The sequence below is a fragment of the Mesorhizobium sp. WSM4808 genome, assembly GCF_055811675.1.
Genome location: NZ_JBVVQX010000024.1, coordinates 1 through 56,379, shown reverse-complemented (window position 1 = coordinate 56,379; position 56,379 = coordinate 1). Strand labels below are relative to the sequence as shown.

The following is a 56,379-nucleotide window of genomic DNA, read 5'->3' as shown; positions in this document are numbered from 1 at the left end:
CTTCCTCGACCGCAATTTCGTGACCGGGCTGGCGTTCATCTTCATCATGGGTGTGCTCATCCTGGCGAGCATGTCGCTGTTGCCGCCAATGCTGTCGACCATCTTCGGCTATCCGACCGTCACCATCGGCGTCGTCATAGGGCCACGCGGTGTCGGCACCATGATTTCAATGCTGGTCGTCGGCCGGCTCATGAGCAAGATCGACGCCAGGATCCTCGTGGTCATCGGCTTCCTCCTGACCGCACAGTCGCTCTACACCATGTCCAGCTTCACGCCGCAGATGGACAATTGGCTGATCATCAGCTCCGGCGTCATCCAGGGCCTGGGGATGGGAATGGTGTTCGTGCCGCTGTCGACCGTTGCCTTCGCCACGCTTGACGTTCGCTTCCGCACCGATGCCACGGCCCTGTTCAGCCTGGTGCGCAATCTTGGCTCGTCCATAGGCGTGTCGGTCGTGACGGTTCTGATGGTGCGCAACACGCAGATCAATCACACCGAGCTTTCGGCCTTCATCAACCCATTCAACCCCAATCTTTGGGCGGTCTCTCCTGCCGCCGCGAGCGGCGATCCGACGGCGCTTTCGCAGGTCGATCGCATGGTCAATCTGCAGGCGATGATGATTTCCTACGTCAACGACTTCAAAATACTCATGGTGATGACGCTGCTTGCCATCCCGTTTGTTTTCCTGCTGCGCAAGCCCAAGCAGGCGCCTGCCGGCGGCGCGCCGGCAGCGCATATGGACTAGCTCTATTTTCCGAGCACGAGGCTCCAGTAACGGAGCTTGCTGTCGCCGCCGTCGCGCACATAGGCAAGGCCGAAGCGGGTGAAGCGCGGGTCGAGCATGTTGCGGCGATGGCCAGGTGAATGCACCCAGATGTCGAACAGCTTCTCGAGGTCGAAACGACCCTCGGCGATGTTCTCCGCCGCGGCGCCGGAGATTCGATTGTCCTTGACGCGCGAGGCGAAATCCTTGCCCCAGCCGGTGGTGTGGCTCATGCGGCGGCGCTGCGCCATGTAGCCGGCCTGCTGCAGGGCAGCCTGTTCGAGTTGCCGGTCGGCGACCAGCGGCGCGAGCCCCGCCGAGGCGCGGATGCTGGCCAGCGTGCTGGTGGCGGAGGAGGAGACCCCGGCGCCTTCGCCTGACGGCAGTGAAACGGTGCTGCAGGCGGCGAGGCCCGCCAAGGCTGCGAGGCCGGTCAGCACCATGCGTCTGTGCAGATTCGGGATCGGGTGGGTTTCGATTTTCGCTATGGTCATGCCCCTGAGATAACGTCGATCATGGCTTTTGCCGGGCAGGGCGGCGAAAATCGAAGATGTTAGGCGGCAGTATCGAGATCTGCGTCCGAGGAACCGCCCATCCGGTCGTCTTCCGTATGCACCCACCACGACCCGAGCGCGTCGATGAGCGGTACAAGCCGGCGGCCAGGCGCTGTGAGGTCATAGTCGACCCGCAACGGATAACCCGGACGCACCGTGCGCCGCACGATGCCGGCTTCTTCCAGCTTGCGCAGTTCCAGGGTCAGGATGCGATGCGACACGGTCGGGTTGTCACGTCTCAGTTCACTGAACCGCTTGGTCCCGTCCTTCAGATAATAGAGCAGCAGTGTGGGCCAGCGACCGCTGAGCACGCGCATGGTCTCTTCGATCGGGCAGCGTGAGACGACGTCTTTCATGGGCGGATCCTGGTTACAGAATTGTGCGTAATTTACATGGGACGACAAGCGTTTAGGGTCAAGTTTCGCTGCGCGGCGTGATCCTCTCAATCACGGAAGAAAACAAATGGAACCTATCCTCCTTTACGGCTTCCCGGCGGGAAGCTCGATGGGGCTTGTCGCTGCCTTTGAACGCGTCGGGCAACCCTATCGCCTGTGCCGCGTCGACATGCTCACCGAGATGAAAAACGATGCCTATGCCAGCATCAACGACCGTCAGGAAACGCCGGTGCTGATCACCGACGAAGGCCGGGTGCTCACCGAGACAATGGCCATCGCCTCGTGGCTCGAAGCCCGCGACACACAGCGCCGCATCAGCTTCGAACCGCGCACGCCGCAAGCCGACCGCATGCACCAGCTGATGGCCTTCGTGAACACCGGTTTCACCGCCGCCTTCAGCCCGCTCTGGGTGGCATTGGAAATGGCGGCGGATGAACCGGCGCTGAAGGCGACCTTGCGGGAGTTCGGCCGCAAGGCCGTTGCGGAACGTCATGATCGGCTCGAGGCGATGATCGCCGACACGGATTTCCTGGTCGGCGACCGGCTGACGCTGGCCGATACCACGCTGATCGGCGTGGCGCGCTGGGCGGAGTTTCACCAGGCGATCGACGGCGCTGCCTATCCCAAGCTGGCCGGATTGCGCCTTCGCATCGAATCCGATCCGGCCGTGCGTTATGCGCTGGCTGTCGAGGATGGCGAACAGCCCGCCGGTTCTGGCGCCTGCCTTGGCCACGTCCCCCTGACTGAGGTGATCGATCGCTTCGCTTCATAAGTTGCCAGCCGCGCGGCGCCAAGTGCATGGCGGCGCGCGGCGCCAAGTCTGCTGCCGCCCGGTTCAACCAGCCGTTACCGGCGGACTTGGCGACAACTGCTTCTAAATCGGCTAGGATAACGCTGTACGAGAAATGGCAGCTCCGGGCGGCCATCCAGGCGGTGACCGCCCCGACACACCGCCCCGACACACGGGAGGAAGGTTATGGCCGGCTTTCATGTCATGGCGGACGCACGTGGAATGCATGTGCAGCCAACGGTGCGCCGCATCACCACGTCGGACCTTTGGGACGCGCTGCGTCTCGGCTTCGAGGATTTCTGGGCAAAACCATCGCACTACGTGTTCCTGTGCCTGATCTATCCCATTGTCGGCTTGATCCTGACGCAGTGGACGTCCGGCGCCAATGCCATCCAGCTCATCTATCCCCTGATGTCGGGTTTCGCGCTGCTTTGGGCCATTTGCGGCCCTCGGCCTTTACGAGATCAGCCGCCGGCGCGAGCTCGGCATGAACACCTCCTGGCGGCACGCGTTTGACGTGCGGCGCTCGTCCGCGGTTCCGTCGATCGCTGTCATCGGCGTCATGCTGGTGGCGCTGTTCCTGCTGTGGCTCTACACCGCGCAATCGATCTACACTGGGCTGTTTGGCGACCAGCCGCCGGCCTCGATTGGTGGCTTCATCCGCGACGTGCTGACCACCAGCAAGGGGTGGACGCTGATCCTTGCCGGCAATGCCGCGGGCTTTGTCTTCGCCGTAGTTGTGCTGGCCACCACCGTGGTTGCCTTCCCGCTGCTGCTCGACCGTGACGTCGGCGCCGTTTCGGCGATCGAGACCTCGGCCCGGGCGGTGATGGCCAACCCGCTGCAAATGGCGCTGTGGGGCTTGCTGGTCGCCGTGCTTCTGGTGATCGGTTCGATCCCGCTGTTTGCCGGGCTCGCCGTCGTCATGCCGGTGCTCGGCCATGCCACCTGGCATCTCTACCGCAAGGTGGTCGAGCCCGAGCGGGTACAGCAGATAAGGCGGCCGATGTAACGAAGCAGGCACCCATGGCCTTCACCCTGCCGAGCCTGCCCAACAAGATCGTCTGTCTGGCCTGCCTTTGTATCGGTAGCTATCTGCCTGCCGCGCCAGCGCGCGCTGACCAGCCGGTGCAGTTTGAAAGCGCGGCTTCGGAGCCAACGTCATTTCAGAAGCGCATTGCGCAAGCAGGCGGCAAGGTCCCGAAGGCCGTTCCCGGCACGCCGCTGCAGGGGTATTTAACGCGTCCGCCGGGTGAGGGGCCGTTGCCGGCTGTCGTGGTTCTGCACGGATGTTCAGGTCTGCCCGGAAGTGTAAAGAAAACCTGGTCCGAGCGACTGTCCTCCTGGGGTTACGTCGTCCTCGTCGTCGACAGCTTCAGCAACCGCGGCATAAAGGAGACCTGTGATGGCCTCCACTCTGTTGATCGCATATATGACGCCTACGGCGCTCTGGAATTCCTATCGAAATACAGTTTTGCGACCCGCGGTGCATTGCGTTGATGGGGTTCTCCGCTGGCGGGAACGCAACGCTCGAGGCCTTGCAATCTGGTGGAGACGAGCGGCTTATGGAGCGCAAATTCAAGGCTGCGATCGCCTACTATCCGGATTGTTCGGCAACGAATGGCGACATGGCGGCCCCGACCTTGATACTGATCGGCGCTACGCAGCGCAGCGGCAAGGGAAGCTCCGTACAGCTGACGTCTACCCGGGTGCTCGTCACGGATTTGACTCCGCAGGATTGAAGACTGGCATCGAGACCTATGGTCACCGGATGCAGTACAATGCGGCCGAGCAATCCATCCTTGCCTCTCATGCATTCCTGAAAGACGTCTTCGGCGGCTGATAGTGGCGACTGCCGTTTTGCACTCTCAGCGCTGCGCGTCTGTCGCCATCTTCAGCGCGAGTGCCTTCAGCACCGTGCCATCATCCGGCGCCGGATGACCGATTTTCGCAACCGATGTGCCGATCGAGACGGTGGGCGACCGGCGCTTTCACTACCGCTGACGCACGAAACGTGGCCTCTTCATTTCGCGAGAGTGATGCGGCGACTGGCATACATCTCGCGATTTCCAAGCATGGCCGTGCAATCCGTCCTGACGGACGAGTTTCCCGTCATCAGCACGGTCTTGCCGACAAGCCTCAGACAATCGCCCTGGCTGCTCATATCTGAGTTGCCAGCGTAGGAAATGGGCGCGTCAGGCGCATAGACGAAACCGCTGATCGTGGAATTTGCCCCGCCATTGAGCGTCAAGGCGGACGTGTTCCCGTGATCCTCGAAAATGGTGATGCCGGCATAGGGGCCGCTGGTGGACGGGGAAAGGTCCACCTTCTCATTGGCATTTATGTAGAGCTGTGCGCCTTCCATGAGGAATATAGTCACGCCGTGACCTGTCAGGCTACCGTTGCCGCCGGGCTTGATGGTGGTGCCGCGCAGGATGTAGACGCCCGGATCAAGTGTGATGTCCCCCGACAATGTCTTGTCGCAATACGTGCCGGGCGACAGCGTGTAGGTTTTGCCGTTCGGGACCGGCAGACACAATGTGAAGGGGGGAGGGACGACGTCGGCCAGAGGATCAAAAGACGCATATTGATGTTCGAGCGGCATTCCACAGGTGAGTGTGGCGTTGGGTGACGAAAGCCCGGAAGTGCCGCCGACAGTCGAGACGCAGCCCGCTGAAACCAGTGCGGAACCGCCCCTGTTCACGGCGTCGGGCGCATCCGAGTTTGCCGCGATCACGCAGTTGCTCATCGAGACGTTGGTCGAGCCCTGCAGGCTCACGGCGGCGGATGCCTGCGGATCGAGCGCCAGCACGCAGGCTTGCGCGCCAGGCTCAAGTTTGACCGAGGCCGAGCGATGAGCCTGCCAAGCGGGCGCGCCGCTGATGAAGCTTGCTCGGCTGATTTTGGACGAAACCGAGATGTAGTAGGCGCTCGGGTCGCCGCTCGCGGCTGCCGAAAAGGCGGAGACGCTGCCCGAATATTCTTGCTGGTCGGCAATGCTCATATTGGCCGCGAAAAATGTCAGCCCGAGCGCCTGGACATCACCTGCCGTCATGCCGGGCGAATACTTTGTGCCGACGGCGAGCCCCGCCGCGTCCAGTGAGTTCTGCAATTGCGCGGCATCCTCGCTGGTGCCCACCAGATCCATGACTCCGGCAACGCCAAGCATCATCGGCAGCATCGCCATGGCGGTTGCCAAGGCAAAGTTGCCGCGCCTGTCGCGCGCGAATCCGAGGATCATCGCTTTTAGCATCCCAGCCCAGAAACCAGTGGTCGGCATGACGATGCTCATAAAACGCTAATTTTCACGTTGCTGGATGCGTCAAAGACCGGCCAGTTTTTTGGAGGCTAGTTAACCATGCCGGCCCCACGGCACGATAGTGCGCCGCCATTGCAGCTACTGAAGCGAGGAAACCTTGGACTTACCCATCGCAGCCTTTCGCGCGAGACATCCACTGCCGCTCGCGCGCCTGGCGAAAACTGGTGACAGGCCGGGGCGGTTCGGCTAATCCGAACCGGCTGCGGCGAACCGTCGGTGGCAGCGATCGCAACGATCATGACTGAAGGAAACGGCATGGCGGATTCGCCTGAAATGATCGGCTCGCTCGAAGACGTGTCGAAAGCCTATTCGGCAATCCTGTGCGATGTCTGGGGCGTGGTCCACAATGGTGAAACGCATTTCCCGGTGGCGGCTTCCGCACTGGCAAGGGCTCGAGAGGCGAAAATCCCCGTCGTCCTGATCACCAATTCGCCGCGCAGAAGTGCCGATGTCGTGGCGCAGATGAACGCGATCGGTGTTCCACCGTCAGCCTACGACCGGGTGGTTACCTCAGGCGACGTGACGCGGGATCTGATCGCCGAAGGGCCGCGCAAGATTTTCCATATCGGCGCCGACCGGGACTTCACCCTCTATGAAGGTCTCGACGTCGAGCTTGTCGAGGAGTTCGAGGCGTCCGGCGTCGTCTGCACCGGCCTGTTCGACGACGAGGTCGAAAAACCCGAGGATTACACGGAGCTCCTGCGGCGGCTGCGCGCCAGGAACCTGCCTTTCATCTGCGCAAATCCCGACATCGTGGTCGAGCGTGGCGAACGCATCATCTGGTGTGCCGGCGCGCTGGCGCGTGACTATGCCCAGCTTGGCGGCCGCACATTGATCGCTGGAAAACCATACGCGCCGATCTACAATCTCGCGATGAAGGAGGTCGCCGAGATTCTTGGCCAGCCGGTCGAGCGCGGCCAGGTGCTGGCCATCGGCGACGGCATGATGACCGATGTGAAGGGCGCCGCCGACAATGGCTTCGATGTTCTTTATGTCTCCGGCGGCATCCATGCCCGCGACTATGGCGATGCCCTGCAACCGGACCCGGCAAGACTGGCGGCGTTCCTGGAAAAGCATGGCTATGGTCCGGTGGCCGTCATTCCCAGACTTCGGTAGGTGACGATGGCAGCCTTCCAGCGCATCCTGGCAACCGCGCCGCTTCCCGCAGACCTGCGCGGCGGCGTGGTGGCGATCGGCAATTTCGATGGCGTCCATCGCGGCCATCAGGCGGTGCTCGAGCGCGCCTCCGCCGAGGCCGGACGGCGCGGCGCACCGGCCCTGGTGCTGACATTCGAACCCCATCCGCGCAAGATCTTCAGGCCTGATATCCCGTTGTTCGTGCTGACGCCGCCGCCGATGAAGGCGCGGCTCCTGTCGCTGCTGGGCTTTGCCGCGCTGGTCGAACAGCCGTTCACGCGCGACTTCGCCTCGCTGTCGGCGGAAGCGTTCGTGACGGATGTGCTGGAAACGAACCTTGGCATTACCCACGCCGTGACCGGGTTCGATTTCCACTTCGGCAAGGATCGTCAAGGCGGCCCGGCCTACCTGATGGCGGCGGGTGAGCGTCACGGCTTCGGCGTCACGCTCGTCGACGCCTTCCGGGACGAGGGCGCCGAGGTGGTGTCGTCCAGCCGCATCCGCGGATTGCTGGGCGAGGGCGAAGTGGCCGAAGCCGCCGGTCTGCTCGGCTACCGCTTCACCGTCGAAAGCGAAGTGGTCGGCGGACAGCAGCTTGGCCGCACCCTTGGCTTTCCAACCGCGAATATGAGGCTGTCGGCTGAAGCCGCACTCAAGGAGGGCATCTATGCCGTCCGCTTCCGCCGCGCCGACGGCACGCTTCACGACGGCGTCGCCAGCTTCGGCCGTCGCCCGACCGTCGATGACAATGGCGCGCCGCTGCTGGAAACCTTCGTCTTCGACTTCTCCGGCGACCTCTATGGCGAGGTCTGTCAGGTTTCCTTCTTCGGTTTCCTGCGCCCGGAGGTGAAGTTCGATGGGCTCGACGCGCTGGTCGCGCAAATGAAGCGCGATGAAGCCGAGGCACGGGCGCTGCTTGCCGGCGTCAGGCCGCTCTCCGACCTCGACGCGGCCATGGCTTTTTGAATGGAAAATCCGTTCCGCACGGCTTGACCAGCTCCGAGCGAGTAGACTAGTTTGGATCCATGGATCCAAAGTCGATTTTTAGCGAACTTCAGGATGAGATCGAGTCAGGTGAATTGGCACCAGGTTCCGTTCTCAAGCAGGAATCGATCGCCGAGCGTTTCGGGGTCAGCCGACAGCCTGTCCGACAGGCCCTGGACCAGTTGCTCGGGAGCGGCTTAATCGTGCGCCGTCGCGATCGAAGCTTAGCGGTAGCGATCCTCTCAGAACGGGAAGCGACTGAACTCTGCGAACTTCGGGCTATTCTAGAGGTCGCAGCCTTGGAGCAGTCTTTGCCGGAGCTTCAGCCTTCCGCCTTGCATAGGGCTGAGAGGCTCAACGAGGAGCTGTTCGCGGAGTACGATCCGCCGCGGATACTTGAGCTCGATCAACAGTTTCACCTCACGCTGTACAGCGGCTGCACGAACACTCGATTGCTTAAGAACGTCGGAAACCTTCGACGAGAATCCCGACGGTCGACCCTTCACCAAGAGCGTGGCGCCCAGCAGCGCATTGATTTTTTCGAGGAACACGCGGCGATCGTTGCCGCTTGTGCGAGGCGCGATTTCGACGCTGCGGCGCAGCATCTTCGCCGCCACATCGCTCAAACGACTGCAAGACTTCTTTCCATGCCGACAAAGGATACATGATGAAAATGACCGTCGAAGTCCATTGGGAGCGTGAGGGAGCGGTCTTCACCGACAAGCGCTACAGCCGCGCGCACATTTGGCGCTTTGACGGCGGCCAGGTCGTGCCAGCATCGGCTTCGCCGCATATCGTTCCGCTTCCTTATTCTGTGGAAGCCAACGTCGATCCGGAGGAGGCCTACATCGCGGCGATTTCCAGCTGTCACATGCTGACCTTTCTCTCGCTCGCGGCGCCCAAGCGGATCGTGGTCGAGAGCTATACCGACAAGGCGACGGGCGTAATGGAGAAGGTCGACGGAAAATTGATCGTCAGCCGCGTTGAACTCAACCCGACCATCGTCTACGCCGGGGAGCAACCGACCACCTCAATGCAGGCGGAACTGCACCACTTGGCGCATGAACAGTGCTTCATCGCCAATTCCGTCAAGACGGAGATCCAGGTAGCCTAGATCACCTCCAGCGGGATTCTACTTCTTCAGCGCCAGACCGACGGCGATGAAGGTCCAGCCCTGGAAGATCAGATCGATCGCAAGGAACAGACCGAGCACCCACAGGCTGTTGACCGGCCAGCCCATGGCGATGATAAGGCCAGCAAGCGCGCTGATGACACCGGCGGCGACGATCCAGCCCCAGCCGCGTTCCGGCCGATGGCTGTAGCCGACCCAGGCCCTGAGCACCCCTGACGCGACCAGCGCGATCGCCAGCAGGAACGTCAGCACCGCCGAGGCCAGCAACGGATTGCCGAAAGCGAAGAAGCCGGCAACGGCGTACAGCAGTCCGCTGAGCAGCCAGTAGAAGAAGCGGCTCCAGGTCTTGACGCCGAACGCATGCACGATCTCGATGACGCCTGCCATCAGCATCAGCCATCCCACGACATAGACAGAAGCCACCGTGGCGATGAACAGATTGGCGAAGGCAATGCCGCCGAAGATGAGCAGCAGCACGCCGAGCGCGACAAACCATCCCCATTTTGTCCGTGTCTGTTCGAGCGCGATTTTCAAGGCGTCGCCATGCAGGGTCATTATCGCGGTCTCCATCGAGGGCTGCGGAATACTGCGGATGGAAGGTAATCCGGGCACGGGCCAACGTCCAGTCGATGACCGGCAGCGGGACCGCTGCAAAGCGCGAGCATATGTCTCGGGTTTAAATCAAATTTTACCAAACGGCCGTCAAAGCTGTCATCGGTAATCGAGTGTGTCGTGTTAGTGGAGTGGCCATGAGTCCGGTCGGAAGAATCTCTCTGGTGTTGGCCGCTGCGGTGCTGGGCGGAGCGGGCACTGCCCATGCGGGCGAGGGCAGCTGGCTGTCCGGCGACTGGTATCTGACCGTTGGCGCCACCGGCATGGTGGCGCCGAATTTCGAGGGCGGCAAGAAGTACCTGCTCAGCGCTTCGCCGATCATTTCGCTGGGCAAGGCCGGACCGGCGGCCCGCTTTGTCTCGCGCAACGACAACATCTCGCTGGCGCTGGTCGACGATGGCAGTCTCCGCGCCGGCCTGACCGGAAAATTCCTGTTTTCGCGTGACGATGACAACGCCGATGAGCTGAAGGGCCTCGATCCGGTGCGCTGGGGCGGCGAAGTCGGCGGCTTCTTCGAATTCTATCCGACCGACTGGCTGCGCGCCCGCGCCGAGCTGCGCCACGGCATTCGCGCTCACAACGGCTTTGTCGCCGACATTGCCGCCGACGCCTTCTACGATGTGACGCCAACCGTCAGGATTTCGGGAGGACCGCGTGTTTCCTTCGCCTCCGGCAACTATTTCGACGCCTATTATGGCGTCAACGCGCAGGAAGCCGTGGCGTCGGGCCTGAGCGAATACCATCCCGGTGGCGGGCTGAAATCGACCGGCCTCGGCGGCGCCATAACCTGGAAGGTGACCGAGCCGATGACCGCCAGCCTGTTTGGCGAATATTCGCGCCTGATGGGACCGGCGGCCGATTCCAGCCTGGTCAAGGAGCGCGGCGACCGCAACCAGTTCATGATTGGCGTGTCGACCACCTACCGCTTCGATTTCACGATGTAGGTGAATCGAACGAGACGCTTTATTCCTGCCGTGGCTTCGGCTAAAAGCCCAGCCATGACCAGCTTTTCGCGCCTTTTCGCGATCGCGATACGAATTACAGGCCCGGTGTTCCGGGTGGCCTGAGCGCCGCCGGAGCCGCCGGGAGTTTCTGCGCGCCCCCTCGCGCTTTTTCCATAACATGATAGTTCACGCCCGAGCTTGTACGCCCGCCGGGCAATGCAAATGGCAGACCAATGACCGATACAACTGAAACGATCGACTATTCCAAGACGCTTTACCTGCCGCAGACGGACTTCCCGATGCGCGCCGGCTTGCCGGAGAAGGAGCCGCTGCTGGTCAAGCGCTGGCAGGACATGGATCTCTACCGCAAGCTGCGCGAGAGCGCTGCCGGCCGCACGAAATACGTGCTGCATGACGGCCCGCCCTACGCCAACGGCAACATCCATATCGGCCATGCGCTGAACAAGATCCTCAAGGACGTCATCACCCGCTCGTTCCAGATGCGCGGTTACGACTCGAACTATGTGCCCGGCTGGGATTGTCACGGCCTGCCGATCGAATGGAAGATCGAGGAGCAGTACCGCGCCAAGGGCAAGAACAAGGACGAGGTGCCGGTCAACGAATTCCGCAAGGAATGCCGTGAGTTCGCCGCGGGTTGGATCACGGTGCAGGGCGCCGAGTTCCAGCGCCTCGGCGTCATCGGCGACTTCGAGAATCCCTATACGACGATGGCCCTCCATGCCGAGTCGCGCATCGCCGGCGAGCTGTTGAAGTTCGCCATGTCGGGCCAGCTCTATCGCGGCTCCAAGCCGGTGATGTGGAGCGTCGTCGAGCGCACGGCGCTGGCCGAGGCCGAGATCGAGTACCACGACTATGAGAGCGACACGATCTGGGCGAAGTTCCCGGTTGCCAGCCTGGTTCGCCCCATCGACGATGGCCAGACCAAGCTGACCGAGGGCGCGCTCGATCTGCTGCAGGCTCATGTCGTCATCTGGACGACGACGCCGTGGACGATCCCCGGCAACCGCGCCGTCAACTATTCGCCGCGCATCAACTATGGCCTCTATGAGGTCACGGCAGCCGAGAACGCATTCGGCCCGCAGCCGGGTGAAAAACTGATCTTTGCCGACGCGCTGGCCGAAGATTCCTCGGCCAAAGCCAGGGTCACCTTGAATCGTCTCCGCAGTGTTTCGGCGCAAGAGCTTGGAAGCCTTACGCTTTCGCATCCGCTCAAGGATTTTTGCGGCGGCTACGACTTTGCCGTTCCGATGCTCGCCGGCGACCATGTCACCGACGATGCCGGCACCGGCTTCGTCCACACCGCGCCCGGCCACGGCCGCGAGGACTTTGACGCCTGGATGGATGCGGCGGCGGATCTGCGCGCACGCGGCATTGATCCCGCCATCCCGTTCACCGTCGACGATGGCGGCTTCTTCACCAAGGACGCGCCGGGTTTCGGCCCTGACCGGGAGGGTGGACCGGCACGCGTCATCGACGACAACGGCAAGAAGGGCAACGCCAACCAGGCCGTCATCGACGAGCTGATCAAGCGCAACGCGCTGTTCGCGCGCGGCCGGCTGAAGCACAGCTACCCTCACTCCTGGCGGTCCAAGAAACCGATCATCTTCCGCAACACGCCGCAATGGTTCGTCTACATGGACAAGGACCTCGGCGACGGCTCGACACTGCGCAGCCGGGCGCTCAAGGCCATCGACGACACCCGCTTCGTGCCCGCCGCCGGCCAGAACCGCATCCGCGCCATGATCGAGGAGCGCCCGGACTGGGTGCTGTCGCGCCAGCGCGCCTGGGGCGTGCCGATCGCGGTCTTCGCCGATGCCGACGGCAATGTGTTGAAGGACGAAGCGGTCAACCAGCGCATCATGGACGCCTTCGAGCTGGAAGGCGCCGACGCCTGGTTCGCGGCTGGCGCCAAGGAACGTTTCCTCGGCAATCACGATACCTCCAAATGGAAGCAGGTGATGGACATCCTCGACGTCTGGTTCGATTCGGGCTCGACGCACGCCTTCACGCTGGAAGATCGTCCTGACCTGAAATGGCCGGCCGACGTCTATCTCGAAGGCTCCGACCAGCATCGCGGCTGGTTCCATTCGTCGCTGCTGGAAAGCTGCGGCACCAGGGGCAGGGCGCCTTACGACACCGTCGTCACCCATGGTTTCACCATGGACGAGGATGGCCGCAAGATGTCGAAGTCGCTGGGCAACACCGTGGTGCCGCAGGACGTCATCAAGCAGTCGGGCGCCGATATACTGCGTCTGTGGGTGGTGACGACCGACTACTGGGAGGACCAGCGGCTCGGCAAGAACGTGCTGCAGACCAACATCGACGCCTACCGCAAGCTGCGCAACACCATCCGCTGGATGCTGGGTACGCTTGCCCATGACGATGGCGAAGAGGTGCCGCTGGAGAAAATGCCGGAGCTGGAGCGGCTGATGCTGCACCGGCTGGCCGAGCTTGATGAGGTCGTGCGCTCGGGCTACGACGCCTTCGAATTCAAGCGCATCACCCGCATGCTGCTCGATTTCATGGTGGTCGAGCTGTCGGCGTTCTATTTCGACATCCGCAAGGACGCGCTCTACTGCGACGCGCCGTCGAGCCTGAAGCGCAAGGCTTCGGTGCAGGTGGTACGTCATCTCTTCGATTGCCTGGTGAAATGGCTGGCGCCGATGCTGCCTTTCACCATGGAGGAGGCCTGGCTTGACCGTCATCCCGACGCCGTCTCGGTGCATCTCGACCAGTTCCCGCAAATCCCGGCGGACTGGAAGAACGAGGCGCTGGCGGAAAAGTGGCGCCAGGTGCGGCAGGTGCGGCGCGTCGTCACCGGCGCGCTGGAGATCGCGCGCGCCCAGAAGGTGATCGGATCGTCGCTGGAAGCGGTGCCCGTCGTCACAATCAACGACGCAGCGCTCGAAGCGGCGATTTCAGATGTCGACATGGCCGAGATGGCGATCACCAGCGATCTGGTCATCGCTCATGGCGAGGCACCGGCTGGTGCCTTCGCGATCGACGACGTCAAGGGTGTCGCCGTGGTGGTCGAGAAGGCCGAGGATCGTGGCCTGTTAAAATGTGCACGCTCCTGGCGCTACACCGCCGATGTTGGCCAGGATCCGGAATTCCCGGATGTTTCGGCCAGGGATGCGGCGGTGCTGCATGAATTGAAAGCGCTTGGTCGACTTTAGCGGTTAGTCGGCTGGATCGGTGCACAAATGCCACGCCGGGCGGGCGAAAACCGCCCGCGCGTTGCCCTTAACGAGTGGTTGAGGTAAACACGCGAAACTCCGGAAGACAAATTGTCGCCGGATTTCCGTCGCAAGTGCTTGGACGATGGGGACCGGCCACAAGGCTGGTGGCAATCGAGAGGCTGTCTAGAGTGGGACTTTTTGGCATGACCGTGAGATATAATGCGCGCTTGGCGCTGCTGGCGCCGCTTGTCGCGTCGGGCCTCGCTTTGTCCGGCTGCATGGGCTCTCCGACCTACGGCACCGACAAGACCGCCGGCGAACAGCTGGCCGGCGATATTTCGGGCGCCTTTTCATTCGCGCCGAAGCGCAAGGAACAGATCGACTACAAGCCGCGTCCGACGCTCGTGAAGCCGGCGCCAGGCCAGAAGGAAGCGCTGCCGGCCCCGCAGGACAGCATCGAGACGGCGAGCGCCGAATGGCCCGAATCGCCCGAGCAGCGCCGCGCCCGCTTGCGCGCCGACGCCACCGCCCATCAGAACGACCCGGCGTATCAGTCGGAGATCATCGACGACGTGCAGACGGACCCGGCCTCGGTGAAGAGGGCGATGGCGGAGTCAGGGTCGAGCCACCCGCCGGCATGGACACCGGCCGATTCCGACAAGGGCCGTGCCGCCGAGATCCAGCGCCGCCTTGCCGACAGCAAGCAGGGCGATCCGAACACCCGCAAATATCTGAGCGAGCCTCCAGTGCAGTATCGTGTTGCGGCCGGCACGGCGCCGCAAGATCAGCTTGGCGAGGACGAGTACAAGAAGGAACGCCGCCTCAAGAAAGAGGCGGAAGGCAAGAAGGGCAGCGGTTGGTTCGACTGGCTGTAAGAACGCCATATTGTGTCGCCGGGCGTTGCGCCCGGTTCAGCCGCGCCGCTCCCGAAAAAATCCTTTGAGCAGCAGGGCTGCTTCGGTCTCGCCCATGCCCGGATAGATGTCGGGCGCGTGGTGGCAGGTCGGCGAGGCAAAAAAACGTACGCCATTGACCACGGCACCGCCCTTGTCGTCAACGGCGCCGAAATAAAGCCGGCGCAGCCGGGCGAAGGAAATGGCGCCGGCGCACATGGCGCACGGCTCAAGCGTCACATAGAGATCGTGCCCCGTCAGCCGCTCGGCCGACAATTTGCGGCAAGCTTCGCGGATGACCAGCATCTCGGCATGCGCGGTCGGGTCGGCAAGTTCGCGTGTGCGGTTGCCGGCGCTGGCGACAACACCAACGCCATTGGCGATGACGGCGCCGACCGGCACTTCGCCTCGCAAGGCGGCAGCCTCTGCCTCCTTCAGCGCCAGCGCCATGAAATCGGGCCGCTTCACGCGATTTCCACTCCGATTATCTCCTCGCCACCTGACGGAGCAAGTTCGTTTCGAATGAACCGCACTTGCTCCAGGCTTTTGATTTTCGTTTGTCTTTTTGGAAAAACCGGTCTCCACTTTTCCCTGACAAACTCCAGTGATCCTGTTATTGAGCGCAGGACCTCGAAAATCGGGACTCGGTTTTCGAAAATGATCATGCGCCACATCAAAAGTGCTACAGCGTTCGTTGCGCGCCCGAAAGGATGCGCCACGCTGTAGCAGCGCAAACGGATAAAGGCCACATGGACGACAACGACAAGAAATTCCGACCCAGGAAGGGTCCGGCCAAGAGTGGGCCGAAAGCCGCGGGACCGCGCAGCCATGATGGCGCCGCGGGCAAGGGCGGCAAGCCGTCCTTTGGCGCCAAGAAACCTTACGCACCGCGTGGCGATCGGCCGATGGCTGCCGATGGCGAGCGGCCGAAGCGCGATTTCAAGGGCGGGGACAAGCCTTTCAGCAAAGGCCCGCGTCCCGAAGGCAAGCCTTTTGAGAAGCGCGAAGGGCCGCGCAAGCCCTACGCACCGCGCGGCGACCGCCCGATGGCCGCCGAGGGTGAGCGCAAACCGTATGAGAAGCGCGAAGGACCACGCAAGCCCTATGCGCCACGTGGCGACCGGCCAATGGCGGCCGAAGGCGAGCGCAAGCCCTATGAGAAGCGTGAAGGACCGCGCAAACCCTACGCACCGCGCGGCGACCGGCCGATGGCCGCAGAAGGCGAGCGCAAGCCCTATGAAAAGCGCGAGGGGCCGCGCAAGCCTTATGCGCCCCGTGGCGATCGCCCGGTGGCCGCCGAAGGCGAGCGCAAGCCTTATGAAAAGCGCGAGGGGCCGCGCAAGCCCTATGCACCGCGGGGCGACCGACCGGCTGCGGCGGCAGCGGGCGGCGAAAAGCGTTTCGACCGTCCCACGCGTGATTTCAGTGACCGCGCGCCGCGCGACGCCGGCGATCGCCCGAAGCGTGACTTCGCCGACCGCCCCAAGCGTGACTTCGGCGATCGCCCGAAGCGGGATTTCAACGATCGGCCGCAAGGCGCGTCAGACGGCAGCTTCAAGCCACGCCCGCGTCCCGCCGAGGGCGCGGAAGAGGCAGGCGAGCGCATCGCCAAGCGGCTGGCCCGCGCCGGCCTGGCCTCGCGCCGCGATGCCGAGGAGCTGATCGCCGCCGGCCGCGTCAAGGTCAATGGCCGCGCCCTGACTTCGCCGGCCTTCAACGTCATGCCTGATGACATCATCCATCTCGACGGCATGGAAATCCCGCCGATCGAGCGCACCCGGCTGTTCCTGTTCCACAAGCCGGCCGGCGTCGTCACCACCAACCGCGATCCCGAGGGCCGCAAGACCGTCTTCGACGTGCTGCCGGCTGAATTGCCGCGGCTAATGACCATCGGCCGGCTCGACATCAACACCGAAGGCCTGCTGCTGCTCACCAATGATGGCGGCCTGTCGCGCGTGCTCGAACTGCCGGCCACCGGCTGGCTGCGCCGCTACCGGGTGCGCGTCCACGGCAAGGTCGAGGAAAGCGCGCTTGCGGGCCTGCGCGAGGGCATTGCCGTTGACGGCGTGTTCTACGGTGCCATCGAAGCCATGCTCGACCGCGAGCAAGGCACCAATGCCTGGCTGACGATCGGCCTGCGCGAGGGCAAGAACCGCGAAGTCAGAAACATTCTCGGCTCGCTCGGCCTCGACGTGACGCGGCTGATCCGCATCTCCTACGGGCCGTTCCAGCTCGATGACCTCGCCGAGGGCCATGTGCTCGAGATCAAGGGCAGGGTTCTGCGTGACCAACTCGGCGAGCGCCTGGTCGAGGAATCCGGCGCCAATTTCGACGCCGATGTCACCAAGCCGTTTTCCAACAAGCCGGTGCGGCGCACGGAAGTTCGCGAGCCGGAGCCGGAGCGGCCGAAATTCACCCGCGACGGTGAGCGCCGCCCGATCGGCGAGGGCGGTTTGATCAAGAACCGCAAGCGCCGCGAAGGCAGCCGCGACGAGGCTCTGGGCAAGCTGTCGACAAGCCCTGACAGAAGCGCGGAGAAGAGTTTTGGCGAACGCGGCCCGCGTCCCGAACGCAGCTTCGGCGACAAGCCACGCGGCAGTTTCGGCGACAAACCGCGCGGCAGCTTCGGCGACAAGCCGCGTGGTGCTTTTGGCGGCAAGCCGGGCGGCGGGAAAAAGTCCGAGCGCGAGCAGCGGCCGATCGAGCCGCCCGGCCAGCGCAAGGCCAATGTCTGGATGGCACCGGGCGCGCGGCCGATCGGCAAGGGCAGGGCCGATGCAGACGCAGCCAAGGCCGCTGAAGCAAAGGCGCGAAAGGCATCGTTCAAGCCGACCTATGGCAAACCGGCCGGTGCCAAGCCGTTCGGCAAGCCGAGAGGCGAACGTCCGGGCGGGGCCGGCGGCGGTGAGCGTCCGCGCAATGGTCCCCGAGGCCCCAAAGCGAGATGAGAATCGTCGGTGGTGAGTTTCGCGGGCGTCCGCTGGCGACGCCCCGTTCGAGCGCCATCCGTCCGACGACCGATCGCACCCGCGAGGCGGTCTTCAACGTGCTGGCGCATCGCTTTGCCGAGCAGTTGGACGGCGCGCGCGTGCTCGACCTGTTCGCCGGCACCGGTGCGCTGGGGCTTGAGGCGCTGTCGCGCGGTGCCTCCTACGGGGTCTTCATCGAGGAATCGGCCGAAGGCCGTGGCCTGATCCGCGACAATGTCGAGGCCTTCGGCCTGACCGGCCGCACCAAGATCTTCCGCCGCGATGCCACCGGCCTTGGCGAGGCCGGCACGCTGGCGCCGTTCGGCCTCGTCTTTGCCGACCCGCCCTATGGCAAGGGCCTTGGCGAGCGCGCCTTGCAGTCGGCGAAAGCCGGCGGCTGGCTTCGCCCCGGCGCGCTGTGCGTGGTCGAAGAGGCGGCAGTGGCGCCCTTCGAGCCGGGTCACGGTTTTTCGGTGCTGGACGAGCGCAACTACGGTGAGACCGTCATCCGCTTTATCGAGGCGGCCTGATACGCCTTCGCGATTGGCGGTTCCTCTCCCCCGCTTCACGGGGGCGAGGAACCGAGCTCCGCCTCTAAAATGACCAACAATTAACTTTGCTTGTCGCCAGTACCTTGCCTATCGTCTGCAGACAGAACCGGAGCCGTTGATGACATCCAGGATTGAATGGCTGCGCGGAACGCTGTTGGCGTCCTCTTTGGCTTTTGTCATGACCAGCCCGGTGGCGGCCGAGAGCCCCGTCTTGCCCAACACGGTTCCGGCCGAGTTCAAGGTCACGGATTTCCTGCTCGACAACGGCATGGAGGTGGTCGTCATTCCCGACCACCGTGCGCCGATCGTCACCCACATGGTCTGGTACAAGATCGGCAGCGCCGACGAGCCGCCCGGCAAATCCGGCATTGCGCATTTCTTCGAACATCTGATGTTCAAGGCGACGACAAACCATGCGGCGGGCGAGTTCGACCGCGCCATCTCCGATATCGGCGGCTCCAACAACGCCTTCACCTCCTACGACTACACCGCCTTCCACGAGACGGTGGCGCCGTCGGCGCTCGAGCTGATGATGAGCTTCGAGGCCGATCGCATGCGCAACCTCATCCTCACCGACGATGTCATCAAGACCGAGCGCGATGTCATCCTCGAGGAGCGCCGCTCGCGCATCGACAACAGCCCCGAGGCCGTGCTGGACGAGGAGGTCGATGCGACGCTGTGGCAGAACCAGCCCTATCGCATCCCGGTCATCGGCTGGATGCAGGAGATGCAGCAGCTGAACCGCGCCGACGCTGTCGCCTTCTATGACAAATATTACCGGCCCAACAACGCGGTGCTGATCGTTGCCGGCGATGTCGAACCGGACACGGTGCGGGCGCTGGCCGAAAAGACCTATGGCAAGGTGGCGCGCGGCCCCGATCTGCCGCCGCGCATCCGTCCGGTCGAGCCGGAGCAGAACACCAAGCGCACGGTGACGCTCGCCGATGCCCGCGTCAGCGTGCCGAGCTTTTCCACCCAATGGGTGGTGCCGTCCTATCACACAGGCAAGCCGGGCGAGGCGGAAGCGCTCGACCTCTTGGCGGAGATCCTCGGCGGCGGCAATCGCAGCCGGCTCTACCAGGCGCTCGTCGTCCAGCAAGGTATCGCATCCAGCGCCGGCGCCTTTTTCCAGGGCACCATGCTCGACGACACCAACTTCACCGTCTATGGCGCGCCGCGCGGGGATGCCAAAATCTCCGACGTCGAAGCGGCGGTCGATGCCGAAGTGGTGCGCATCGTCAAGGATGGCGTCACGCCATCGGAGCTGGAAAAGGCCAAGGACCGCTATGTCAGATCGATGACCTTTGCCCGCGACAAGCAGGATTCCATGGCCAACATCTATGGCTCGACGCTTGCCACCGGCGGCAATGTTCAGGACGTCCAGCAGTGGACGGACCGCATCCGCAAGGTCACGGCAGACGAAGTCAAGGCCGTCGCCGCGCGCTATCTCGTGCTCGCCCGGTCGACCACCGGTTATTTGCTGCCGCAGCAACAGGCGGGGAATTGATTTGATGAAGAGATCGAGCGTTGGCGCTGCCCCTCACCTGCCTGCCGGCATCCTCTCCCCGTACAGTGACGGGGAGAGGGGCGCCGTCATCGCCGGTTTCGCCAGTCACCATGGTTGCAAGACGGAAGCCGAGGTTGCGGCCAGCCTCCTTCTCCCCGTCACTGTACGGGGAGAAGTGCCCGGCAGGGCGATGAGGGGCGGCGCCGACTTCGACAATTGTTCGTTTGGAACGACCACCCCGAGCCGCGCCATCGCCCCGCTGATCACTTTACTTCTCTCCATCCTCTTCCTCATCCTGCCGGCACTCACCGCGCGGGCCATGGACATCCAGTCCGTCACCTCGCCAAAGGGCATCACCGCCTGGCTGGTCGAGGACTATTCCGTGCCGGTTGTCGCCATCCGCTTCGTCTTCGGCGGCGGCTCGACGCAGGATCCGGTCGGCAAGGAAGGGCTGGCCAATCTGATGACCGGCCTGTTCGACGAAGGCGCCGGCCCGCTCGACAGTGAAGACTTCCAGATCAAGCTCGACGATGCCGGCGCCGAGATGAGCTTCGACGAGAGCCGCGACGGCATCTACGGCTCCATGCGCATGCTGGCCGAGCAGCGCGACCAGGCCTTCGACCTGTTGCGGCTGGCGGTCAACGAGCCGCGCTTCGACCAGCTGCCGATTGACCGCATCCGCTCCCAGATCCTGTCCGGCATCATCGCCGGCGAAAACGATCCCGACACGGTGGCGCAGAACAAATGGGCGCGAGCGCTTTATGGCGATCATCCCTATTCCCGCTCCGACCAGGGCACCAAGGAAAGCATCGCCACCATCACGCCCGATGATCTCAAAGCCCTGCACAAAGCGGTGTTCGCGCGCGGCGGCCTGCGTGTCGCCTTCGTCGGCGCCATCGACGCGGAGACGCTGAAGAAGAAGCTCGACATGGTGTTCGGCGACCTGCCGCAAAACCAGGCGCTGAGGCCAGTGGCCGATATCGACCCAAAGCTGGCGCAGCATATCGAGGTCGATTACGACCTGCCGCAGACCTCCCTGCAGCTCGCTTTTCCCGGCGTGAAGCGCAAGGCGGCGGATTTCTTCCCCGCCGTGCTGATGAACGAGATTCTTGGCGGCGGCACCTTCACCTCGCGCCTGTTCCAGGAGGTGCGCGAGAAGCGCGGGCTGGCCTACAGCGTCAACTCCTCGCTCATCAACCAGGACCACGCCAGCGCGCTGATCGTCAGCACCGGCACCCGCTCCGACCGTGCGTCCGAAACGCTCGGCATCATCCGCGACGTGGTCAAGCGACTGGCCGAAGAAGGCCCGACCGAAGCGGAACTGGCGGCCACCAAGAAATACATGATCGGCGCCTACGCCATCAACAATCTGGACTCGTCCAGCGCCATCGCCTCGACGCTGGTCGAGTTGCAGCTCGACGATCTCGGCATCGACTACATGCAGCGCCGCGCCGGCTACATCAACGCGGTGACGCTCGATCAGGTCAAGGCGGCGGCGAAGAAGCTGCTGACCACCGAGCCGACCATCATGGTCATCGGCCCGAAACTGGCAGGAGCCGGCAAGGGATGAGAGCGGGCACGCATTTCTCTTTTCCGGACGCCGGCGCCGCCCCTCATCGCCCTGCCGGGCACTTCTCCCCGTATAGTGACGGGGAGAAGGGGGCTGGCCGCAATCTCGGCGCCCATCTTGCAACGTTTGTGATTGGCGAAATCGGCGATGGCAGCACCCTTCTCCCCGTCACTATACGGGGAGAGGATGCCGGCAGGCAGGTGAGGGGCGGCGCCAACTTCAACAATTGGCGGTCTCCGTCGCCGGCCAGAAACGAGGCAGGAGTCACGCAAAATGGCGCCTAGCTTCGGCATAGCCTTCGGCGGCGGTGGCGCGCGCGGGCTGGCGCATATTCATGTCATCGAGGCGCTGGACGAGTTGGGCATCAAGCCCGTGGCGATTGCCGGCTCGTCGATCGGCGCCATCATGGGCGCCGGCATGGCATCAGGCATGACCGGCAAGGACATCCACGACTATGCCCGCTCGATCCTCGGCCGCCGCGCCCAAGTGGCGAGCCGCATGTGGCGGGCGCGGCCGGGCACCATCGCCGAAGCCATGCAGGGCGGCATCCGCGTCAGCCAGTTCAATGTCGAGCGCATCCTGAAAGCCTTTCTGCCCGAAGCCATTCCCGAAACCTTCGCCGAGCTGCAGATACCGCTGAAGGTGACGGCGACCGACTATTTCGGCCACAAGCTGGCTGTCTTCGAAGACGGCGACCTGCACTCGGCGCTGGCGGCCTCGGCGGCCATCCCCGCCGTGTTCCGCCCGGTGACGCGCGACGGCAGGCTGCTGATCGACGGCGGCATCTACAACCCCGTGCCGTTCGACCTGATCGAGAACGACGCCGACATCATCATCGGCGTCGACGTCGTCGGCGCGCCGGAAGAGGCCGACCGCAAACAGCCCACCTCCGTCGACCTGATGTTCGGCGCCACGCAATTGATGATGCAGTCGATCACCGCCAACAAGCTGAAACAATGCCGCCCCGACATCCTGGTCCGCCCGGCAGTGTCGAGATACCGCGTCCTCGATTTCCTGAAGATCGACGCTTTGATGAACGAGACGGTCGATATCAAGGACGAGTTAAAGCGGCAGGTTGAGAAGGTGGTTGAGGCGCGGGCTGGCGCGGGGAAGAGCAAGCGCGGGAAGCGTGTTGGCGGGTGAGGGTGGTGTCGTGCCGGAGGCCTGCCGCCTATTCTGCTTGCCGAAGTGGCTTAAGCGAACAAAAAGCGAACTATGGGAACGGTCGCATTTGACCCAAGGACGTAGGCGAGTTCACGGCCGAATGGCGGCTTTGCGCCCAATGTCGGTCATTTGGCCGTTCGTGACCGGGTCCTGATAGCGGTCATTCGTCTTGAGCTACTTAAGTGCTGTTAATAGCGGGACGTCTTTAACCTAGAACCGGACGCCGAACAGTCCCCCAGCTTCATCGTCCGTAAGACGGGGGTCTATGATAAACGGTTCTGGATCAAAAATTGGCTCTCCGCTGGCGGTTTCCTCGGTCTTGATTTTGTCGAGGTCGTCCGAGTTCATTGCGACTATATACTGTATGCCAATTTCGCGGGATTTCTGCTCGGCAAAGCTGAGCGCAAGCCCGATTTGGCGTCCGTCTACACCGTCAAAGATATGGCTGTCGTGGATCAGAAAGCCTGGCGAGCGGTCGTGTCGCTTTGCCGCTTGGGCAAGCATCCAATCGAAACAGAACACCTGCATATGGCTTTTGCCACCGCTCTTCTTTCCGACGATATCCGTGTCAATTTCGAGACCGCCTACACCCTTAGAGCGCCCGATGATCAAATTACCAGGTTCGTCGTAGAGATATCTAGAGACGTCGGCAAAGGCTTGGACAGCAAACTTTCGGACGTCCTCGCGCTCCAACACGTCGCGTCCGATTAGTTCCACCTGCTCGCCAATTTGCCGCTTAAGACGAGCCTGATCCTCAATCACATCACGAAGGCGCGGGATTTGTTGGTTGAGGTCCGCCATCTCTCTTTCAAGGGCGGTCAGTTCGGACTGCATCAACGTCATTCGATCAATTGCGATGCCCGAGCGCAGGATCGCCATTTTCTCCTTAAGGGCCTTCTGCAGGCGGTCAATCTGAGTTCGCCGGTCCTTTATGCGCTGTAGTGCCCGAGTCTTCTCGTCGTTCAGCTGCGCGCGTCGATTTTCAGCGAGTTTTCTATGGAATTCAGTCACTTCGTCGAACCGACGCTTGACAAGGTCGGCGAAGAAAATACCAACCTGCTCGTACATTGTTTTCACATCAGCAAGGTTCGTTTCTTCGACCTCTTGCAAAGCCAGATTGATGTTCTCGTTAAGGTCAAGGTCCCGCAGATTTGCTTCGTTCAAGTCTCGGATTTCAGCGGCAATTCCATTGGCGATCTGCTGATGGTCTCGATAGCCGTCGACGACTTCCATCGACGCGATCTCGCCGCGCTTTCTTTCCACCTCAACCTCAAGAATGTCGAGGCGAGATTGCATCTTGTTCAGATCGAGCGCGCCATTGGAAAAGTAACCTTCGCGGATCATTCCAACAAGGTTGTCTGCCTTCTTCTTTTCTTCTTTGAGAAGTTGGAGTTTTTGTACCAGACGCCAGTCGAAGCCGAGAAGGTAAGCGAGATTTACCTGGCTATCCCAAGCGCTTTGGTCAGATGAGTTTAAGGCTGGGCTACTAAAGGCCCCGTTTCTTGCCTTTCGTACAAAAAACGCGAACAATGCGCCGAACTTGGGGGAATATATGCCTCCTGAGTCCTCGTCAGTTAAGCTGAACCACTGTCGCGCAAGCCTTGACCGAAGCTCTTTAAAATCGATTGAGACGCCGTCAAGGAATGCCTCATCTTTATCCTTGCCAGGATTCGTTCTCCGTTCGATTGTAAATTGGTGCTTGGCCTCGCGAAATCTCGCTCCGAATGTTCGGCCCACTAAGATTTCTTTATGAAAATCGTCGTCAGGGTTCTTTCGATCCTGCACTAGCAAGTGGATCAGCTCGACCATGCTGGTCTTTCCGGTACCATTGCGAGTGTCGCGTGCACTCGAGGCCTCATGCCTCTCAGCCAGCAGGATGCTCATCCCCGGCTTAAATGTCAGGGTTCTGAAACTCGGCAGGTTGCTGTAGATTTCAGTGATCATTGGTTGAGCTTCCTGAGGACGCCCGCCTCTAGGCGCACCGCGCCGACTGCATATAGGAAATCAACCGCAACCAGAAACCAGTCGAATTCGATCGTCGTCATTTCATACTCTGACCGACGCGCCTGGATGTCATAAAACAGCGTAGAGACGGTCTTTGGGCGATCCAGTTCCGCCAACACCTCTGCGCCCACCCCTAAAAGTGCATTTTCAATCTTGATGTGCTTCGTGGGCAAAAGCATCAGGACACCGGCACGTTTTCAAAAACGTCGCAGGAATCAAAGAAATAGGTTATGATGACATGAGAGGCCGCGACTTCTTCCGACGTCGCGGTCATTCGAACATAATCGCACAACTTGAAAAAAATATCGTCAGGATTGTATCCAAGGTCGACGAGCTGAAGATATTTTTCACGCATAGCAGACTGGATGACGCTGACCGCTGCCGGATTGCTTTGACCGTCTAGGAACCGGCCCACTACATCCACATTACTCCGGGCCCTGCGGATATCGAATTTCGATGCCTCGCTAAGCCGATTGAATTCCAGCTTAGCCCTATCCGGTATTTCGCCAAACTCCGCTGAACCGAATTGCTTCCCACGTTCGGTGATGATCCGCTTTAGGAGAGGGCGGATATGCTCCATCTGCACCCCTTCGATATTCAGGGCGGCCTTTGGATAAAGGTGGATCAGTTGCTGCAGAGATAGTTTGTCATGCAACTCGTCTTTCAGGAATCGCCGCGAGCCTGAGAGGAATTTGATGCTCGGATAGGCTTTCCGCAGCTCTTCGATCTTATCGCTCGCCGAGGTTGGCAACCCACCATCGTTGTTATGAACGAAGTGCCAAACTTTCATGGTTGGCCAAAACTTGACCACCTCCGGGAATGAGTCTGCCATCTTTGTCGCAGCAGTGCTCGCAAATTTTGCGGGCGACTCAGGCGCATAGCACTGGAATACAGTTTCAGTGGAGAGACGTCGGCCGTCACTCTTCTTGTCGCCTTTCGGTCCACCTGCCTTAATGAGTTCGAAGTCCCCGCCATAGACGCATGCAGCCATCGTGGCGAACCATTGTTCGAAGCCGGTCTGATTGAGGGAATTGAAATTGAGGTCGAAGAACAGGTCGAAGTCAGATTTGTTTTTCATTCTATGACCAGGCCAGAAAGTATGATTCTCGTCCGAATGTGCTCATAGTAGTTGTAGTTTGTGAAGTGATCACTCTGGCTATGCGGTGGAAAAGGCCGCGAAATTTTACAGAATAGCGTGAGATCCCTGCCGTCGAGGCACGCAGTGTTCGCTATCTTTGCCAAAAGAAGTTGCTATGGGATAGCGAATGATAGTTGTAAAACTATTCCCCAGTCCAGCTGATGGTCGATAGTCCACTCTCGGCCTCCATCACGCCGACAGGTGGTGTGCCGGAAACGACAGCTTTCGAGCAGTTATCGGTGACCGCGAACGTCCGCAGTGGAATCGGCTGCCGAACGGTAGCTTTCGTTTGTGCAGGCCCGAAACCAGACTGTCAGGAAACGGCCCAACGGCGGTCATTCGATGCCTTGTCCCTAAGAGGTCGCTCACGCCGCGAAGCGGTCGCTGAGGAATAACCGCCTTCGCCCGCTCGCCTCCGAAGCTAAAAGCCCCCCTCAGTCCTTCGCCCGCTCCACATAAGCCCCATCTGCCGTCATCACCACCACGCGGGTGCCCGGCGCGATGTGCGGCGGCACCAGGGTGCGTACGCCGTTGGACAGCACGGCCGGCTTGTAGGAGGATGACGCCGTCTGGCCCTTGGTGGTCGGCTCGGTTTCCACCACTTCGAAGGTGGCGCGCTGCGGCAGCACCAGGGAGATGGCGATGCCGTTGAACTGCGACACCTGCACGGCCATGCCTTCCAGCAGGTAAGGCGCCATGTCGCCGACCACGGCTTCCGACACCGCGACCTGGTCGTAGCTTTCCGGGTTCATGAAATGAAAGCCTTCGCCGTCGCGATAGAGGAAGGTGTGTTCGCGCTCTTCCACATAGGCGCGCTCCACCTGTTCGGTGGTGCGGTAGCGCTCCGAAACCTTCACCCCGTCGCCGATGCGGCGCATGTCGAGCTGCGTTACAGGCGTGCCCTTGCCTGGGTGGATGTTTTCGGCAAAGAGGATCACATAAAGCTTGCCGTCCTTGTCGACGACATTGCCTTTGCGGAGCGAACTGGCGATGACTTTCACCACGGTTTTAAATCCTGCAAGAAGAGTTGACTGGCGTTTGCCGGCTTGTGCGGCGCTGGATGGGGGCCTACCGCATCTTGGCCGCCGCCGCCAGCCCCATTCCACCATGATCCGAGCCGCATGACCGAAGCTTCGCCCTGGTGGACGCCTGACGTTCACGCCGACCGCCGCCCGCGGCTGATGCTGCGCAACGGCATCGCCGCCAGCCTGCGCGACTGGTTCGCTGCCCATGATTTCGTCGAGGTGGAAACGGCAGCCCTGCAGGTCTCACCCGGCAACGAGGCGCATCTGGCGGCTTTCGCCACCGAAGCGGTCGGGCCGGACGGTGCAAGGGCGCCGCTCTATCTCCACACCTCGCCGGAATTCGCCTGCAAGAAGCTGCTCGCCGCCGGTGAGGTCAGGATATTCAGCTTCGGCCCGGTCTATCGCAACCGCGAGCGCGGCCCCTTGCATCATCCCGAATTCACCATGCTCGAATGGTACAGGGTGGGCCAGGCCTATGAGAGCCTGATGCTGGATTGCGCGGCCTTTCTGGCGCTGGCCGCGACAAGGGCAGGGGCTACTCTTTTCTCTTTCCGGGGCCGCGACTGCGATCCGTTCGCCGAGCCGGAACGGCTGACGGTGGCAGATGCCTTCTCTCGCCATGCCGGCATCGATCTGCTGGCCACGGTCGCCGCCGACGGCAGCACCGATCGCGACGCGCTATACGCCGCCTTGATCCGGGCCGGCATGCGTACCGCGCCCGACGACAGCTGGGCCGACCTGTTCAGCCGGGTGATGGTGGAAAAAATCGAGCCATTCCTCGGGCAGGGACGAACGACCATCCTGTGCGAATATCCGGTGGCCGAGGCGGCACTGGCACGGCCGAGCCCACGCGACCCGCGCGTGGCGGAGCGTTTCGAGCTCTATTGCTGCGGCGTCGAGCTCGCCAACGGCTTTGGCGAACTGACCGACGCCAAGGAGCAGCGCCGGCGCTTCATCATCGAGATGGATGAGAAACAGCGCATCTATGGCGAGCGCTATCCGCTCGACGAGGATTTCCTCGCCGCGCTTGCCATCATGCCGCCGGCCAGCGGCATCGCGCTCGGCTTCGACCGGCTCGTCATGCTGGCGACAGGCGCGCAAAAAATCGAGGACGTGATCTGGACGCCTGTTGCCTGAGGCGCGGAAAGATCTGGCCTATTCGATTCCAGGGATCAAGACTGGACCGTGACCCCGAACCAAGAGACCACATGACCGGTACTGGATTTCACGGTCAATCGGGAAGATCTACAGTGGCTGCTTCTGAAACGGTCGAAATCGCCATTGTCGGCGCCGGAGTTGTCGGGCTGGCGACGGCACTTCGCCTTGTCGCGGACGGCCGCGAAATCCTGCTCATCGATCCGAACGAGCCGGGCTCCGGCGCGTCATCAGGCAATGCCGGAACGATCGCCGAATATGCCTGCATGCCGGTCGGCACTCCTGCGGTGCTGCGGGCGTTGCCAAAGCTGCTGCTTGATCCCGACAGCCCGTTTTCGCTGCGCTGGCCGGCGCTGCTGCAGCTGGCGCCATGGCTCGTTCGGTTCATGCGGCAATCGCTGCCGGCGGCCACCCGGGCCAATGCGCTGGCGCTCGCCGGACTGCTGGCCGACGCCCTCCCGGCCTGGGAAGACATGGTCGGGGAGGCCGGGCTGGAGGACCAGCTGCGCCGCAATGGCTGTCTTTACCTCTATCGCCGCGAGAGCGATTTTGCCGCTGGCGCCGGCGGCCGGGCAATGCGCGCTGGGTTTGGCATCCACCAAGAGGTGCTGACTCCCGAAGAGGTGGCGGCGCTTGAGCCGGGCCTGCCGGCGACAGCAGCGCATGGCGTGTATTTTCCCGACTCGATCAATGTCACCGATCCGGCAATGGTGATGCGGCGGTTGCTGGGCGCGGTGAGTGCCCGTGGTGCATCGGTGAAGCAGGCTGGGATCACCGGGCTGCAGGTCGAGGCTGACGGTGTCCAGCTCAGCGGACCCGGCGTTCGCATCAAGGCTGGCACGGTGGTGATCGCCGCCGGTGCACGGTCGCGCGCACTGGCCGCGCAGGCCGGCGACAGGATTCCGCTCGAGACCGAGCGCGGCTATCATCTGGAATTCCAGACCGACGCGCCGCTGCTCAACCGACCTGTCTGTCCCGTCGATCTTGGTTTCTACCTGACGCCGATGGCTGGCCGCTTGCGGGTCGCCGGCACCGTCGAACTCGGCGGCCTGGTCGCGCCGCCAAATCCGCGCCGGCTGGCGCTGCTTGACCGTGGCGCCAGGCAAATTTTTCCCAGGCTCGGCTCGCCTGCCTCGCAATGGCTCGGCTTCCGGCCGTCCCTGCCGGATTCCAGGCCGGTCATCGGCGCTTCGCGCGGCAGCTCCCGCGTAATTCATGCTTTCGGGCACGGCCATCTCGGCCTGACGCTGGCTCCGATCACCGCGCGGCTGGTCGCCGACTTGATCGGCGGACGCGGCGATCCGGCTCGGCTCGCACCTTTCGCGGCGGGCCGTTTCGGCCGTTGATCGACCGATGCCCTCGATCTGAGTTAGTGCGCGAAAACCTGCTCCAGCGAGCGAAAACCCTTGAATTCCAGGGCATTGCCCGAGGGGTCGCGGATGAACAGCGTTGCCTGTTCGCCGGGTTCGCCCTTGAAACGCACCATCGGCCGTTCCAGCCAGTCGATGTCGTCGCGCGCCTCCAGCCGCGTCGCCAGGCGCTGCCAGTCGTCCATCAGCAGCACCGCGCCGAAATGCGGAATCGGCACGACAATGCCGTCGACCCTGCCGTCACTGGGGGCCTGTGCGGCCTGCGGACGCAGATGCGCCGACATCTGGTGGCCGTAGAGGTCGAAATCGACCCAGGTCGCGGATGAACGGCCGATCGCACAGCCCAGCACCTCGCCATAGAAAACGCGGGTTTCATCGAGATCACGGACCGGGAAGGCGAGATGGAAAGGCGTCATCGAAATGCTCCGTGCAGGCTGCGAACCGATTTTGCGTGACAGGGTTCGCGATTTGAACCGCCCACCCTGCATTTTGATTGAAGCCTATGCCATTGCACAAGCCGGACCGGAACAATAGATGGGTGGGCAACGGCCGCACACCGGCCGCACCAGCAGGATTTCAGGCATGACCGATATATCAGACGCAGCAAAATTGACCGACCGCGTCGCGGCTCTGGTCGAGGCTGCCAAAAAGGCCGGCGCCGATGCCGCCGACGCGGTGGCCGTGCGCGGCCGCTCGACCGGCGTGTCGGTGCGTCTCGGCAAGGTCGAGGCTACGGAAGCCTCCGAGAGCGAGGATGTGGCGCTGCGTGTTTTCGTCGGCGGCCGCGTGGCGAGTGTCTCGGCGACAGCGGCGTCCGACCCGAAAACGCTGGCCGAACGCGCTGTTTCCATGGCGAGAGTCTCGCCTGAGGATCCCTATCAGGGGTTGGCCGACCCGGCATTGCTGGCCAAACAGACACGCGATCTCGATCTGTTCGACGCCACCGAGGTGTCCGCCGACCAGTTGAAGGAAGCCGCATTGGCGGCGGAGGCGGCAGCGCTTGGCGTCAAGGGCGTGACCAATTCGGCCGGCGCCAGCGCCGGTGCCGGCCTCGGCGGCCTGGTGCTGGCCACCTCGCACGGCTTCCTCGGCCACTATGTCGGCTCGCGGTTCTCGCGCTCGGCCAGCGTCATCGCCGGCGAGGGCACCGGCATGGAGCGCGACTATGAATTCTCATCGCGCCAGCACTTTGCCGATCTCGACGCGCCCGAGGACATCGGCCGCAAGGCCGGTGAACGCGCGGTGCGCCGCATCGGCGCGCGCAAGGCGGCGACCGGGCCGGTCGACGTGGTGTTCGACCCACGCGTCGCGCGCGGCATTGCCGGCCATCTTGCCGGCGCCATCAACGGCGCCTCGGTGGCGCGCAAGACCTCGTTCCTGCGCGACATGATGGGCAAGCAGGTGGCCGCATCCGCCATCACCGTCACCGACGAGCCGCTCCGGCGGCGTGGCCAGGCCTCGCGTCCGTTCGATGGCGAAGGCGTCGAAGGCGAAAAGCTGTTGATGGTCGAGAAGGGCGTGCTCAACCACTGGTTCCTGTCGACCTCGGCTGCAAGGGAATTGGGCCTCGTCACCAACGGCCGCGGCGCGCGCGGCGGCTCCTCCGTGACGCCATCCTCCACCAATCTCGCCATCGAACCGGGCGAGCGGTCGCCGGAAGAGCTGATCAAATCGCTCAAGAGCGGCTTCTACGTCACCGAGGTGTTCGGCCAGGGCGTCGACATGATCACCGGCGAATACAGCCGTGGCGCCTCGGGTTTCTGGATCGAGAACGGTGAATTGGCTTATCCGGTCGCCGAGGTCACCATCGCCTCGAACCTGAAGACGATGTTCCTCAACATGGTGCCGGCTGATGATCTCGACCGCAATTTCGGCACCGCCGCCCCAACGCTCCTGATCGAAGGCATGACCCTTGCCGGAGCATGACCTGACCACTGCCGGGGCCACCGAAGACCTGCCGCTGCTGCGCGATGCCGCCCGCGAGGCGGGGCTCATCGCCATGCGCTACTTCGGCAACAGCCCGCAAGTCTGGATGAAGGGCGGCACATCGCCGGTCAGCGAGGCCGACCATGCCGCCGACGCCTACCTGCGCGAAACGCTGCTGGCGGCGCGACCGGATTATGGCTGGCTGTCGGAAGAGACCGTCGACGATCCGGTCCGGCTTTCGGCACGCCGCACCTTCGTCGTCGACCCGATCGACGGAACGCGCGGTTTTCTGGAAGGCCAGCGCACCTGGTGTGTCAGCGTTGCCGTCGTCGAGCATGGCCGCACGCTGGCCGGCGTGCTGGAATGCCCGGCGATGGAGGAGACCTATTGGGCGCTGCCCGGCCAGGGCGCCTTCCGCAACGGCAAGCGCATTGCGGTTCGCAAGCTGGCGGATACGGCCGAGATTTCCGGGCTGAAGCAGTTGACCGACCTGATGCCGGCCGAATGGCAGGCGCGGCTGAAGCGGGCGCCCTACAGCCCTTCGCTCGCCTATCGGCTGGCGATGATCGCAAATGGCGTGCTGGATGCCACTTTCGTCAAGCCGAACGCGCATGACTGGGATATCGCGGCGGCCGACCTCATCCTGCGCGAGGCCGGCGGCCAGCTGCTCGACCAGCATGGCCGTGCTCCACTTTATGCCGGCGAGGTGACTCGTCACGGGGCCCTCGCTGCCGGCAGCGGTGAATTGCTGGCCGTGCTCGCCGGCGTCATCGCCGGTCTGGACGCGTGAAAGCGTTTTCCCGGGCGAGATGAATTCATCTGGCCCTAAAGGTTCCAAAGTCGGCGGCTTTGGTCTAGACCTGTCACAAACTCACGATATGTGAAGGACCGACATGGCCGCGGAAGACGGAAAGAAACAGCTTTTGTATCTGGTGTTCGGTGGCGAACTCAAGAAGCTTGGCGGCACCGAATTCCGCGATCTCGAGGGCCTCGATATCGTCGGCATCTATCCCGACTATCAATCCGCGCACACGGCGTGGAAAGCCAAGGCGCAAGCCAGCGTGGACAACGCCCACATGCGTTACTTCGTCGTTCATCTGCACCGGCTGCTGGACCCCGACAACAAGGCTGCCGGTTGACTTCGATGGAGCATGACCTGGCGAAAGGGCCAGCAAGCGATGCCGCGCCCACGGGCAGGGGACGCAGCCGCACGACCAAGGCCTTCTGGCGCAAGATTCGCCAACCGCTGGCGCAGTCGCGATTCGTCAAGAACGCCATCGCCAGCCTGTTCGCCCAGTTCGTGCGCTTCGTGCGCCTTACCAATCGCGTCGTCGAGGGATCGGCACGGTTTTCGGGCGGTGCCTATACCGAGTTCGAGCCTGGCATCATCGCCTTGTGGCACGGCCAGCATCTGCTGACGCCGGCCTATTACCCCAAGCGCAAGCCGCTGGTCGCCATGGTTTCGCGCAGCGCCGATGCAGAGCTCAACGCTTTGATGCTGGAAAAATTCGGCATCGAGGCGGTGCGCGGCTCGGGCGGGCGGGAGAATGCCAGGCACCTCGACAAGGGTGGGGCAAAAGCGCTTATCGCCCTGAAAAAGTCGCTCGCCGTCGGCAAGAACGTCGCCATGATCGCAGATATTCCGCACGGCACGCCGCGAGACGCAGGGCTTGGCATCGTTCTCCTGGCGCGCCTCTCGGGCCGGCCGCTTGTGCCTGTCGCCATCACCACCAGCCGCCGCAAGGTACTGGAGAAGAGCTGGGACAAGACCACCATCAACCTGCCGTTCGGCCGTTCGTCGATCGTCATCGGTCAGCCGATCTTCGTGGCGGCCGGCGCCGATGAGGCCGAAATGGAGCGCAAGCGCCAGGAAGTGACGACCGCGCTCAATGCCGCGACCGCCGAGGCCTACCGTCTCGTGGATGCCCCGCGATGAGCGGCCGCTGGGCGCGAGCCATGCTGTCGGCATACCGTTTCGCGGGTGCGGCCGCCTATCCGCTGGTCGGGCCCTATGTGGCCTGGCGCACCTCACGCGGCAAGGAAGACCGCTACCGCCGCCGCGAGCGCTATGGCGTCGCCGGCCGCGCGCGCCCCGACGGGCCGGTGATCTGGATCCACGCGGCGAGCGTCGGCGAGACCATCGCCGTCGTGCCGCTGGTCGAAAGCATTCTCGACTACGGCGTCAACATCGTGCTGACGACCGGCACGGTCACCTCGGCGCAGGTCGCCGATGAGCGTCTCGGTGACCGGATCATCCACCAATACGTACCGCTCGATCTCAAGCCGGCGGTCAGCCGGTTCCTCGATCACTGGCAGCCGGATCTGGCGATCATCGCCGAATCCGAAATCTGGCCGATGACCATCCTCGAGCTTGGCGCGCGCCGCGTGCCGCAGGTGCTGGTCAATGGCAGGCTCTCCGACCGCTCGTTCAAGTCGTGGAAGAAACGGGCCAACATCGCCGAGGCGTTGTTCGAGAACCTGGCTCACGTCGTGGCGCAGTCGGATGTCGATGGCGAGCGGTTTCTGGCGCTCGGCGCCCGGCCGGTCACCGTGTCGGGCAATCTCAAGGTCGATACCTCGCCGCCGCCCGTCGACGAACGGGCGCTGGCGACGCTGCGGCGGCAGATCGGCACGCGCCCGACCTGGGCGGCGATCTCGACCCACGACGGCGAGGAAGTGGTCGCGGCTGAAGTCCACGCGACGCTGCACAAGCGCCACCATGGTCTCCTGACGATCGTCGTTCCGCGTCATCCCGATCGCGGCGAGGCGCTTGCGGCGCAAATTTCCGGCATGGGCCTGAAGGTCGCGCGACGCAGCAAGGGCGACAGGATAGCCGCCGACACGGATATATTGCTCGGCGACACGATCGGCGAGATGGGGCTCTATCTCCGGCTGACCGAAATCGCCTTCGTCGGCCGCTCGCTGACCTCCGAGGGTGGCCAGAACCCGCTGGAACCGGCCATGCTCGACACCGCGGTTCTCGCCGGGCGCAATGTGCAGAATTTTCGCGAGGCCTACCAGCGTCTGCTCGACAGCGGCGGCGCCAAGCTGGTGCGCGATCGCGACATGCTGGCCGGCGCCGTCAATTTCCTCCTGACCAACGAAGTGGCGCGCCACGAGATGATGGCGGCGGGTGTGGCGACCGTCGACGAGATGCGTGGCGCGCTGGCGCGCACGCTGAAATCGCTTGAGCCCTATATCCAGCCGCTGGTCGTCAAGTCGCGCCTGAAGGGCGCGAACGGTCGCTAGCGTGGCCTCCGAAGCACCACCATTCTGGTGGGAAGAGCCGGACTGGCGGGTCCTGGCACTGTCGCCGCTATCGGCCATCTATGCGGCCGCCGCCGGCCGCGGCATGCGGCGTGCCAAGCGCGAGAAGATCGAAGCACCCGTTCTGTGCATCGGCAATTTCACGGTTGGCGGCACCGGCAAGACACCGGTGGCCATCGCGCTCGCCGAGCAGGCGAAGCGAATGCATCTGAAACCAGGCTTCCTGTCGCGCGGCCATGGCGGCTCGTTCGCCGAGCCTCACGTGGTCGATATCGACCATGACAGTGCCAGGCATGTCGGTGACGAACCGCTGCTGCTCGCCGAACACGCGCCGGTGGCGGTGACGCCGAACCGCGCCGCCGGCGCCCGGCTGCTGCTGGAACGGCATGGCTGCGATTTCCTGATCATGGATGATGGCTTCCAGAGCGCCCGCATCCACATCGATTATGCGCTGGTCGTCGTCGATGCGCGCTACGGAGTTGGCAATGGCCGCGTCATTCCGGGAGGGCCGCTCAGGGCCAAAATCGTCGACCAGCTGGTCTTCACCAGCGGGCTGTTGAAAATGGGCGAGGGCACCGCTGCCGACGCAGTGGTCCGCCAGGCGGCACGCGCCGGCCGGCCGATCTTCGAGGCCCATACAGAGCCAAGCGGCAAGGCAGGGCTTGCCGGCAAGCGGTTCCTCGCCTTCGCCGGTATCGGCCATCCCGAGAAATTCTTCGACACGGTGCGCGAAGCCGGCGGCGAGCTGGCATTGACGCGGCCGTTTCCGGACCATCATTTCTATGCCGAGGACGAACTTGCCGAGTTGGTGGCGACCGCACGCGCCGAAGGGCTGGTGCTCATCACCACCGCCAAGGACGCCGCCCGACTGCGCCACGGCGCCTCACAGGACTTTCTCGACCGGCTCGAGGTGCTGGAGATCGACACTGTCTTCGAACTCGATCACGTTCCCGAGCGCATCATCGACGAGACGCTCGATGCCTGGCGCCAGCGCAAGCTGAAGGGTTAACCGCGTTTACGCAGCTCCGGATGCATCTCGATTTCGCGGCGCAGCGAGGCGGTGGCGCTGATGTAGGGCTCCTGCCTGGCGACGCTCCAGTATTTCAACTCGTCGAGCGGAATGCTTTCGCCTGTCACCGCGCAACGCACGAACGCGCCGGGACTGGTAACCTGGAAGTCGCCATCCAGATAGCGGATGCGAGCTTCCTTGCCGCCGGGGCCTTCGAAACGGTTCATCATGCGGGGACGCCAGGGTTCATGAGGATTTCATCGCCATAAATTCCCGGCGAGGTCAAGCATGCGACAAGCCTGAGACAATGCTGAACGCTTATTGTGAGGCGGAAAAATGGTGTTGGTGGGCCGCAATGGACATTTCCTCCACTCGTCTTCCCGCCTTGCTCAGGGAAGTGATGACGCCGCAGGCCGTGCCCTCGGGGCAGGCTGATCCAGTCATGACGGCACTGGTCAAGGCGCTGGTCCAACCGCCGGCGCCGTCTCTGCTCGCACAACAGACAGCGCCAGCGCTGTTGACTTTGCCGGCCGCGCCAATGGCCGTCAAATCGCAGCAGATCGCATCGGCTGGCATCGTCGATGCCTATCTTGCCCAACTTGAGACGGGCGAAGAGGCGGCGTTGGCAACGATCGCGGCGAGAAAGGCAAAACCCGAAGCCGAAACGCCGCGAGCCTTCTTGCCGCCTTCGACAACGGCCAATGATAATGCTCCTGCCAGGGTTGCGGGGCTGTCATTGCTGTCGCTTATCCCGCCGCAGGCTCCAGTCCCGCGCAACGCTGCCGCTCTGGGTGCATTGGCGGGCAGGCACAGGCCGGCCAATCAATCCCATGGTGCGGCGCCGAACCCTGAGCACTTGCTGGTGAAGGTCGGCTTTGTTTCGATAGTGGCCGGTTTGCTGGGAACCGTGATCCTTGGGTTCGTTCTGTTGTTGCTTCGCTGAGCTTCGAATCGGCTGGTTCTCGATATATGCCCGGCGGAAGGCCTACCGCTCGGCTTCGATGAACGCCTCGATCTTTTCCGGCGCCAGCCCGGCCTCCGCCGCGATGCGGCGGGCGAGGTCGGCGGCTGCGGCACGCGGCCGCCCGATCGGCCGGTCGAGCCAGTAGGACACCGGATTGAGCGCGGTGCGCTCATCGACGGGCGTGATGCGGCCCGATTGCAATTGATGTCCGGTCAGGGGTGGGCGTGCCAGCGCGATGCCAAGCCCATAGGCGGCGGCGTCGAGCACCAGATTGTAGTCCTCGAAGCGACGGTCCTGCGGGCGCGGGCGATAATCCATGCCTTGCGCGGCAAACCAGGCGCGCCAGGCCGACGCGTCGGAATCGTTGATCAGCGGATATTTGAGCAGCCGGGCAGGGTCGCCGCGGCCGATCTCGCAGGCAAGCTCGGGTGACGCGACGGGGAAGACATGTTCCTCGAAAAGCTGCACCGAGACGCGGCCCGGAATGCCGCCGCGTCCACAGCGGATGGAGAGATCGATGCCCTCATCGGCAAGGTCGGCCTGGCGGATATCGACATCGAGCACGATGCGCAGCTTCGAGGGATTGTTCTCCAGAGCCGCCATGCGCGGCATCAGCCACAGCCCGCTGACCGAGGGGATCGAGGTCAGCCGCACCACCGCCGTGCCACGCGGCTCGACCCAGCGGTCGGAATGGGTCGATATCAGCGCGAAGGCTTCCGCCGTGCGCAGATGCAGCCGGTTGCCCTCGATCGTCAGCGAGACGCCGCGCGCCCCACGGTCGAAGACTTTCAATCCCAGCCAGTCCTCGAGCTTGGCGATCTGCCGGCTGACGGCGCCATGGGTGATGTTGAGCTTTTCGGCGGCCGCCGAAAAGCTGCCTGTTCGCGCCGCCGCATCGAAGGCGCGCAGTGTTTCAAGCGGTACCATTGTGTCCGAGCTGTGATCCATAGTCACAGGTGATCCTCGATTTGGTCGTTTGTCAACTGGCCTGAAATGGCGTTTTCTGCCTTTCAGGACCGAAGAATGCGAGGGCAGTGAGATGAACGCAATGACGGGCACGTTGAATTCGACACAGCGGATGGACACCACGGCAGCCATTGCTGTCGCGCTGACGGTGGTTGGTTGGGCCTCCGCCTTTCCGGCGATCCGCGCCGGTCTCGCTGCCTTCGGACCGCTGGAACTCGGCGCGTTGCGCTTTGCCATCGCCGCGGTGCCGGCGGCGATCTTCCTGGCCGTCACGCGCCCGGCGCTGCCAAGGCTCGACGAAGTGTGGCGCCTGGTCTTTGGCGGCGCCATCTTCGTCGCGCTCTACACCGTCATGCTCAATTTCGGCGAACTGACCGTCTCTGCCGGTGCCGCCGGCTTCATCATCAATGTCAGCCCGATCTTCACCGCCATCATGGCGATGGTCCTGCTGGGCGAGCGCTTTTCGGGCATGGCCTGGGCCGGCACGGTGATTTCCTTCGCCGGCATTGGCGTCATCGCCATGGCCGACGGGAATGGACTGTCTTTTAACACCGGTGCTCTTCTGGTGCTTGGTTCGGCCTTGTGCTCGGCCGTCAACACCATCGTCCAGAAGCCGCTGTTTGCCCGCCATCATCCGTTGACCATCTCCGCTTCGAACATGGTGCTCGGCGCACTATGCCTGGCGCCCTTCCTGCCGTCGGCCTTTTCGCAGGCGGCGGTTGCCGACGCAGCAGGCCTCGGCGCCGTCATCTTTCTTGGCATCGTGCCCAGCCTGATCGCCTATGCCGCCTGGGCGACCGCACTGTCGCGTCTGCCCGCCGCACGTGCCTCCAACTTCCTCTATCTGGTCTCGCCGATGTCCGCGCTGATCGGCTTCTTCTGGCTGGGCGAAGTCCCGACGCTGCTCGGCATAATCGGCGGCGCGCTGGCGCTGGGCGGTGTCATCGTGGTGAATTTGAAGAGATGAATATTGCCGGCCGTCCGCTTCCCTCATTCGGGAACGATGCCTCGGTCAAACGCGTTTAGCCCGTGTTTATTCGACGGAGGTCCGAATGCCGGGTGCAACGACGCACCGACGCATGCAACTGGGTGATCTATCCATTTTCTATCGCGAGGCAGGGCCGCCAGAAGCACCTGTCTTGCTGTTGCCGCACGGCTATCCCTGCTCTTCGTTCCAATTCCGCCGACTGATGCCGGCGCTCGCCGACCGCTGGCGAACGATTGCATTCGACTGGCCGGGCTTCGGATACAGTGGCACGCCCGATCCGGCCGCCTTTGGCTATGATTTCGACGCCTATTGCGACGTGCTTTCCAAACTTGCCGATGAATTCGGTCTCGAACGCTACGCCTTGTGGCTGCATGATTACGGCTCGCAGATAGGACTCCGGCATTCGATCTCGCACCCCGAGCGGATCAGTGCCCTGATCATCCAGAACGGCGACATCTACGAGGACGTGCTTGGTCCGAAATACGCCACGATCAAGGCTTGGTGGACCGACAAGACGCCCGACAAGCACCGTCCGCTCGAGGCCGCGATAAGTGAGGACGGGTTCCGGGCCGAGTTCATCGGGGAAGTGTCTGACGACGTCGCCACGCGCGTGCCGCCCGATCTCTGGAGCCTTCACTGGCCATTGATGAACACGCCGGTTCGTCGGCAGATCGCCGTCGGTCTGATGGAGAAGCTGGAAGCCAATCTCACCTGGTTTCCGCGCTACCAGGCTTATTTGCGTGAACACCATCCGCCGACGCTGATCGTTTGGGGGCCAGAGGATGGCTATATGCCCGCGGCGTCGGCACGGGCCTATCATCGCGATCTGCCCGATGCGGAACTGCATCTGATCGAGGGGGCGGGTCACTGGCTGCTCGAGACACATTTCGACGACGCGCTGCCGCTGGTCCGCGATTTCCTGGCTCGTGTTCACGGCTGATCTCACCCGGCGTCCGCTATGCCCAGTTTGCTGTCCGCCTGACTGAAGGAGAACCTCATGCCGACCAAACCGACGATCGCGCGCATCTGGCGCGGCCGCACCCGCCGCGACGTTGCCGACGCCTATGAGCCATACCTGCGTGCCGAGGGTATTCCGCCCCTCGAGAAGACAGCGCTTGGCGTCCAATTGCTGCGCGAGGACCGCGATGCCGAGACGTGGTTCACAACCATCTCGTATTGGGCCGACATGCAGGCGATGACCGCCTTTACCAAAGGCGAACCGACCAAAGTCCATCATCTGGACCGCGATGCCGAGTTCCTGATCGAACTGCCGGAGCGGATCGACATCCACCGGATACTCGTCGATCGCCAGGGACTGCGCTGAACGGCGAATTTGGTGGTTCGCAATCTCGCCTTCTTTGCGGTGATGTCGCTGATCTGGGGTCTGACCTGGGCGGCGATCAAGCTCGGTCTCGATGACGTGCCTCCGCTCCTGCTGGCGGCGGCACGCTATTTGCTGACCGCCGCGCTTCTGGCAACAGCGGTGCGTGGAGCCGGCGCGGCGTTCGCCCACGGGCGAACGGGGCGGACGATAATCTCGGCATTGCTGGTCAACACCAGCACCTACGAGCGGTGAAGCGATGGCCCGCAATCCGTCCGCAGCTACCGCCGCCCGAAAAGCCGTTCGATGTCCGCCAGCTTGAGTTCGATATAGGTTGGCCGGCCGTGGTTGCAGGTGCCCGAACCGGGCGTCGCCTCCATCTGCCGCAGCAGCGCGTTCATCTCCTCGGCCTTGAGCAGGCGGCCGGAGCGCACAGAGCCGTGGCAGGCCATGGTCGCGGCTATTTTGTCCAGCCGCTCCTTCAGCGTGTCGACCGTGTCGTTGTCGGCGATCTCGTCGGCGAGGTCGCGCACCAATTGCCCGACATTGGTCTCGCCCAGCATCGACGGCGTCTCGCGCACCGCGACGGCGCCGGGGCCGAAGCGCTCGATGCCGAGACCGAAGCGGGCCAGCGTTTCCGAATGCAGCGCAAGCCGCTCGGCATCCTCTTCCGGCAGGTCGATGATCTCGGGCAGAAGCAGCATCTGCGAGGGCACCGGGCGCGAGTGCAGCGCATTCTTCAGCGCCTCGTAGACCAGCCGTTCATGCGCCGCATGCTGGTCGACGATGATGAGCGAATCCCTGGTCTGGGCGACGATGTAGTTCTCATGCACCTGGGCGCGCGCCGCGCCCAGCACCGCGCCGAGCAGGGTCTCGGCCGCTTCATCCTGCCCTGCGCGTGCATCGGCGCTGGCAAGCGGACCGGCATCGAAAGCCGCTTGCTCGTTTTCACGCAAGCCGCGCTGCTCGAAGCCCGCACCCTTGAAACCCATATCGAGCGGCCGCTGCGACGACCGGACGGGATCGAAGCCGGACGTGCCTGACGCGCGGTAGGCCGCGTCGTAGCTGCGGTGGCCGTTTGCCGGTCCGCCGTGGCCGTAGGATGCGGCCCCTGGCCGGAACGCGGCCATCATGCCGGCGGCACCCGTGGTGGCGGCGCGGACGCCGGCATCGGCCAGTGCCTGTCGAATTGCACCGACGATCAATCCGCGCACAAGGCCGGGATCGCGGAAGCGCACATCGGCCTTGGCTGGATGGACATTGACGTCGACGATGGCCGGGTCGAGCGTCAGGAACAGCACCGTCACCGCATGGCGGTCACGCGGCAGGACGTCGGCATAGGCACCGCGTATGGCGCCGGCGATCAGCTTGTCGCGCACCGGGCGGCCGTTCACATACGCATATTGCTGCAGCGCGTTGCCGCGGGTGAAGGAGGGGATCGACACGTGGCCGGTCAGATGCACGCCTTCGCGCATCGCATCGATGGCAATCGAATTGTCGGGAAAGTCGGTGCCCATCACCTGGGCGACACGGCGCAGGCTGCCTTCCGCGCTGTCATCCGCCGCCGGCAATTCCAGCGTAGAGCGGTCCGAGCCGGCCAGCGTGAAGCGCACGGCGGGGAAGGCGATGGCGATGCGCTTGACCACATCGCTGGTGGCCGAGCTTTCGGCGCGCTCGCCCTTCATGAACTTCAATCGGGCCGGCGTTGCGAAGAACAGGTCGCGCACCTCGACCGTGGTGCCGCGATTGGCCGCCGCCGGCCTGACAGGCAGGACGCGGCCACCCTCGATGCCGATCTCGGCGGCGCTGTCACTTGCTGCCGTGCGCGAGCGGATCGACAGTCGCGACACCGAGCCGATCGACGGCAGCGCTTCGCCGCGGAAGCCCAGCGAGCGGATGTCGTTGATATCCTCGGTGAGCTTGGAGGTGCAATGACGTGCGATCGCCAGCGCCAGCTCCCGTTCGGGAATGCCAGAGCCGTCGTCGGTGACGCGGATCAGGTTCAGCCCGCCGCCGGCTGTGACGATCTCGACGCGCGAAGCGCCGGCATCGAGCGCATTCTCAACCAGTTCCTTGACGACGCTCGCAGGACGCTCGATGACTTCGCCGGCGGCGATCTGGTTGATCATCGTTTCGGAAAGCTGGCGGATGGGCATGGCAGCACTATAGGCGGATTCGAGGCTGATGCGGAAGGATTCGGTGTTGCGGAACAGTGGATAGGCTGGCTGGGAGGCGCTGCCCCTCACGCTTGCTCCGCCAGCCAATCACGCACCTTGCGGGCGTTGTCGCTGAGTTCCCGGTTCTTCGGCCAGACGACATAGAACGCCTTGCCGGTCTTCAGCACATGATCCGTCACCGGCACCAGCAAGCCCGACGCCAGCAGCCGCTCGGCGAGATGCCGCCAGCCGAGCGCGATGCCCTGGCCTTCCATGACGCCCTGGATCACCAGGCCGTAGTCGTTGATGCGCAGGCCGCGCGCGGTATCGCTGAGATTGGCGCCCGCCGACTGGAACCATTCGTCCCAACTGGCCGCCTCGCGATACGGCTCCTCCAGATGGATGAGGCGGTGCGTGGCCAGTTCGGCAGCGGATTGGGGCAGGCCGAACTTTGCGGCATAGCTGGTGCCGGCGACGGGAAATATCTCCTCGTCAGCCAGCGGCAACGAGTGATAGTCCGGCCAGTCCCGCGGCGCGCCGCCGCGCACGCCGAGCGGAATGCCTTCCGCGATGATGTCGAGGTCGCGGTCGGCGGTCTGGATACGCAGGTCGATGCCCGGCAGTTCGTCGCGGAACTGCTGCAGGCGCGGCATCATCCAGAACGAGCCGAACGCGGTCGAGGCAGCCAGCGTGACATGACCGCCGGTTGCCTGCAGGCGCAGATCCTCCGCCGATTTGCGGATATGCGAAAGGCCGAGCGAGACATCGGCATGGAAGCGCTCGCCGGCCTCGGTCAGGAGAACCTGGCGGTGGCGGCGCTGGAACAGCTTGGCGCCAAGCCGTTCTTCCAGCCCGCGCACGGCATAGGAGACGGCGGCCTGCGTCATGCCGAGCTCGCGCCCGGCGGCGGTGAAGCTCGACAGCCGCCCGGCCGCCTCGAAGACGATCAGGCTGCCGGCCGAGGGCAGGAGGTGGCGCAGGCTTCGCATAAGCTGAGTTTATACAAGAGATCAGGATTTTCCAGCGTCACATCACCATTTTGTCGCGCTAGGCTCCTTCATGAGTGGAATGGAGTTGCCATGAACGCACCGGCCCCTGAAGTGACCGAACATGCCAACCGCCGCAGTGGCGGCCGCCTCGGACGCAAGGCCCTGCGCGGAGCTCCGGTAACGTCGTTTCCGACCCTGGTCCGCCAGATCCCCGTCTACCAGATGGTCCCCGATGAGGCGGTCGAGCTGATCCACGAGGAGTCGCTCTTGATCCTCGAAGAGGTGGGATGCGAATTCCGCGACGACGAGGCTATCGCACTGTGGAAGGCGGCGGGCGCGGATGTCTCGGAAACTCGTGTGCGGATCGACCGGGCCCTGCTGATGGAACTGGTCTCGAAGGTCCCGTCGGAGTTCACGCTCAATGCGAGGAATCCGCAACGTACGGTGCGGGTGGGCGGCAACAACACCATCTTCGTGCCGATGTATGGCGCGCCCTATGTGCGTGACCTCGACAACAACAGGCGCTACGGCACGCTCGCGGACCTCAACAATTTCCACAAGCTCGCCTACATGGCGCCGGCGCTGCATTCATCGAGTTCGGTCATTTGCGAGCCGATGGAAATCGCGGTACCGAAGCGTCACCTCCACATCATCCATTCCGCGCTTAAGCATTCCGACAAGCCGTTCATGGGCATCGTCACGTCCAAGGAGCGGGCGGAAGACACGATGGCGATGGCAGGTATCGTGTTCGGCGAGGATTACGTCCGCGACAATCCGGTCCTGGTGTCGATCACCAACTGCAATTCGCCGCTGGTGTGGGACGCCACCATGCTGGACGCGATGAAGGTCTATGCCCGAAGCAACCAGCCGCTGATCCTCGCACCCTTCGCACTGTGCGGCGCCTCGACTTCGGCGTCGGCCGTCGGGGCAGTCGCGCAGGTCAATGCGGAAGCGCTGGCGGGCGTCGCCTTCACGCAACTGCTGCGCCCAGGGTCGCCACAGATCTACGGACAGTTCATGGTCACCGTGGACATGAAGACCGGCGCTCCGATGGGCGGCACGCCGGAGGCGGCCCAGATGATGTACCTGATGGGCGCGCTGGCGCGGAAATACAAACTGCCGTGGCGCACCTCAGGCTTCCATGTCGGATCGAAGCTCAACGACGCCCAGGCGGGCTACGAGGCCAACATGCTGATGCATGCCGCCATCCTCGCCGGCGCCAACTACATCTGGCACTCCGCCGGGTGGCTGGAGGCCGGCCTGAGCTGCGGCTATTCGAAGTTCGCTACGGACTGCGAACAGCTGGTTGGCTGGTACAAATATGCAGGCGGCCTTCCGTTCGACGATTTCAAGGAAGCGATGGCAGCGGTCCGCGAAGTCGGGCCGCAGGGCCATTTCCTCGGCACCAAACACACGCTCGAACATTTCGAGTCGGCCTTCTTCATACCCTCGATCATGGACTTCAATTCGTACGAACAGTGGAAGGCAGAAGGGGCGAAGGACCACGACACGCGCGGTCGCGAGAAGGCGCGCAACATGCTGGCGGATTACGAGGAGCCGAAGCTCGACGAAGGCATCGCCGATGGCCTGATGGATTTCATCGCGCGGCGCGAGGAGAGGCTGCCGGACAGCGTCAGTTGACGCGAAGAACCAAGATCAAAGGGAACCAGACGGGAGGAAAAAATGGCATTCTTCAGAAGCAGTGGCGATCGCGTGCCGAGCGCTATCGTGGCAATGGCGGTCGAAGCACGCGCGGGTCGTGTCGATCGGCGCGAGTTCCTGGCGCTGGCAAGCGCCTTCGGCGCATCGACGGCGCTTGCCTACGCCATGATCGGCCTTGCCGTGCCGGATCGGGCCTTGGCCGAAGAGCCGAAGAAAGGCGGAACGCTGCGCGTCTCGATGTCGGTGAAGGGGCAGAAGGATCCGCGCACCTACGACTGGGTTGAGCTGGCGAACATTTCGCGCTGCTGGCTGGAGCCGCTTGTCCGCTATACCAGGCAGTTCACCTTCGAGCCGGTCCTGCTCGAAAGCTGGGATATCAATGACGACGCCACCGAATACGTGCTGCATGTGCGCAAGGGCATCACATGGAACAATGGCGATGCCTTCAACGCCGATGACGTCGCTCACAATCTGACGCGCTGGTGCGAGAAGAATGTCGCCGGCAATTCCATGGCCGCCCGTGTCGGCGCGCTGATCGACGCAAAGACCGGCAAGGCCAGGGATGGCGCGATCACCAAGGTCGACGACAACACGGTCAAGCTGAAGCTAAGCGAACCAGACATTTCACTGATCCCGAATTTCACCGACTATCCGGCGCTCGTCGTGCATCGCAACTTCGATGCCGACGGTGCCGATCCGATCAAGAAGCCGATCGGCACGGGACCGTTCGAACTGGTCTCCTACGATGTCGGCCAGAAGGCGGTCGTCAAGCGTCGTGAGAATGGCAAATGGTGGGGTGGTGAAGCGCCGCTCGACAGCGTCGAGTTCATCGACTACGGCACCGATTTCAACGCCACCGTGAACGCGTTCGAATCCGGTGAGATCGACCTCAATTTCGAGTCGCCCGCCGACTTCATCGACATTCTCGACAAGATGGACCTGGTGAAATCGGAGGTGGCGACGGCGACGACGCTGGTTGCCCGCACCAACATCACCCACAAGCCTTATGACGACAAGCGGGTGCGCAACGCCCTGCAAATGGCCGTCGACAACAATGCGGTCCTCCAACTTGGTTATGCCGGGCGAGGCACCCCCGGCGAAAACCACCACGTTGCCCCGATCCATCCGGAATACTATCCGCTGCCCAAGAAGACACGCGACGCCGCCGGCGCCAAGAAGCTGATGGCGGAAGCCGGACAGGCTGACTTCGAGCATGAGCTGATCACCATCGAGGACGATTGGCAGAAGAATACCGGCGACGCCATTGCCGGCCAGCTGCGCGATGCCGGAATCAAGGTGAAGCGCACGGTGCTGCCGGGTTCGACCTTCTGGAACGACTGGACGAAATATCCCTATTCGATGACGATCTGGTACATGCGCCCGCTTGGCGTCCAGGTGCTGGCGCTCGGCTATCGCACCGGCGAGGCCTGGAATGAATCGGCATATTCCAACCCCGATTTCGACGCCAAGCTCAAGCAGGCGCTATCGCTCATCGACGTGGAGAAACGACGCGAGGTCATGAAGGATGTCGAGCAGATCCTGCAGGATTCGGGCGTCATTATTCAGCCGTTCTGGCAGAAGCTCTACAGCCACCAGAACAAGAAGGTGAAGAACTATGGTGTCCACCAGACATTCGAGATGGACCTTCAGAACGTCTGGCTGGACGGCTGAAACAAGGCGCGGCAGGACTTCATGAGCCGCAAAAAAGCCGATATGCAGGATGCGTGGTATTGATAGGCTCAAGCCATCAAAAGCCGGAGATTCTGCATGAGACTGACAGTGCTCGTTGCCGCCCTTTCGATAGCCCTGCCGGGCGCCGCCGTCGCCGGACCGGCGTCCGACGCGGTGAAGTTCTTCTATGTCCCGGCGGTCAAGTTCGAGGCCGACGAACAATATCGGGATCGGTTCACCGAACCGGTGACGAAACTGTTCGAGCTGAACGACCAGGCAACGAAGACGAACCCGGACCAGGTCGCCTGCATCGATTTCGATCCTGGTCTCGACGCCCAGGATTTCGATCAGAAAACCGTCTCGAAAACGCTGAAACTGTCTGAGAAGCTGGATGGCGATAACGCACAGGTCACGGCATCCTTCAGCCTGTTCTCCGAGGGCGATGATTCCAAACGTGAAATGCTCTGGTCGCTCAAGAAGATCGACGGCAAGTGGAAGATATCGGACATCGCTTCCAAGACCAGCGACTGGACGCTCAGCGCGCTGGAATGCATGGCCGGCCAGACGCCGGAGTGAAGCGATGGCCCATCGCCGGTTCGTGGCACTGTCGGGTGTGTGCCTGCTGGCGGCTCTGAGCGGGGCCGCCGCGCAAGGCTTGTTGGGTGCGCCGCCGGCAAACGCCCCGGCCGGCACCCAGCCGGGCGACAGCGGGGCACCGCCCGCAAATGCGCCGGGCGGAGCGGCGGAACCGGCCACGCCGCCGGTGGGATGGTCGCCAGCCGAAGCCGCGCCCGCCGCACCGATCCAGCCGGGCTCGCCGACCGCCGTGGTGCGGCCGTTTTACGATCAGGTCGGACTGGAGATCGATCCGGCCGAGCGAAGCCATTTCATCGACCCGGCCAAAACCGTGCTCGACAAGAGCGACGCGTTGCGCAAATCCGGGCAGGGCGAGTGCCTCGACCCCAACATGGCGCTCGACAATGCCGATTACGACAAGGCCGAGATCGACAAGAGCCTGAAGACGCTCGAGGCGATCAACGGCGACCAGGCCAAGGTCATCGTCGCCTTCGTCATATCGGGCAACCCGCACCGGCTGGAATGGAAATTCAAGAGGGTCGACGGCGACTGGAAGATATCGGACCTATTGTCGGTGACCGGCGAATGGGCACTCAGCCAGTATCAGTGCGAATGAACCGGCGATGAAGCTTTGCTTTTCGCTAGCCATCGTGCTGGTCGGACTCGGCGTTGCCGGGGGCGTGTTCGACTGGCACATCGGCACGATACTGGTCGCTCGCCAGCCGCGGCAAGCTCTGGCAGCGCCTGGCGACTTCTCCGTCGAGCGCGTCGTACTCGACCAGGCCGATGCGCCCGAGCTTGTCGGCTGGGTAGCCGATCGAAAGGGCAGTTGCGGTGCGATTGTGCTGCTACATGGGCGCGGCGCCAACAGGCTGGCCTTGGTTCAAAGGGCGAAGCTCTTGTTCGACGCTGGCTATTCCGTTGTCTTGTTCGACCTCTCCGGTCATGGAGAGAGCGGTGGCGCCGTTCAGGGCTTCGGGTATTCGGAAGGCCCGGACGCCGCCCGTATTATTACCTTTGCTCGGCAACGCTTTCCAGGCCAGAAGCTTGGCGCCATCGGCTCGTCGCTTGGCGCCGCCGCACTTGTCTTTGCCGCGCCGCAAGCGCCTGCCGATGCCTATGTGCTGGAGCAGCTCTACGCAACCTTGCGCGAAACCACAGCGTGGCGAATGCCTTTCCACTTCTGGCGCGGTTTCCAAGCCGATGTCCTTTTGGCACAGATGCCGCTTCGTCTCGGGTTGAGCGCCGATGATGTCAAGCCGGTCGACCATCTTGCTGCTATCGGCAAGCCGCTGATGCTGCTTGCAGGCAGCAACGACCCTTTCATCGATCATGGACAGGTGCTGGCGCTGCAGAATGCTGCCGTTGGTTCACAACTCGTCTGGTTTGGAGGCGCAGGCCATGTCGATCTGCTGCGCTACGACCAACTGCGCTACAGCGATGCTATCTTTTCCTTTCTTGCAACAAAGCTCTGCCGGACGGGTGCCATCCATGGTTGACGTTCGCTCAACCCCGCCCGCGATAAGGCGCTACCCCGGTGTCGGGCAGCCAGGCGCCTTCGGGCGGAGCGCCGGTTTGCCAGAACACATCGATCGGAATGCCGCCGCGTGGATACCAATAGCCGCCTATGCGCAACCACAGCGGCTTGGTTGCCGCCACGATGCGGCGGCCGATCATGACGGTGCAGTCTTCATGGAAGGCGCCATGGTTGCGAAACGAGGTCATGAACAGCTTGAGCGACTTCGATTCCACCAGAGCCGCATCGGGTGCGTAGTCGATGACGATATGTGCGAAGTCCGGCTGGCCGGTGACTGGGCACAGCGAGGTGAATTCCGGGCAGGTGAAGCGCACGATCGCCGGCGGTCCGTCACCGCGCGAAAACGGTACGGTCTCCAGGACCGCTGCTTCGGGGCTTTGTGGCGTCTCGACGTGCGCGCCGAGTTGGGTGAGGGTTTTGGTGTCGATCATGGGCCAATCCTTGTCGCATGCGCCCGGAGTGCGTGCGGGACGACATGCTTGAAAACAGATTTTGCCGCTCATTAGCACAATTTGAAACCGCAGGAAGACGATGACCAGCAACGATCCGCTTCTCCAGCCCTACCAGCTCAAACACCTGACGCTGAAGAACCGGGTCATGTCGACCAGCCATGAGCCGGCCTATTCCGAGGACGGCATGCCGAAACAGCGATACCGGCTCTACCATGCCGAGAAGGCCAGGGGCGGCATGGCGCTGACCATGACCGCCGGCTCGGCGATCGTCTCGCGCGACAGCCCGGCCGCTTTCGGCAATCTGCATGTCTATGACGACAGGATCGTGCCGTGGCTCGCCGAACTCGCTGACGCCTGCCACGAGCACGACTGCAAGGTGATGATCCAGATCACCCATCTCGGCCGCCGTACCGGCTGGAACAAGGCCGACTGGCTGCCGGTGCTCTCGGCCTCGCCGGTGCGTGAGCCGGCGCATCGCGCATTCCCGAAGACGATCGAGGACTGGGACATCGAGCGCATCGTCGCCGACTATGCTTCAGCCGCCCAGCGCTGCGAGGCCGCCGGCCTCGACGGCATCGAGTTCGAATCCTACGGCCATCTGATGGACGGCTTCTGGTCGCCAGCCACCAATCATCGCGACGACGAATTCGGCGGCTCGCTGGACAATCGCCTGCGCTTCACCAACATGGTGCTCGATGCCGTGCGGGCAGCTGTCGGCGACAAATTCGTCGTCGGCATCCGCATGGTCGCCGACGAAGATTTCGAAAAAGGCCTGTCGAAGGCGGAGGGGATCGAAATCGCCAGGCGGCTGGCGGGCTCCGGCAAGGTCGATTTCCTCAACATCATCCGTGGCTCGATCGAGAGCGATGCGGCGCTGACCAAGGTCATCCCGGTAACCGGCATGCGTTCTTCGCCGCATCTCGATTTCGCCGGAGAGGTGAGGGCGGCGACGAAATTCCCGACCTTCCACGCGGCGCGCATATCCGACGTGGCCACCGCACGCCACGCCATCGCCACCGGCAAGCTCGACATGGTCGGCATGACCCGCGCCCATATCGCCGATCCGCACATCGTCAAAAAGGTGATGGAGGGGCGCGAGCATGAGATCCGCCCCTGTGTGGGCGCCACCTATTGTCTCGACCGCATTTATGAGGGCGGCGAAGCGCTTTGCGTCCACAATGCCGCGACCGGCCGCGAGGCCGAAATCCCGCATATCATCGTCAAGACCGAAGGACCGAAGCAGAAAATCGTGGTCGTCGGGGCCGGCGCCGGCGGGCTGGAGGTTGCGCGGGTCGCGGCCGAGCGCGGCCATAAGGTGATGGTGCTTGAAGCATCGAGCCAGGCCGGCGGCCAGGTGCGATTGGCGACGCAGAACCCGCGCCGCAAGGAGCTGATCGGTATCATCGAGTGGAGGCTGGCTGAACTCGACCGGCTCGGCGTCGAGATCCGCTACGACACCTGGGCGGAAAAAGACGATGTTCTGGCGCTGTCGCCCGATGTGGTGGTGGTCGCTACCGGCGGCCTGCCGCAGAACCCGCCGCTGACGGCCGGCGACAACCTTGTCACCTCGAGTTGGGACATCATGGCCGGCAGCGTCAAGCCGGCCGAAAATGTGCTGCTCTATGACGACAATGGCGGCCATCAGGGCATGGGCGCCGCCGAACTGATCGCCAATGCCGGCGCTAAACTCGAACTTGTCTCGCCGGAGCGTTTCTTTGCCCCGGAAATGGGCGGCATGAACCATGTGCCCTATATCAGGGCCTTTCAGGAAAAGGGCGTCACCATCACCATCAACACGCGGCTGCGTTCGGTGCGGCGCGAGGGCAATCAACTGATCGCAGAGCTGGCTTCGGATTTCGCCGATGGCTGGCGCGGCGAGCGCAGGGTCGATCAGGTGGTGGTCGAGCACGGTACGCTGCCGCTCGACGATCTCTACCTCTCGCTGAAGCCCCTGTCGAAGAATGGCGGTGCGGTCGACTACGAACGGCTGGTGAGCGGTGGCGACATCTTTCCCAAGCGCAATCCAGAAGGCGGCTTTGTTCTGTTCCGCATCGGCGACGCGGTCGCCTCGCGCAACATCCACGCCGCCATCTATGACGGCATCAGGTTCGGCTTGCGGATCTGAAATTAGCTATCGCGAGGATCGGTAGCGCGCGGCCGAAGCTTCCTGCAAGAGCCCCTAGACTGGACTTTCCCTGTCGTACTTGTAACGATCTAGGGTGATCCAAACGCTTGGGATCAGTTTCATTCTACTGCAAGTCTGCAGGGAAATCGCGAAGCAGTGCGTCTTCTGCCGAGAAAAGTTGACGAAAACCTAAGAAAGTCCGGGGGGACAAGTTGACCACAGAAGATCTGTTCGTTCCGCGCCAGACCAATACGGCGCTCTACATGCAGCTATACGAGGCTGGATATCCGGTTGCCGATATCGCCCGGGTGCAAAAGGCGTATCGTGTGTGTTGCGCGATGTTCAACGGCCGCTACCGCAAGACAGGACGGCCGTTCATCTGCCATGCGGTGGGGGCTGCGTCATCGGCCGCGCATTTCGATAAAAGCGTCGATCTTGTCTTGGCCGCGATGTTTCACGCTGCCTACGACAGCGGCCACTATCCGGACGGAAAGTCCAGCAGGCGCACCGATGCACACCGCAGATGGCTGGAGCAAACAATCGGTCCCCGGGTTGAAGGTCTTGTCGCCCGCCTGGTCGGACTGAAATTCGATACCGGAGACCCCGAGCGCCTTGTGGATGCCGGTGTGCCGGCCGGCGACGAGGACATCTTGTTCCTAGTGCTTGCCCATGAGGTGGATGACCTGGCGGACGGAGGATTGGCGTTTGCGCCCAAATACGGTCAGTCCATACGATCGAGGGTTGCTGCCTGTGCCACTCTGGCGAGGTATCTGGGCCGCGAAAATCTTGCCGTCACCATCGAAGGTTACGGTGCCCGCTACGAGACGATGGCGTGGGCTGCTCCCCTCCAGGAGACGAAGCTGATTGGCTTTCAGATTACGCCAAATTTACGCACATACATCAAATTGCGTCGCCACAAGTTACGCGGCGAATCAGTCGAGGTGCTTTGACACCTTGCTGATCCCGCGATGCGCAATCCGCTGAGAACTGGCCGTCCTTGCCGGCTCAGTCGTCATAGCCCTGGATTGCCCCAAAGCTGTAACGGCGCAGCTTCAGCGCGGTGATCAAATTGGTCAGCTTCGTCTTGCCGTCGAAACCGTTCTGGAACATTTCGTCATGCATCAGCAGGATCAGCTTGCCGGGCTTGACGAAGCGGCCATAGCCGAACAGGTGATCGATCTCGCTGACCAGATGATCGACGCTCTGCACCGGCTCGCCGTTGTCCTTGTGCACCCATTCATGGTCCCAGCCGTAGAGATAGAAGCCTGAGGCCGCGACAAACTCGTAGTCGGGCTCTTCACGCCCCTCCTGGGCGAGGCCAAGCGAGGTGTCGTTCTTCGACATGGAGGGCAGCCTGAACACGTCGCGCCCCGGCAGCCTTGCATGCACCACGGGCTTCAACCCGAGCACCGCGTTTGCCCTTACCATGTCGGCGACGACACCTTCGGTGTCGCCGTAGAAATGCCGGTAGTGATTGTAGGCATGGCTGTAGCTGTGGTTGCCGAGCGTCACCAGAGGAAGCTGCCTGGCGCGCTGGACGAGCGCTCTGTTGGCGGCGCTAGCCTGTGCGTGCATGCCGACCATGAATAGGGTTGCAGGAACCTGCTCGGCTTCCAGCACATCGAGGATGTTGCTTGTGCCGTTCAGCGGCCCATCGTCGAAGGTAAGATATATTATGCGATCGGCCCCTTGGGCGGGAACCGCAAAAATCAAAACCGCCGCCAGCACAAACCGAAACGGTGTCATCAGCCCCGATATCCGGTTGCGATCACGACAAGGCCGCCATGTCCACAACGGCTTGTCAAGGCGAGCCGGTGCATGTCGCCCAAAAGTGCGCAGCGGTTTTGGGATAACGACATGCGCAAACAAAAAGGCAAACCTATGCCAGGCTTCCTTGCAGCACCGTCAGCTTGGCCTTCTTGGGCATGCGGGCGGTCAGCCATTCCAGCGCCTTGTCGTGCGGCATCGGGAAGGCGATGGAGTAGCCCTGCACCTGGTCGCAGCCGATCGCCATCAGCGAATTGAGCTCGGCCTCGGTTTCGGCGCCCTCTGCGACGATCGAGATGCCAAGGCCACGCGCCAGCTCGGTGATGGCGCGGACGATCTTCGAGTTGTCGCCATTCTCATGGATGTTCTGGACGAAGCGGCGATCGATCTTCAGCCGGTCGATCTCGTTCGGGTTGACATGGCTGAGCGAAGCATAGCCGGTGCCGAAATCATCGAGTTCGAGATGGACGCCGGCTGCCCGGATGTGCCGCAGCTTGGCCGCGATACCCGTCTTTTCGTCATCGAGGATGACGGATTCGACGATTTCCAGCGACAGTTTCTGCGGCGGCAGCCCGGCCTTTTCCAGCGTCTCGAACAAGAACGCATCGAAATCGTGTTCGCGCAGCTCGGTGCCGGAAACATTGACGGCAAGCCGTCCGAAGGCAATGCCGGCGCGATTCCATTCGGCCGCCTCGTTGATCGCCTTGGTGATGACGATGCGGCCGATCTCGGGCATGAAGCCGCATTTCTCGGCGACCGGAATGAACTCGCCGGGCGGGATCATGCCGCGCTCCGCATGGTTCCAGCGCACCAGCGCCTCGATGCCGCTGATCGTGCCGTGGGTCAGTGAGACCTGCGGCTGGAAATAGACCTGGAACGCCCGCTCGGCGATGGCAACCTTGATGTCGTGCTCGAGCTGCTTGCGATAGTCGAGTTCGCGGCGCAGCTCCTCGGAAAAGAAGGAGAAGTTGCCTCCGCCAAGCTTCTTGGCGGAGTAAAGCGCAAGATCGGCGTGGACCAGCAAATCCCCGGCATTGTCGGCGTCGATCGGATAGACCGCGATGCCGGCGCTGGCGCCTGGGAGAATGGTCGTGCCCTGGAAGACGATCGGCTCGTTGATATGTGCCAGGATGCGTCGCGCCAGCATATTGATGTCTTCGGTGCCGCCGGCGCCGCCGAGGATCATGACGAACTCGTCGCCGCCCAGGCGCACGCACAGATCCGACGCCCGGCAGGAGTCGCGCATGCGCTGTGCCGTGACGACCAGCACATAGTCGCCGGCGGCGTGGCCGAGCGTATCGTTGATCTGCTTGAATCGGTCGAGATCGAGCTGGACGACGGCAAGGCGTTCGCGACGCCGGTGCGTGCCCTTGATCAGCGTGTCGAAATGATCGGTCAGGAACGTGCGGTTGTGCAGGCCGGTAAGGCCGTCATGCACCGCGATGAAGGCCATGGAATTGCGCGCGTCGATCAGTTCATGCGTCTTGCGCAGGATGGCGTTCGACATCGGCCTGAAGATGAAGAGCGCCACCAGTATGATGACGCCGATTGTGGCATAGAACAGCGTGCGGTGGAGAGCGAGCAGCTTCTCGGAGCGGTCGTCGGCGTCGGCAGTGATGCGCTGGCCAAGCGCGGCGTAGCCCGACAAGGTCGCATTGGCGACGGAGGCGTCGAGATTGACGCGTTCGTCACCGCCCTTGTAACCGCCATTCCCGCTGAATTGCGATTCATAGGCCGAGATCAGGCGGTCGCCATTGGCGATCAGCCCGACCGAGAAATAGTCGAGGTGGAAGGGCTTGGCGAAAAGGACGCTTTCGATCGACTTCGGGTCAAGCTTGGCCGGCGATTGCGGATCGGCTCCCGTCTGATCGAGCAGCAGGTCGTAGTTCGTCTCGAACTCCGCCGTTGCCTGCTTGAGCGCGCTGACCAGCGCCGGTTGCTTGTCGCGTGAGCCGGCGCCCGTTGCACCGGCAAGGAAGACGATGCGCTGCGACAGCGTCTTTTGTGTGCTGACGATGTCGAGCAAGGTGTGATTGTGCTGTTGGGTGGCCATCATCTGCTGCAGCAGGATGAAGGAGGCGATCACCATGGCCGCAATGATCAGCAGGGCCAGCCAATAGCCGGCCTTGATCAGCAGTATGAGCTTGCCTGAAACGGTTTGCACCGGCTGCTGCGACATTTTCGGGGGCGGCCCTCTCGCCTACGGATTCTTGCCTAAAGATTCTTGTATGAGCACCATTGAACTGCAAACGTTAACAGGACCGGAAATCGACGGCTGCCCGGCGAGGGGCGGCTGTCGAAAGATCGCGAAATGGTTATCGGCTCGTTTAGCGCCGTACCGGCATTTGAGCGGTCATCGGCCAGAACCCTTGTCGCGGCGTCGTTTCCGCCGCCGCATGATGATCGACATCGGGGCGGCATCGTGCTGCTTGCCACCGATCCGGTCGTTTTTGCGATGGATTTTTCACGCGGACGAGACGACAGTCAGCCCACATCAAACGAGGCCGACCATGACCGCAGCATTCCTCTCCCACATCGACAGCGAGCTCGCGGGGCTCAAATCGGCAGGCCTCTACAAGTCGGAGCGGGTGATCACTTCGACGCAGTCGGCCGAGATCGAGGTCGGCGGCGACAAGGTGCTGAATTTCTGTGCCAACAACTATCTCGGCCTCGCCGATAGCGCCGATTTGCGCAATGCTGCCAAGCAGGCGCTCGACCGCTATGGCTACGGCATGGCATCGGTGCGCTTTATCTGCGGCACCCAGGAAGAGCACAAGCAGCTCGAATCCACGATTTCCTCTTTCCTCGGCATGGAAGACACTATCCTCTACGGCTCCTGTTTCGATGCCAATGGCGGCCTGTTCGAGACGCTGCTGGGCGAGGAAGACGCCATTGTCTCGGATGCCTTGAATCATGCCTCGATCATCGATGGCGTGCGGCTGTCGAAGGCCAAACGTTTCCGCTACGCCAACAACGACATGGCCGATCTCGAGGCGCGCCTGAAGGAAGCCCGGGACTGCCGCTTCCGGTTGATCGCCACCGACGGCGTGTTTTCGATGGACGGCATCATCGCCAATCTCAGGGGTGTCTGCGATCTCGCCGAGAAATACGACGCCATGGTGATGGTCGACGACAGCCATGCCGTCGGCTTCGTCGGCCGGAATGGCCGCGGCTCGGCCGAACATTGCGGCGTCGAGGGCAGGGTCGACATCGTCACCGGCACGCTCGGCAAGGCGCTTGGCGGGGCCTCCGGTGGCTACACCTCGGGCAAAGGCCAGGTGGTCGACTGGCTGCGCCAGCGCTCACGGCCGTATCTCTTCTCCAACACGCTGATGCCGGCGATCGCCGGCGCTTCGATCAAGGTGTTCGAACTGATCAAGGACGGCGATGGGCTGCGCGACAAACTCTACGACAATGCAGCGCGCTTCCGGTCGCAGATGGGCAAGCTCGGCTTCACGCTGGCCGGAGCCGATCATCCGATCATACCGGTGATGCTGGGTGATGCCAGCCTGGCGCAGGAGATGGCCGCGCGCATGCTGAAGCGCGGCATTTACGTCATCGGCTTCTCCTTCCCGGTGGTGCCGAAAGGGCAGGCCCGCATCCGCACGCAAATGTCGGCGGCGCATTCCAGTGCGGATATTGACAGGGCGGTCGAGGCGTTTGCCGCCGTCGGGCGCGAACTCGGGGTCATTTCCTGAAAGGCTGGAATCGAAAAGCGATTCCGGATCAAGAGATTCAAGGGACAAAAGCATGTCGAACATGATGAAGGCGCTGGTGAAGGCCAAGGCCGAACCGGGCATCTGGATGGAAGAGGTGCCGGTGCCGGA

Annotated in this window: 52 protein-coding genes and 2 pseudogenes (1 of these 54 only partly in view); 37 read left to right on the top strand and 17 right to left on the bottom strand. The window is 62.9% G+C overall.

The genetic code is table 11. The annotated features are described in order from the left end of the window. A protein-coding gene (locus AC0L2U_RS30425) for a DHA2 family efflux MFS transporter permease subunit (RefSeq protein WP_473603124.1) crosses the window boundary here: on the top strand, positions 1-745 show its final stretch. Its footprint begins 788 nt before the window's first position; the window shows 745 of its 1,533 coding nt (coding positions 789-1,533); its start codon lies off the left edge, out of view; its stop codon occupies positions 743-745. Positions 746-747: 2 nt separating this feature from the next. On the opposite strand, the gene AC0L2U_RS30420 is transcribed toward AC0L2U_RS30425, so the two are convergent. Beyond that, positions 748-1,257, bottom strand: coding sequence for a CAP domain-containing protein (locus AC0L2U_RS30420; RefSeq protein WP_127322629.1), 510 nt, complete (start codon positions 1,255-1,257; stop codon positions 748-750). A 59-nt stretch (positions 1,258-1,316) separates the two neighbouring features. After that, positions 1,317-1,673, bottom strand: coding sequence for a winged helix-turn-helix transcriptional regulator (locus AC0L2U_RS30415; protein ID WP_127395619.1), 357 nt, complete (start codon positions 1,671-1,673; stop codon positions 1,317-1,319). A 106-nt stretch (positions 1,674-1,779) separates the two neighbouring features. On the opposite strand from AC0L2U_RS30415, the gene AC0L2U_RS30410 reads away from it, so the two are divergent. The 3 genes and pseudogenes from AC0L2U_RS30410 (at position 1,780) to AC0L2U_RS30400 (ending at position 4,345) form a co-directional block, all read left to right on the top strand. Further along, positions 1,780-2,484, top strand: a complete 705-nt coding sequence (locus AC0L2U_RS30410) for a glutathione S-transferase family protein (RefSeq protein WP_127395620.1) — start codon at positions 1,780-1,782, stop codon at positions 2,482-2,484. A 204-nt stretch (positions 2,485-2,688) separates the two neighbouring features. Beyond that, positions 2,689-3,514 (top strand): annotated as a pseudogene (locus AC0L2U_RS30405) (DUF2189 domain-containing protein). A gap of 14 nt (positions 3,515-3,528) precedes the next feature. Next, positions 3,529-4,345, top strand: a pseudogene (locus tag AC0L2U_RS30400) (dienelactone hydrolase family protein). A 180-nt stretch (positions 4,346-4,525) separates the two neighbouring features. Here AC0L2U_RS30400 and AC0L2U_RS30395 read toward each other — a convergent pair. After that, a complete protein-coding gene (locus tag AC0L2U_RS30395) occupies positions 4,526-5,689 on the bottom strand; it encodes a pilus assembly protein (protein ID WP_164893222.1) in 1,164 nt (387 codons plus the stop codon). A 387-nt stretch (positions 5,690-6,076) separates the two neighbouring features. On the opposite strand from AC0L2U_RS30395, the gene AC0L2U_RS30390 reads away from it, so the two are divergent. From AC0L2U_RS30390 to AC0L2U_RS30375, 4 genes are read left to right on the top strand one after another with little or no spacing between them, the layout of a single operon-like run. After that, positions 6,077-6,937, top strand: a complete 861-nt coding sequence (locus AC0L2U_RS30390) for a TIGR01459 family HAD-type hydrolase (RefSeq protein WP_292681150.1) — start codon at positions 6,077-6,079, stop codon at positions 6,935-6,937. A 6-nt stretch (positions 6,938-6,943) separates the two neighbouring features. Next, positions 6,944-7,924, top strand: coding sequence for a bifunctional riboflavin kinase/FAD synthetase (locus tag AC0L2U_RS30385; protein WP_473603123.1), 981 nt, complete (start codon positions 6,944-6,946; stop codon positions 7,922-7,924). 59 nt (positions 7,925-7,983) lie between these two features. Next, positions 7,984-8,610 carry a GntR family transcriptional regulator gene (locus tag AC0L2U_RS30380; protein WP_473603122.1) on the top strand — a complete coding sequence of 209 codons (627 nt, stop codon included), beginning with the start codon at positions 7,984-7,986 and terminating at the stop codon, positions 8,608-8,610. Next, complete coding sequence (locus AC0L2U_RS30375) at positions 8,607-9,056, top strand: OsmC family protein (protein ID WP_473603121.1); 450 nt, start codon at positions 8,607-8,609, stop codon at positions 9,054-9,056. The genes AC0L2U_RS30380 and AC0L2U_RS30375 overlap by 4 nt, the downstream gene beginning before the upstream one ends. 18 nt (positions 9,057-9,074) lie before the next feature. Here AC0L2U_RS30375 and AC0L2U_RS30370 read toward each other — a convergent pair whose 3' ends face one another. After that, positions 9,075-9,629, bottom strand: coding sequence for an HdeD family acid-resistance protein (locus AC0L2U_RS30370; RefSeq protein WP_473603120.1), 555 nt, complete (start codon positions 9,627-9,629; stop codon positions 9,075-9,077). A 194-nt stretch (positions 9,630-9,823) separates the two neighbouring features. Between AC0L2U_RS30370 and AC0L2U_RS30365 the strand changes: the two genes are divergently transcribed. From AC0L2U_RS30365 to AC0L2U_RS30355, 3 genes are all read left to right on the top strand, one after another. Continuing rightward, on the top strand, positions 9,824-10,630 hold the full coding sequence (locus tag AC0L2U_RS30365) for a MipA/OmpV family protein (RefSeq protein ID WP_473603119.1): 807 nt from the start codon (positions 9,824-9,826) through the stop codon (positions 10,628-10,630). A gap of 233 nt (positions 10,631-10,863) precedes the next feature. Beyond that, positions 10,864-13,827 carry an isoleucine--tRNA ligase gene (ileS, locus tag AC0L2U_RS30360; protein WP_473603118.1) on the top strand — a complete coding sequence of 988 codons (2,964 nt, stop codon included), beginning with the start codon at positions 10,864-10,866 and terminating at the stop codon, positions 13,825-13,827. 206 nt (positions 13,828-14,033) lie between these two features. Further along, positions 14,034-14,705: a hypothetical protein gene (locus AC0L2U_RS30355; RefSeq protein ID WP_473603117.1), complete on the top strand. Its 672-nt coding sequence runs from the start codon at positions 14,034-14,036 to the stop codon at positions 14,703-14,705. Positions 14,706-14,741: 36 nt separating this feature from the next. Here AC0L2U_RS30355 and AC0L2U_RS30350 read toward each other — a convergent pair whose 3' ends face one another. Then, positions 14,742-15,191 carry a nucleoside deaminase gene (locus tag AC0L2U_RS30350; RefSeq protein WP_473603116.1) on the bottom strand — a complete coding sequence of 150 codons (450 nt, stop codon included), beginning with the start codon at positions 15,189-15,191 and terminating at the stop codon, positions 14,742-14,744. Positions 15,192-15,472: 281 nt separating this feature from the next. Here AC0L2U_RS30350 and AC0L2U_RS30345 point away from each other — a divergent pair, with 281 nt between their 5' ends. The 5 genes from AC0L2U_RS30345 to AC0L2U_RS30325 all read left to right on the top strand — a co-directional run bounded on the left by AC0L2U_RS30345 (position 15,473) and on the right by AC0L2U_RS30325 (position 22,463). Further along, positions 15,473-17,671 (top strand): pseudouridine synthase, encoded by a 2,199-nt coding sequence (locus AC0L2U_RS30345; RefSeq protein WP_473603115.1) that lies wholly within the window; start codon positions 15,473-15,475, stop codon positions 17,669-17,671. Then, a complete protein-coding gene (gene rsmD, locus AC0L2U_RS30340) occupies positions 17,668-18,222 on the top strand; it encodes a 16S rRNA (guanine(966)-N(2))-methyltransferase RsmD (RefSeq protein ID WP_128364353.1) in 555 nt (184 codons plus the stop codon). The genes AC0L2U_RS30345 and rsmD overlap by 4 nt, the downstream gene beginning before the upstream one ends. Before the next feature lie 139 nt (positions 18,223-18,361). Next, positions 18,362-19,750, top strand: coding sequence for a M16 family metallopeptidase (locus AC0L2U_RS30335; RefSeq protein WP_127810765.1), 1,389 nt, complete (start codon positions 18,362-18,364; stop codon positions 19,748-19,750). A gap of 190 nt (positions 19,751-19,940) precedes the next feature. After that, on the top strand, positions 19,941-21,320 hold the full coding sequence (locus AC0L2U_RS30330; RefSeq protein ID WP_473603125.1) for a M16 family metallopeptidase: 1,380 nt from the start codon (positions 19,941-19,943) through the stop codon (positions 21,318-21,320). Positions 21,321-21,593: 273 nt separating this feature from the next. Then, on the top strand, positions 21,594-22,463 hold the full coding sequence (locus AC0L2U_RS30325) for a patatin-like phospholipase family protein (protein WP_292681140.1): 870 nt from the start codon (positions 21,594-21,596) through the stop codon (positions 22,461-22,463). 231 nt (positions 22,464-22,694) lie between these two features. On the opposite strand, the gene AC0L2U_RS30320 is transcribed toward AC0L2U_RS30325, so the two are convergent. The 4 genes from AC0L2U_RS30320 to efp all read right to left on the bottom strand — a co-directional run bounded on the left by AC0L2U_RS30320 (position 22,695) and on the right by efp (position 26,630). Next, complete coding sequence (locus AC0L2U_RS30320) at positions 22,695-24,428, bottom strand: DUF2326 domain-containing protein (RefSeq protein WP_473603114.1); 1,734 nt, start codon at positions 24,426-24,428, stop codon at positions 22,695-22,697. Next, positions 24,425-24,667: an ABC-three component system middle component 6 gene (locus tag AC0L2U_RS30315; protein WP_473603113.1), complete on the bottom strand. Its 243-nt coding sequence runs from the start codon at positions 24,665-24,667 to the stop codon at positions 24,425-24,427. Before AC0L2U_RS30315 ends, AC0L2U_RS30320 begins: the two co-directional genes overlap by 4 nt. Beyond that, positions 24,667-25,566 (bottom strand): ABC-three component system protein, encoded by a 900-nt coding sequence (locus AC0L2U_RS30310; RefSeq protein ID WP_292661849.1) that lies wholly within the window; start codon positions 25,564-25,566, stop codon positions 24,667-24,669. Before AC0L2U_RS30310 ends, AC0L2U_RS30315 begins: the two co-directional genes overlap by 1 nt. Positions 25,567-26,060: 494 nt before the next feature. After that, complete coding sequence (gene efp, locus AC0L2U_RS30305; protein ID WP_027038615.1) at positions 26,061-26,630, bottom strand: elongation factor P; 570 nt, start codon at positions 26,628-26,630, stop codon at positions 26,061-26,063. A 117-nt stretch (positions 26,631-26,747) separates the two neighbouring features. Here efp and epmA point away from each other — a divergent pair, with 117 nt between their 5' ends. Both epmA and AC0L2U_RS30295 read left to right on the top strand, forming a co-directional pair. Then, positions 26,748-27,788 carry an EF-P lysine aminoacylase EpmA gene (gene epmA, locus AC0L2U_RS30300; protein ID WP_473603112.1) on the top strand — a complete coding sequence of 347 codons (1,041 nt, stop codon included), beginning with the start codon at positions 26,748-26,750 and terminating at the stop codon, positions 27,786-27,788. A gap of 113 nt (positions 27,789-27,901) precedes the next feature. Then, positions 27,902-29,152, top strand: coding sequence for an NAD(P)/FAD-dependent oxidoreductase (locus AC0L2U_RS30295; RefSeq protein ID WP_473603111.1), 1,251 nt, complete (start codon positions 27,902-27,904; stop codon positions 29,150-29,152). A 23-nt stretch (positions 29,153-29,175) separates the two neighbouring features. Here the strand turns inward: AC0L2U_RS30295 and AC0L2U_RS30290 are convergent, their stop codons facing one another. Continuing rightward, the gene (locus AC0L2U_RS30290; protein WP_127266861.1) at positions 29,176-29,592 is read right to left on the bottom strand and encodes a VOC family protein; all 417 of its coding nucleotides are present in this window, start codon (positions 29,590-29,592) and stop codon (positions 29,176-29,178) included. A 166-nt stretch (positions 29,593-29,758) separates the two neighbouring features. Here AC0L2U_RS30290 and AC0L2U_RS30285 point away from each other — a divergent pair, with 166 nt between their 5' ends. From AC0L2U_RS30285 to lpxK, 6 genes are all read left to right on the top strand, one after another. Then, positions 29,759-31,102: a TldD/PmbA family protein gene (locus tag AC0L2U_RS30285; RefSeq protein ID WP_128363177.1), complete on the top strand. Its 1,344-nt coding sequence runs from the start codon at positions 29,759-29,761 to the stop codon at positions 31,100-31,102. Further along, positions 31,089-31,892, top strand: a complete 804-nt coding sequence (locus tag AC0L2U_RS30280; RefSeq protein WP_128363178.1) for a 3'(2'),5'-bisphosphate nucleotidase CysQ — start codon at positions 31,089-31,091, stop codon at positions 31,890-31,892. Before AC0L2U_RS30285 ends, AC0L2U_RS30280 begins: the two co-directional genes overlap by 14 nt. Before the next feature lie 103 nt (positions 31,893-31,995). Beyond that, positions 31,996-32,241, top strand: coding sequence for a DUF4170 domain-containing protein (locus AC0L2U_RS30275; protein ID WP_473603110.1), 246 nt, complete (start codon positions 31,996-31,998; stop codon positions 32,239-32,241). A gap of 5 nt (positions 32,242-32,246) precedes the next feature. Next, positions 32,247-33,038: a lysophospholipid acyltransferase family protein gene (locus AC0L2U_RS30270; protein WP_127266858.1), complete on the top strand. Its 792-nt coding sequence runs from the start codon at positions 32,247-32,249 to the stop codon at positions 33,036-33,038. Further along, positions 33,035-34,351 (top strand): lipid IV(A) 3-deoxy-D-manno-octulosonic acid transferase, encoded by a 1,317-nt coding sequence (gene waaA / locus AC0L2U_RS30265; RefSeq protein WP_027038607.1) that lies wholly within the window; start codon positions 33,035-33,037, stop codon positions 34,349-34,351. The genes AC0L2U_RS30270 and waaA overlap by 4 nt, the downstream gene beginning before the upstream one ends. Position 34,352: 1 nt before the next feature. Further along, positions 34,353-35,378 (top strand): tetraacyldisaccharide 4'-kinase, encoded by a 1,026-nt coding sequence (lpxK, locus tag AC0L2U_RS30260; protein ID WP_292659487.1) that lies wholly within the window; start codon positions 34,353-34,355, stop codon positions 35,376-35,378. Here the strand turns inward: lpxK and AC0L2U_RS30255 are convergent. After that, positions 35,375-35,608 carry a DUF2093 domain-containing protein gene (locus tag AC0L2U_RS30255; protein WP_031213688.1) on the bottom strand — a complete coding sequence of 78 codons (234 nt, stop codon included), beginning with the start codon at positions 35,606-35,608 and terminating at the stop codon, positions 35,375-35,377. The two genes, lpxK and AC0L2U_RS30255, sit on opposite strands and share 4 nt — an antisense overlap. Before the next feature lie 125 nt (positions 35,609-35,733). Between AC0L2U_RS30255 and AC0L2U_RS30250 the strand changes: the two genes are divergently transcribed. Continuing rightward, positions 35,734-36,321, top strand: coding sequence for a hypothetical protein (locus tag AC0L2U_RS30250; RefSeq protein ID WP_128308912.1), 588 nt, complete (start codon positions 35,734-35,736; stop codon positions 36,319-36,321). A 42-nt stretch (positions 36,322-36,363) separates the two neighbouring features. On the opposite strand, the gene AC0L2U_RS30245 is transcribed toward AC0L2U_RS30250, so the two are convergent. Beyond that, entirely contained in the window at positions 36,364-37,290 is a 927-nt protein-coding gene (locus tag AC0L2U_RS30245) for a LysR family transcriptional regulator (RefSeq protein WP_473603108.1), read from the bottom strand. Between the two features lie 91 nt (positions 37,291-37,381). Here AC0L2U_RS30245 and AC0L2U_RS30240 point away from each other — a divergent pair, with 91 nt between their 5' ends. The 4 genes from AC0L2U_RS30240 to AC0L2U_RS30225 all read left to right on the top strand — a co-directional run bounded on the left by AC0L2U_RS30240 (position 37,382) and on the right by AC0L2U_RS30225 (position 39,872). Beyond that, entirely contained in the window at positions 37,382-38,275 is an 894-nt protein-coding gene (locus AC0L2U_RS30240; protein WP_473603107.1) for a DMT family transporter, read from the top strand. 85 nt (positions 38,276-38,360) lie between these two features. Beyond that, positions 38,361-39,236, top strand: coding sequence for an alpha/beta fold hydrolase (locus AC0L2U_RS30235; protein ID WP_473603105.1), 876 nt, complete (start codon positions 38,361-38,363; stop codon positions 39,234-39,236). Positions 39,237-39,293: 57 nt separating this feature from the next. After that, entirely contained in the window at positions 39,294-39,620 is a 327-nt protein-coding gene (locus AC0L2U_RS30230; protein WP_127330641.1) for an antibiotic biosynthesis monooxygenase family protein, read from the top strand. Between the two features lie 12 nt (positions 39,621-39,632). After that, positions 39,633-39,872 carry a hypothetical protein gene (locus AC0L2U_RS30225; protein WP_127398926.1) on the top strand — a complete coding sequence of 80 codons (240 nt, stop codon included), beginning with the start codon at positions 39,633-39,635 and terminating at the stop codon, positions 39,870-39,872. Between the two features lie 26 nt (positions 39,873-39,898). On the opposite strand, the gene mutL is transcribed toward AC0L2U_RS30225, so the two are convergent. Beyond that, positions 39,899-41,773, bottom strand: a complete 1,875-nt coding sequence (gene mutL, locus AC0L2U_RS30220; RefSeq protein ID WP_128363187.1) for a DNA mismatch repair endonuclease MutL — start codon at positions 41,771-41,773, stop codon at positions 39,899-39,901. 86 nt (positions 41,774-41,859) lie between these two features. After that, positions 41,860-42,762, bottom strand: coding sequence for a LysR substrate-binding domain-containing protein (locus AC0L2U_RS30215; RefSeq protein WP_127408827.1), 903 nt, complete (start codon positions 42,760-42,762; stop codon positions 41,860-41,862). Between the two features lie 90 nt (positions 42,763-42,852). Here AC0L2U_RS30215 and AC0L2U_RS30210 point away from each other — a divergent pair, with 90 nt between their 5' ends. The 5 genes from AC0L2U_RS30210 (at position 42,853) to AC0L2U_RS30190 (ending at position 48,170) form a co-directional block, all read left to right on the top strand. Next, a complete protein-coding gene (locus tag AC0L2U_RS30210; protein WP_127330649.1) occupies positions 42,853-44,403 on the top strand; it encodes a trimethylamine methyltransferase family protein in 1,551 nt (516 codons plus the stop codon). A 42-nt stretch (positions 44,404-44,445) separates the two neighbouring features. Continuing rightward, complete coding sequence (locus AC0L2U_RS30205; RefSeq protein ID WP_473603104.1) at positions 44,446-46,095, top strand: ABC transporter substrate-binding protein; 1,650 nt, start codon at positions 44,446-44,448, stop codon at positions 46,093-46,095. 96 nt (positions 46,096-46,191) lie between these two features. Next, positions 46,192-46,671: a DUF3828 domain-containing protein gene (locus tag AC0L2U_RS30200; protein WP_127269038.1), complete on the top strand. Its 480-nt coding sequence runs from the start codon at positions 46,192-46,194 to the stop codon at positions 46,669-46,671. A 4-nt stretch (positions 46,672-46,675) separates the two neighbouring features. Next, positions 46,676-47,287 carry a hypothetical protein gene (locus AC0L2U_RS30195; protein WP_473603103.1) on the top strand — a complete coding sequence of 204 codons (612 nt, stop codon included), beginning with the start codon at positions 46,676-46,678 and terminating at the stop codon, positions 47,285-47,287. Between the two features lie 7 nt (positions 47,288-47,294). After that, entirely contained in the window at positions 47,295-48,170 is an 876-nt protein-coding gene (locus AC0L2U_RS30190; RefSeq protein WP_127272152.1) for an alpha/beta hydrolase, read from the top strand. Positions 48,171-48,177: 7 nt separating this feature from the next. On the opposite strand, the gene queF is transcribed toward AC0L2U_RS30190, so the two are convergent. Beyond that, positions 48,178-48,639, bottom strand: a complete 462-nt coding sequence (gene queF, locus AC0L2U_RS30185) for a preQ(1) synthase (protein ID WP_010915503.1) — start codon at positions 48,637-48,639, stop codon at positions 48,178-48,180. Between the two features lie 100 nt (positions 48,640-48,739). Here queF and AC0L2U_RS30180 point away from each other — a divergent pair, with 100 nt between their 5' ends. Next, positions 48,740-50,785 (top strand): oxidoreductase, encoded by a 2,046-nt coding sequence (locus AC0L2U_RS30180; protein ID WP_473603102.1) that lies wholly within the window; start codon positions 48,740-48,742, stop codon positions 50,783-50,785. Positions 50,786-50,997: 212 nt separating this feature from the next. Continuing rightward, complete coding sequence (locus tag AC0L2U_RS30175) at positions 50,998-51,735, top strand: hypothetical protein (RefSeq protein ID WP_127320493.1); 738 nt, start codon at positions 50,998-51,000, stop codon at positions 51,733-51,735. Between the two features lie 55 nt (positions 51,736-51,790). On the opposite strand, the gene AC0L2U_RS30170 is transcribed toward AC0L2U_RS30175, so the two are convergent. Then, a complete protein-coding gene (locus AC0L2U_RS30170; RefSeq protein ID WP_127399265.1) occupies positions 51,791-52,531 on the bottom strand; it encodes a polysaccharide deacetylase family protein in 741 nt (246 codons plus the stop codon). Between the two features lie 133 nt (positions 52,532-52,664). Continuing rightward, positions 52,665-54,731: a putative bifunctional diguanylate cyclase/phosphodiesterase gene (locus tag AC0L2U_RS30165; RefSeq protein ID WP_127330657.1), complete on the bottom strand. Its 2,067-nt coding sequence runs from the start codon at positions 54,729-54,731 to the stop codon at positions 52,665-52,667. Positions 54,732-55,062: 331 nt separating this feature from the next. Here AC0L2U_RS30165 and AC0L2U_RS30160 point away from each other — a divergent pair, with 331 nt between their 5' ends. Continuing rightward, on the top strand, positions 55,063-56,250 hold the full coding sequence (locus AC0L2U_RS30160; RefSeq protein WP_473603101.1) for a glycine C-acetyltransferase: 1,188 nt from the start codon (positions 55,063-55,065) through the stop codon (positions 56,248-56,250). Positions 56,251-56,379: the final 129 nt, after the last annotated feature.

Bases quoted from the DNA above. Each gene is read 5' to 3' on its own strand.
- AC0L2U_RS30420 (WP_127322629.1), bottom strand. From the start codon at position 1,257: ATGACCATAGCGAAAATCGAAACCCACCCGATCCCGAATCTGCACAGA.
- AC0L2U_RS30415 (WP_127395619.1), bottom strand. From the start codon at position 1,673: ATGAAAGACGTCGTCTCACGCTGCCCGATCGAAGAGACCATGCGCGTG.
- AC0L2U_RS30410 (WP_127395620.1), top strand. From the start codon at position 1,780: ATGGAACCTATCCTCCTTTACGGCTTCCCGGCGGGAAGCTCGATGGGG.
- AC0L2U_RS30395 (WP_164893222.1), bottom strand. From the start codon at position 5,689: ATGGCGATGCTGCCGATGATGCTTGGCGTTGCCGGAGTCATGGATCTG.
- AC0L2U_RS30390 (WP_292681150.1), top strand. From the start codon at position 6,077: ATGGCGGATTCGCCTGAAATGATCGGCTCGCTCGAAGACGTGTCGAAA.
- AC0L2U_RS30385 (WP_473603123.1), top strand. From the start codon at position 6,944: ATGGCAGCCTTCCAGCGCATCCTGGCAACCGCGCCGCTTCCCGCAGAC.
- AC0L2U_RS30380 (WP_473603122.1), top strand. From the start codon at position 7,984: ATGGATCCAAAGTCGATTTTTAGCGAACTTCAGGATGAGATCGAGTCA.
- AC0L2U_RS30375 (WP_473603121.1), top strand. From the start codon at position 8,607: ATGATGAAAATGACCGTCGAAGTCCATTGGGAGCGTGAGGGAGCGGTC.
- AC0L2U_RS30370 (WP_473603120.1), bottom strand. From the start codon at position 9,629: ATGACCCTGCATGGCGACGCCTTGAAAATCGCGCTCGAACAGACACGG.
- AC0L2U_RS30365 (WP_473603119.1), top strand. From the start codon at position 9,824: ATGAGTCCGGTCGGAAGAATCTCTCTGGTGTTGGCCGCTGCGGTGCTG.
- ileS (WP_473603118.1), top strand. From the start codon at position 10,864: ATGACCGATACAACTGAAACGATCGACTATTCCAAGACGCTTTACCTG.
- AC0L2U_RS30355 (WP_473603117.1), top strand. From the start codon at position 14,034: ATGACCGTGAGATATAATGCGCGCTTGGCGCTGCTGGCGCCGCTTGTC.
- AC0L2U_RS30345 (WP_473603115.1), top strand. From the start codon at position 15,473: ATGGACGACAACGACAAGAAATTCCGACCCAGGAAGGGTCCGGCCAAG.
- rsmD (WP_128364353.1), top strand. From the start codon at position 17,668: ATGAGAATCGTCGGTGGTGAGTTTCGCGGGCGTCCGCTGGCGACGCCC.
- AC0L2U_RS30335 (WP_127810765.1), top strand. From the start codon at position 18,362: ATGACATCCAGGATTGAATGGCTGCGCGGAACGCTGTTGGCGTCCTCT.
- AC0L2U_RS30330 (WP_473603125.1), top strand. From the start codon at position 19,941: ATGAGGGGCGGCGCCGACTTCGACAATTGTTCGTTTGGAACGACCACC.
- AC0L2U_RS30325 (WP_292681140.1), top strand. From the start codon at position 21,594: ATGGCGCCTAGCTTCGGCATAGCCTTCGGCGGCGGTGGCGCGCGCGGG.
- AC0L2U_RS30320 (WP_473603114.1), bottom strand. From the start codon at position 24,428: ATGATCACTGAAATCTACAGCAACCTGCCGAGTTTCAGAACCCTGACA.
- AC0L2U_RS30315 (WP_473603113.1), bottom strand. From the start codon at position 24,667: ATGCTTTTGCCCACGAAGCACATCAAGATTGAAAATGCACTTTTAGGG.
- AC0L2U_RS30310 (WP_292661849.1), bottom strand. From the start codon at position 25,566: ATGAAAAACAAATCTGACTTCGACCTGTTCTTCGACCTCAATTTCAAT.
- epmA (WP_473603112.1), top strand. From the start codon at position 26,748: ATGACCGAAGCTTCGCCCTGGTGGACGCCTGACGTTCACGCCGACCGC.
- AC0L2U_RS30290 (WP_127266861.1), bottom strand. From the start codon at position 29,592: ATGACGCCTTTCCATCTCGCCTTCCCGGTCCGTGATCTCGATGAAACC.
- AC0L2U_RS30285 (WP_128363177.1), top strand. From the start codon at position 29,759: ATGACCGATATATCAGACGCAGCAAAATTGACCGACCGCGTCGCGGCT.
- AC0L2U_RS30275 (WP_473603110.1), top strand. From the start codon at position 31,996: ATGGCCGCGGAAGACGGAAAGAAACAGCTTTTGTATCTGGTGTTCGGT.
- AC0L2U_RS30270 (WP_127266858.1), top strand. From the start codon at position 32,247: ATGGAGCATGACCTGGCGAAAGGGCCAGCAAGCGATGCCGCGCCCACG.
- waaA (WP_027038607.1), top strand. From the start codon at position 33,035: ATGAGCGGCCGCTGGGCGCGAGCCATGCTGTCGGCATACCGTTTCGCG.
- AC0L2U_RS30255 (WP_031213688.1), bottom strand. From the start codon at position 35,608: ATGATGAACCGTTTCGAAGGCCCCGGCGGCAAGGAAGCTCGCATCCGC.
- AC0L2U_RS30250 (WP_128308912.1), top strand. From the start codon at position 35,734: ATGGACATTTCCTCCACTCGTCTTCCCGCCTTGCTCAGGGAAGTGATG.
- AC0L2U_RS30245 (WP_473603108.1), bottom strand. From the start codon at position 37,290: ATGGATCACAGCTCGGACACAATGGTACCGCTTGAAACACTGCGCGCC.
- AC0L2U_RS30240 (WP_473603107.1), top strand. From the start codon at position 37,382: ATGAACGCAATGACGGGCACGTTGAATTCGACACAGCGGATGGACACC.
- AC0L2U_RS30235 (WP_473603105.1), top strand. From the start codon at position 38,361: ATGCCGGGTGCAACGACGCACCGACGCATGCAACTGGGTGATCTATCC.
- AC0L2U_RS30230 (WP_127330641.1), top strand. From the start codon at position 39,294: ATGCCGACCAAACCGACGATCGCGCGCATCTGGCGCGGCCGCACCCGC.
- mutL (WP_128363187.1), bottom strand. From the start codon at position 41,773: ATGCCCATCCGCCAGCTTTCCGAAACGATGATCAACCAGATCGCCGCC.
- AC0L2U_RS30215 (WP_127408827.1), bottom strand. From the start codon at position 42,762: ATGCGAAGCCTGCGCCACCTCCTGCCCTCGGCCGGCAGCCTGATCGTC.
- AC0L2U_RS30210 (WP_127330649.1), top strand. From the start codon at position 42,853: ATGAACGCACCGGCCCCTGAAGTGACCGAACATGCCAACCGCCGCAGT.
- AC0L2U_RS30205 (WP_473603104.1), top strand. From the start codon at position 44,446: ATGGCATTCTTCAGAAGCAGTGGCGATCGCGTGCCGAGCGCTATCGTG.
- AC0L2U_RS30200 (WP_127269038.1), top strand. From the start codon at position 46,192: ATGAGACTGACAGTGCTCGTTGCCGCCCTTTCGATAGCCCTGCCGGGC.
- AC0L2U_RS30195 (WP_473603103.1), top strand. From the start codon at position 46,676: ATGGCCCATCGCCGGTTCGTGGCACTGTCGGGTGTGTGCCTGCTGGCG.
- AC0L2U_RS30190 (WP_127272152.1), top strand. From the start codon at position 47,295: ATGAAGCTTTGCTTTTCGCTAGCCATCGTGCTGGTCGGACTCGGCGTT.
- queF (WP_010915503.1), bottom strand. From the start codon at position 48,639: ATGATCGACACCAAAACCCTCACCCAACTCGGCGCGCACGTCGAGACG.
- AC0L2U_RS30180 (WP_473603102.1), top strand. From the start codon at position 48,740: ATGACCAGCAACGATCCGCTTCTCCAGCCCTACCAGCTCAAACACCTG.
- AC0L2U_RS30170 (WP_127399265.1), bottom strand. From the start codon at position 52,531: ATGACACCGTTTCGGTTTGTGCTGGCGGCGGTTTTGATTTTTGCGGTT.
- AC0L2U_RS30165 (WP_127330657.1), bottom strand. From the start codon at position 54,731: ATGTCGCAGCAGCCGGTGCAAACCGTTTCAGGCAAGCTCATACTGCTG.
- AC0L2U_RS30160 (WP_473603101.1), top strand. From the start codon at position 55,063: ATGACCGCAGCATTCCTCTCCCACATCGACAGCGAGCTCGCGGGGCTC.